The organism is Streptomyces sp. WAC00040 (assembly GCF_056835925.1).
In genome coordinates this window covers 907,941-964,310 of sequence record NZ_JAKQZE010000001.1, presented here as the reverse complement: position 1 = coordinate 964,310, position 56,370 = coordinate 907,941, and the positions used below count along the sequence as shown (strand labels likewise).

Below are 56,370 nucleotides of genomic sequence, written 5' to 3'. Positions count from 1 at the left end.
CCGGCGGCGAACAGCGGGTACGTCCACCCGGTGATCAGTGGGCTCGAGGACGCGGCGGCGGCGACAGCGAGGAGCAGGGCGCCTCCGCCGAGCAGTGCCCGGCGGCCGGGCCAGGCGCGGGCGACGTTGGTCCACGCCGCGATGACGATCACACCGGCGAGCACGAAGGTCTGCCGGTAGGGGCTGCCGTTGGGCGTCGCGAAGGCGTGCCACAGCAGATGCGTGGGGGCCCATTGCAGTGACAGTGCCACCGCCGCCACCAGGCCGGTCCAGGCCAGCCGTTCGCGTCCGGGCACCGCGCGGTGGAAGGCCAGCGCGCAGGCCAGCAGCAGCGCGCCCGTGCCGAGGAACAGCGCAGGCGTGAAGAAGCTGTAGGTGGCGGGCAGCAGACGCGCGGACGTGTCCGCCAAGGAGGCCGCCGCGAACTCCCGTTTCCATCCTGGATAGGCGTGCCGGGTGCCGAGGAAGACGGGGACGAGCACGGGCGCCGCGAGCGCTGTGCCGAGCAGCACGGTCCGCACCGCGCGGAGCAGGGCCCGTATCCGTTCCCGCCGCTCCGGCTCCTCGAGGAGCAGTCGCAGGAGGAGGACCAGTGCGGCACCGAGGGTCGCCATGTAAGCGGTGTAGAAGTTCGCGGTCCACGCCAGCGCGACGATCACGGGGCCCAGCACGGGCCTCCTGCGACGGCGGGCCCATTCGCCGACGAGGCACAGCAGCGGGAAGGCGATCAGCCCGTCCAGCCACATCGGGTTGTACGAGGCCTCGACGACCGACCAGCCGCACAGGGCGTACGAGGCGCCGAGCACCGCGGCCGCCCATCTTCGGTCCGTGCCCCGGTGGATCGCCGTGAGCAGCCAGGTCATGGCCGCCGCGGCCGCCGCCATCTTGAGGAGGGTGACCACGTAGACGGCCAGGTCGATCTCGTCGCGCGGGAACAGCCCGACGAGCACCGAGAACGGGCTCGCCAGGTAGGTGCCGAGGTCGGGCAGGAAGCTGGTGCCGTACCCGGACTGCCAGTTGAGCAGGACTCCACCGTCGGCGCGCCCGTGCAGCAGGTCCCACAGCCGGGTGTGGAACGGGACGAACTGGTTGCCGAGGTCGTTCACGCTGCGCGTGTGCGGCCCGAAGGGGAAGCTGCGGGCGACGGCGTCACCGGCGCACACGGTGCCGGCGGTGATGAGCGCGGCGAGACCGGCAGCACGGCCGCGCGCGGAGGGCAGAGTCCACATGATGTGTCGAATATGCCAGTAGTGATCGTGAAATCACCTTGAGGGACGACCAGTTCACCGAAAGGTCGTCTGTGCGCCATGTCGTGACCCCGTCTGCGACATTCAGGACGGATGTTGTTCTCTGGTGCTGATCTCGATAGTTGTCCCGTGCTTCAACGAAGAGGAGATCATCGGCCGCTTCCATGACCATGTGACCGCCGAACTGGACCTGCTCGGGCAGGAATTCGAGCTGGTCTACGTGGACGACGGAAGCCAGGACCGGACGCTCGATCTCCTTCAGGGGATCGCCGAGGCCGACTCCCGTACCCGTTACGTCTCCTTCAGCCGCAACTTCGGCAAGGAGGCTGCGATGCTCGCCGGACTCCGGCACGCCGAGGGGGACGCGGTCGTCATCATGGACGCCGACCTCCAGCATCCGCCGGAACTCGTGCGCCGCATGCTCCAGTTGTACGAGGACGGATTCGACCAGGTCATCGCCAAGCGCACCCGCAAGGGCGACCGGGTCTCCCGCACGATCACGGCGCGCGCCTACTACTGGCTGATCAACCGACTGGTCGACGTGCAACTCGTGGACGGAGTCGGCGATTTCCGGCTGCTGTCCCGGCGCACCGTCGACTCGGTGCTGGAGCTGACCGAGTACAACCGTTTCTCCAAGGGAATTTTCGCCTGGGTCGGATTCCGCACCACGACATTCGAGTACGAGAACGCGGTGCGCGAGCAGGGCCGCTCCAAATGGAGCTTCGGAAAGCTCCTCAATTACGGTCTCGACGGGCTGCTGTCCTTCAACAACAAACCGTTGCGGGCCGCGATCTATCTGGGAATGCTGCTGCTCGCCGTCGCGATGGTGTATGCCGCCTGGATCGTCGGTGTCGCCCTGGCGAACGGCGTGGACACCCCCGGATATGTCACCCTGCTCGTGGCGGTCATCGCGCTCGCCGGCGTGCAGATGCTGATGCTGGGTGTGGTCGGCGAGTACGTCGGACGCATCTACTACGAGGTGAAGCGGCGGCCGCACTTCCTGGTGAAGGCGACCAACGCCGGCCTTCCCCGACAGGAGGACGGCCGACGGGACAGTGACGGGAACAGGCGCGCGGGGGAACTGGTAGGGAAATGACGGTACGGGGCCAGATCGTCAGGTTCGGCCTGGTCGGACTGGTGAACACCGGGACGTACTACGGCCTGTACCTGGCCCTGCTCACGGTCCTGCCGTACGTGGCGGCCCACGTCGTCGCCTTCCTGCTGTCCATGGTCGGGTCGTTCTTCCTGACCTCGTACTTCACGTACCGCACCCGGCCGACGTGGCGGAAGTTCCTGCTGTTCCCGCTCACCAACGCGGCGAACTTCGTGGTGACGACCGGAGGGGTGTACCTCCTCGTCGACGTGCTGCACTTCGGCAGCACCTGTGCGCCGCTGCTCGCGGCGGCCGCGGCCATCCCGCTGACGTTCGTCCTGTCGCGGTTCATCATGCTCGGCTCGGACCGCTCCCAGGTCCGGCCGGACACGGAACCGGAGCAGGTCACGGTCCGCTGACGAGCGCCGTACACGCCCGTGCCCCGCCGATCCGAGATCGCGGGGGCACGGACATGCACGGCTCGGGCGGCTCAGCGCATCCGGCGGGCCACCTTGCGCAGCACCGGGTTCCTGCGCAGCGCCTCGCCCCGCACGGGCCGCGTGGCACCAGGCAGGCCCAGGCTGGTCAGCCTGCGCCGCTTGAAGTAGCGGGTCAGTTCTTCCTCGGGCAGCGCGGAGAGGAAGGACACCGCCTCCTCCCGAAGTCCCGGGTGGGACGCGGACTGCATGCAGTACCCGACCGCGCGGACCAGGCCGCCGACATCGGCGGTGAGGTCCACCGGCCTGCCCGCCCGTTCGATGTCGGTCAGGTCGGGGACGAGGGCGTCGACGATGGTCAGCGGGACGCGGTTGCTGTTCTGGTAGGGGGCGATGCGCTCCAGCAGCAGTTCGGTGCCCACCCGGGCGGCGGGGATGCCGTAGAAGGCCGCAGCCGTGATCATCGCGGTGGAGAAGCACCCCACGACCAGTTCCGGGCGGGTCCGTTCGTAAAGCGTCTCCGCGAGCATGGGCGTCCGCAGTATGTGCAGGTCGAGGCCGAGCCCGGACCCGAGCTCCTCCAGGGCGCGCGTGGAGTCCGCGGTGGCGCTGGGATGCGGTTTGAAGGTGATGACACGGTGTCCGAGGGCCGCGGCCCCGCGGATCATGCCGAGGTGCAGTTCCTCCTCCTCGTCCCGGCTGATCAGCTCCAGTGCGGAGAGGTACTGGCCGAGCAGCAGCGCCGTGGGACGCTGCTGACCGGTCTCCGCGGCCGAACCGACCTCGGCGAGCACGGCGCGGAACTCCGCGTCGGGCACGGCGACGGGCTCGACCCCGTACTCGGACAGCAGCATCGGCCTCAGGCCCGGCACCAGGTCCAGATGGATCAGACGACTGATGCGGCTGCTCATCGGCAGCGGGATCTGGTTGCGGGTGGGTCCGTAGCTCATCAGCCCGTCCGCGTACACATGGAGCGGACTGTCCGCGAAGATCGCCGCGATGGCCCGCGACGGGTTGGCCTGGATCGACTCGCAGGCGATCTCGACCTTGTCGTCGCCCAGCCCCCAGGCGAGCCGCAGGCTCCTCTCCCACAGCAGGACGTCCTGGGCACGGGGGGACCAGCCGGCCGGGTGGTGCGGGCGGATCGTCGCGTTCCAGGAGCGGACCTCGTCGAACTCGGGGCGCAGCGCCTCGAAACCGGACATCCGGTCCAGCGGTGTACCCAGTTCGGGAACGGCCGAGGTGTCGCTGACCACCAGGATCCGGCGGTGCCGTGACCGCGGACCGAACAGGCCGGAGCGGATGGCGGCCGTGACGGTGGCCGCCGCGTACTGGGTGGCGGCGCAGAAGATCTGGACGGTCATGCGGCGGCCTTTCTGATGATGGTGCGCCGTTCGTCGTCGAGCCCGGCGAGTGCCCGCTCCAGCTCGGCACCCGGAATGCGCCGCAGGGCCCCGCCGGTGAGAGCCTTGAGCTCACGGGCGACGGAACGGCTGAAGCGCTGCCGGTCGCGGAGCTGATGGGCGATGACGACGCAGTAGCCGCGGACCGCCTTCGGCATCAGGAGGTCCGCCTGCGGGTCGTCGGCGAGTTCGGCCAGTACCTGGTCGAACGCCTTCACGAAGTCCAGCTGCCGTACGTCGCCGATCTGGGTGAGCGAACTCGCGACGCCCCGCCGGTAGAAGATCTGGTGCAGCGAGGTCACCGCGTAGGACTCGGCGTGCCGGTGCAGTTGCCAGATCCAGGGCCGGTCCTCCGCGGTGCGCAGTCCGTCGGTGAACCGCAGCATCCCCCGGTCGAGGAGGGAGGCGTCGTAGACGCCGGCCCAGGCGTACGGGTAGTCGACCATGCTCGAGTCGCCGACCGGCAGGATCGACGAGCGCGGGTCCAGCGGCGTGTCCCGCCGTCCCTCCGGCGCGCGCTGGAGGGTGCGCTGAGAGCCGGTCACCTGCACATGGTCGGTGCGTACGAAGTCCACGCCGAGCCGGTCGATCACGTCGACGAGCGCCGCCAGATGACCTCGCCCGAGCCAGTCGTCGCCGTCGAGGAAGGTGATCAGGCGGCCGTCGGCCCGGTCGATGCCGGTGTTGCGCGCCGACGCGAGTCCCCGGTTCTCCTCGTGGCGGACTACGGCGCTGTTCGGCAGGCGCCGGGTGAGCGCGGTGAGGGCTTCGAAGGTGTCGTCCGTCGAGCGGTCCTCGACGAAGATGAACTCGAAGTCGTCCCGGGCGTTGTTCACCAGGCCGGCCACCGTTTCGGCTATGTACGCGGAGACGTTGTAGCAGGGGACGATGACAGAGAGCGTGGTCACCGGGCGAGGGTACGGGGGGCCGATGGAGCGGCCCCTGACGCCGGCGTGAGCGGCAGGTGAACGCCGGATGAGCGTCGGGGAGGTGCGCAGGAGCTCCCGGCAGCGATGCGGAGAGCGGCCCCCGGGGGCCCGTTCCGGACCGTCGTGCCGGACGCGTCCGCCGGGCCGGTGACCGCCGTGGGGGGAGCGGGAGCCCCGCCCGCATCCCGGCTCCCGCCGAATCGTTTGGCGAATCAGTGGCCCACGCCACTCCCAGTGCCTAACATCGATCACCGCAAGGCCTTGTGCACCGAAGCACAATCATGCCGGGAGGCCCCTTTGCACCGCCGTCGTCGCACCGCGCTCACCGTCTCCGCCGCGCTCCTCGCCGCCGCGCCGCTCCTCGCCGCCTGCGGCAACGACGCGCACCCCGGGACCGCCGCCGTCGTCGGCGGGCAGCGGATCGAGATGTCCACCGTCCAGGCGAAGGTCCAGGACGTACGCGACGCGCAGCAGGCCTCGCCGCAGTCCGCGCAGCTGATCAAGGACAGCGGACAGCTCGGCCGGGCCAAGCTGTACGACCTGATCGTCGACCGGGTGGTCGCGAAGGCCGCGGAGGACGCCGGGGTGAGCGTCAGCCGCAAGGAGATCCAGGACGGGCGGGACGAGCTCGCGGAGCAGTCCGGCGGTGAGGAGCAGCTCGCCGCCATGTACCTCCAGCAGCGCGGCGTCGCCCCCGACCAGGTCGAGAACGCCGTGCGCCGCGACATCCTGGTCGGCAAGATCGCCACCGCGATCGGCGCGGCGAACAGCCCCGAGGGCCAGCAGCTGCTGAACGAGGCATTCACTGCCGCCGCGAAGGACCTCGACATCGACGTGAACCCCCGCTACGGCGCCTGGGACGACGCGAAGCTGGAGCTCGGGACCTACAAGGCGCCCTGGATCACGCAGGTCTCGCGGGAGGCACAGCCCGTCGAGGCGGGTGCGTAACGGCGGGAGGTAGGTTCGGGGTGTGACCACCGAAGCACCCGCCGTCGGCCGTATCGTCCTGCTCACCGCCAGCCACCGCGTCGCGCCCGGACTGCTGTCCTGGCCCGCGTGGCGGACGCTGCACGCCGCGGACCGGGTGCTGTGTGCGGATCCGCACCACCGGCAGCTGTCGTACCTGCGTGAGGCCGGGGTGACCGTGGAGCATGCCGCGCCGAGCGCGCAGGAGCTCGTGGACGCCTGCGCGGGAGGCCGCACGGTCGTCGTGCTGGTCTCCGGCGAGGGGGAGCCGGCCCTGACCGACGGTCTGGCCCGCCTCGGCGGGTCCGGCCGGGTGGCGATGCCGGACCTGGAGCTGCTGCCCGGTGCGTACGACCTGCCCGGCGCACGCCTGCTCGACCTCGTCGAGGTCATGGACCGCATCCGCCGCGAGTGCCCCTGGTCCTCGCGGCAGACCCACAAGGGCCTGGCGAAGTACGGCATCGAGGAGGCGTACGAGCTCGTCGAGGCCATCGAGGACGGTGACCGCGACGAGCTGCGCGAGGAGCTCGGGGACGTACTGCTCCAGGTCGTCTTCCACGCGCGGATCGCCGAGGAGGGCGGCCCCGGGGAAGAGGACGAGCCGTTCTCGATCGACGACGTCGCGGGCACGATCGTCGAGAAGCTGATCCACCGCCATCCCCATGTCTTCGGTGAGGAGACCGCCTCGACGCCCGAGGAGGTCAAGGCGCACTGGCTGCGCACCAAGGCGATCGAGAAGCAGCGCGCGTCGGTGACCGACGGTGTACCGCTCGGCCAGCCGGGCCTCGCGCTGGCGGCGAAGCTTGCTTCCAGGGTCCGTACGGCCGGCCTCGATGTCCCTGTCCCCGCCGGGCAGGGCGTCGGCTACGAGCTGCTCGCCCTCGCCGTGCGTGCGGAGGCGGCGGGCGTCGACCCCGAGGCGGCGCTGCGTGCCGCCGCCCGCGCGTACCGGGACGCGATCCGCGCGGCGGAGGGCCACCCCGGTAACGTCGAGGGGTGAACGACCCGACCGACCGGAACGCCGCTCCCGAACTCTTCACCTGGGAGTTCGCGACCGACCCCTACCCCGCCTACGCCTGGCTGCGCGAGCACTCGCCGGTGCACCGGACCCGGCTGCCCAGCGGAGTGGAGGCATGGCTGGTCACCCGGTACGCCGACGCCAAGGAGGCCCTCGCCGACCAGCGGCTCTCGAAGAACCCAGCGCATCACGACGAACCGGCGCACGCCAAGGGGAAGACAGGCATCCCGGGCGAGCGCAAGGCGGAGCTGATGACGCATCTGCTGAACATCGACCCGCCGGACCACACCCGGCTGCGCCGGCTGGTCTCCAAGGCGTTCACCCCGCGCCGTGTGGCCGAGTTCGCGCCGCGAGTGCAGGAGCTGACGGACCGTCTCATCGACTCCTTCGCGGCGAAGGGGGAGGCGGACCTGATCCACGAGTTCGCCTTCCCGCTGCCCATCTACGCCATCTGCGACATGCTCGGCGTCCCGCGCGAGGACCAGGACGACTTCCGTGACTGGGCGGGAATGATGATCCGCCACGGGGGCGGTCCGCGCGGCGGCGTCGCCCGCTCGGTGAAGAAGATGCGCGGATACCTCGCGGAGTTGATTCACCGTAAGCGGGAGGAACCGGGGGACGACCTCATCTCGGGACTCATCAAGGCGTCCGACCACGGCGAGCACCTCACCGAGAACGAGGCCGCGGCGATGGCCTTCATCCTGCTCTTCGCCGGCTTCGAGACCACCGTGAACCTCATCGGCAACGGTGTGTACGCGCTGCTGCGCAACCCCGGCCAGCGCGAGCGCCTCCAGGCGTCGCTCGCCGCGGGCGAGAGCGAGCTGCTCGCCACCGGCGTCGAGGAACTGCTGCGCTATGACGGCCCGGTGGAGCTGGCGACATGGCGGTTCGCCACCGAACCGCTCACCGTCGGCGGGCAGCGGATCGCTGCCGGCGACCCGGTCCTCGTCGTGCTCGCGGCCGCCGACCGCGACCCCGAACGCTTCGACGCGCCGGACACGCTCGACCTGTCCCGGCGTGACAACCAGCATCTGGGGTACGGACACGGCATCCATTACTGCCTCGGCGCGCCGCTCGCCCGGCTCGAGGGGCAGACCGCGCTCGCCACGCTGCTCCGCAGAATGCCTGACTTGCGGCTTGCGGGAGATCCGGCCGATTTGCGGTGGCGTGGGGGACTCATCATGCGTGGATTGCGCACTCTGCCCGTTGAGTTCACACCCGAAACAAACTGACGCAGCGTCAATTCTGTGACTTTCACGTGATCTCCGCTGCATCGACTTGTGACTCGCGTTCGAATACGGCTACGTTCACCGTCGACTCGGCACGCAACAGCAGGCCGCAGGTTTCTCAGCTGTCACGCGAAAGGCAACCGCATGCTCTCCGGGAACGGACGACACCGCCGACCCCGCCAGGCTCCGGCCCTCATCGTTGCGGCAGGGGTGACCGGTTCGGCCATCGCCATTCCGCTGCTCGGCGCGGGCTCGGCCTCGGCCGCGGACGCGAGCACGTGGGACCGCGTCGCGGAGTGCGAGAGCGGCGGCGCCTGGAGCGCCGACTTCGGCAACGGCTTCTACGGCGGACTCCAGTTCTCCGAGGAGGTCTGGGTCGCGTACGGCGGCACCGCGTACGCGCCGAGCGCCGACCTCGCCAGCCGCTCGCAGCAGATAGCGGTCGCCGAGAAGGTGCTCGCCGCCGAGGGCCCGCAGGCGTGGCCCGCGTGCGGGCCGCTCGCGGGGCTTGTCAACGACGGCACGGACACCGGCGTCGACCCCGGCATCCTGCCGCTGCCGCAGCAGAGCGAAGCACCGGCCGTGGAGCCGTCCGAGGACGCCTCCGGCAGGGACACGCCGGCCGACGACACGGACAGCGGGACCATCGAGGACTCTTCCGGCGGTCCGGGCGGGACCGGAGCGCCGTCCCGTGGCGCCGGTGACGCGCCGGACTCCACGGACGGGACCACCACGGCTCCGGAGGCTCCCGGCGCGTCGGACGGCGCCACGGGCGCGGCTCCCTCCGACGGCGCCACGAGCGGCGGCGGCAAGCACCGCGGCGCCCCCGCCGACAGCGAGGCAGAAACGGGCAAAACGGAAAAGGGCCGCGAAAGCGGCCGTCATGCCTCACGTGGTGACAGTTCAGGTCGAAACGGTGCCGATGAGGCAACCCGCCCCGACACCTACACCGTTCAGCCCGGCGACAACCTGTGCGACATCGCCAACGAGAAGGACGTGCCCGGCGGGTGGCCGGCGCTCTACGAGGCGAACCAGGAGGCCGTCGGGGCCGACCCGGACCTCATCCGGCCCGGTCAGAGCCTCGATCTCGGCCTGAACCGGGGCTAGTTCGCGTAGCGTTTCGCCGGCTTATGTCCGTTGTGTGCGAGTGAGACAAGGGTCTCTTTGCTGCAACTGCAGCAAACAGCCCTGCGAATTCGCCCACTCCGCCCCTCACCTGCGAAAACGGACACTCATGGGTGGCCGGTTCGGGCGATTTCTCCCCGATGTTCGACTTTGAACATCGGGGAGTCGTGTGTCTACCGTCTGAACCGTTCGCCATCGCGGGCACCGTCGACCGATACGCCGAATCCTGCCGTCGGTCGGGGGGAACAGTCGTCGCTCAGAGCGCCGAAGGCAGGAGCGGGGGACCCAGGTAAGTGCCGGGCCCGTGAGCCGGGACAGCGAGAGGCCGACCGTACGTCGAGGTCGGCCGGACCGTGGAGACCGGCGGAACGGAACCGGCTGGGGGTGAAGACCGTGCGTCAGTGACGTGCGGCCGGGCAACTCACAGGCCCGAACCCGACAGCTCACCTCGCAGGCGTCGGTGAGGAGATAGCTCCATGCTGCGTTCTTCCGGCAACGCCAAGCACCGCCGCGCTTCCCGGGCGACCCGTATCGCCGCCTTCGTCGGCATCACCGGTGCGGCCGTCGCCGCGCCGCTGCTCGGTGCGGGCACCGCCTCCGCCGCCACCACGGCCGAGTGGGACGCCGTCGCCCAGTGCGAGTCCGGCGGCGACTGGTCCATCAACACCGGCAACGGCTACTACGGCGGCCTGCAGTTCTCCGCCTCGACCTGGGCCGCGTACGGCGGCACCGCGTACGCCGCGACCGCCGACCAGGCGTCCAAGTCCCAGCAGATCGAGATAGCCGAGAAGGTCCTGGCCGGCCAGGGCAAGGGCGCCTGGCCGAGCTGTGGCGTCGGCCTGTCCAACGCCTCCAACGACGCCGGCTCCGTCGAGGCCGAGCCCACCCAGCCGGCCCAGGAGCGCGCCGAGGCCCCCACCACGCGCTCCGAGCGCGCCGAGGCCCCGGCGAAGAAGGCCGAGAAGCCCGCCGCCGCTGCCGAGGCCAAGTCCTTCAAGAAGGGCGACGGCGAGTACAAGGTCAAGGCCGGCGACACCCTGAGCACCATCGCCGAGGCCGAGAAGGTCAAGGGCGGCTGGGAGAAGCTCTTCGAGCTGAACAAGGACATCGTCGAGGACGCCGACGTGATCCACCCGGGTCAGCAGCTCCACCTGAGCTGACCCACCCCTTCCTCCCACGGTCCGGCGGTCGTGGGAGGCCACCCGTCTTCCGTACGGGACCCGAGCACCCCGGTCCGGCGCACCTTCCCCCCCGAACGCGCCGGGCCGGGGTTCGGTCCGTCGAGGGCCAGGGCCCGAATGCCGGTTACCCGCAGGTAGATACCGCCCTGTTTGCCCCGTCCCAAGGGACTTGATGCCCTTTTTCGTCCCAGGGGGCGGGCATCGGCAGGCCTTTGCCCCCGAGGCGGTTAGGCTCTTGCCGCAAGGCCAAGCAGACCTCTGCACTTTTTCTCGCGTCACATCCCAGAAGGAGATGCTCGTGCCGTCCATCGACGTCGTCGTAGCCCGGGAAATCCTGGACTCCCGAGGTAACCCCACGGTCGAGGTCGAGGTTGGCCTCGACGACGGCAGCACGGGTCGTGCTGCAGTTCCGTCCGGCGCCTCCACCGGTGCGTTCGAGGCTCTCGAGCTTCGCGACGGTGACCAGAACCGCTACCAGGGCAAGGGTGTCGAGAAGGCCGTCCTCGCCGTCATCGAGCAGATCGGCCCGGAGCTCGTCGGTTACGACGCCACCGAGCAGCGGCTGATCGACCAGGCGATGTTCGACCTGGACGCCACCCCGGACAAGTCCTCCCTCGGCGCCAACGCCATCCTCGGCGTCTCCCTCGCCGTGGCGCACGCCGCCTCCGAGGCCTCGGACCTGCCGCTCTTCCGCTACCTGGGCGGCCCGAACGCGCACCTGCTGCCCGTTCCGATGATGAACATCCTGAACGGCGGCTCGCACGCCGACTCCAACGTGGACATCCAGGAGTTCATGATCGCGCCGATCGGCGCCGAGTCCTTCTCCGAGGCCCTTCGCTGGGGCACCGAGGTCTACCACACCCTCAAGAAGGTTCTGAAGCAGAAGGGCCTGTCCACCGGTCTCGGCGACGAGGGCGGCTTCGCGCCGAACCTCGACTCCAACCGCGCCGCCCTGGACCTCATCCTCGAGGCCATCAAGGAGGCCGGTTACGCCCCGGGCAAGGACATCGCGCTCGCGCTCGACGTCGCCGCGTCCGAGTTCTACAAGGACGGCTCGTACGAGTTCGAGGGCAAGTCCCGCTCGGCCGCCGAGATGACCGAGTACTACGCGGAACTCGTCGACTCCTACCCGCTGGTCTCCATCGAGGACCCGCTGTTCGAGGACGACTGGGCCGGCTGGCAGGCCATCACCGAGAAGCTCGGCGCCAAGGTGCAGCTCGTCGGCGACGACCTGTTCGTCACCAACCCGGAGCGCCTGGCCCGCGGCATCGAGGAGAACGCCGCGAACGCCCTGCTCGTGAAGGTCAACCAGATCGGTTCGCTGACCGAGACCCTCGACGCCGTCGAGCTCGCCCAGCGCAACGGCTTCAAGTGCATGATGTCCCACCGCTCCGGCGAGACCGAGGACGTCACCATCGCCGACCTGGCCGTCGCCACCAACTGCGGCCAGATCAAGACCGGCGCCCCGGCCCGCTCCGAGCGCGTCGCCAAGTACAACCAGCTGCTGCGCATCGAGGAGATCCTCGACGACGCGGCGGTGTACGCGGGCCGCAGCGCGTTCCCGCGGTTCCGCTTCGCGGACCAGTAAGCACAGAAGGCACGACGGCCGGCCTACGTCTGATCGCCGCCCGATCACCGGCTGAAGCCCTGTCGTCCGTACGTCCCCGGCCGCGGTCCCGTACCGTGTCCGGGGACGTACGCGTGTGAAGGGGAGGCGAGAGGAATGGCACGCACGCCGGACGCGGACCGGTTCTCCACGGCGACCAGGCTGCGGCTGCTCGGCGAGCAGACCGCCGCCCGTGTCTACCGGTCCCAGAACCGCCGCCAGGCCCGCCGCTCCCGCCTCACCGGACGCGCGGCCTTCCTCGCCCTCGTCGTCTGCTCGCTCGTCGTCGCGCTCGCCTACCCGATGCGCCAGTACGTCTCGCAGCGGGCCGAGATCGCCGAGCAGGAACGGCTGATGCACGAGGCCCGCAAGAGCGTCGAGCAGCTCAAGGACGAGAAGGCGCGTCTCAAGGACGACATGTACATCCGGCGCCTGGCCCGCGAGCATCTGCACTACGTCCTGCCGGGGGAGACCGGATACACCATGATCGATCCGGAGGCCGCCGAGCAGGAGCAGGAAGAGGGCGGTGCGGCCGACCGGCCCTGGTACTCGAACGTATGGAACGGCGTGGACAGCGCCGACGGCCCGCAGCACGGTTAAGTCAGCGAACAAGGCAGGCATGGAAACACCTCCTCCCACCACCGAACCCACCGAGCCCACCGACGCGGACATCGCCGCGTTCAAGGAGCAGCTCGGCCGGCCCCCGCGCGGTCTGCGCGCGATCGCGCACCGCTGCCCCTGCGGGCAGCCCGACGTCGTCGAGACCGCCCCGCGGCTCCCCGACGGCACCCCCTTCCCGACGCTGTACTACCTGACGTGCCCGCGGGCGGCCTCCGCGATCGGCACGCTCGAGGCGAACGGCGTCATGAAGGAGATGACCGAGCGCCTGGCGACGGATCCCGAACTCGCCGCCGCCTACCGGGCGGCCCACGAGGACTACATCCGGCGCCGTGACGCCATCGAGGTGCTGGAGGGCTTCCCCAGTGCCGGCGGCATGCCGGACCGGGTGAAGTGCCTGCACGTGCTGGTCGGCCACTCGCTGGCTGCCGGCCCCGGCGTCAACCCGCTGGGCGACGAGGCGATCGCGATGCTGCCGGAGTGGTGGGCCAAGGGTCCGTGCGTGTCGCCCTGCGTGACGCCCGAAGCCTGATCACCGAGGAGACCGCCGACATGACCCGCGTCGCCGCAATCGACTGTGGCACCAATTCCATCCGGCTCCTGGTCGCGGACGTCGACCCGGCCACCGGGAAGCTCGTCGACCTCGACCGCCGGATGACCATCGTCCGGCTGGGCCAGGACGTCGACCGCACCGGCCGGCTCGCCGCACAGGCGCTGAAGCGGACGTTCGACGCCTGCCGTGAGTACGCCGCCGTCATCGAGGAGCACGGCGCCCGCCGCGTCCGCTTCGTCGCCACCTCCGCGTCGCGGGACGCGGAGAACCGCGACGAGTTCGTCGCCGGCGTGCTCGACATCCTCGGCGTGGAGCCGGAGGTGATCACCGGTGACCAGGAGGCCGAGTTCTCCTTCACCGGCGCCACGAACTCGCTCGACGGCCGCTCCGACGTCGATCTTCCCTATCTGGTCGTCGACATCGGCGGAGGCTCCACCGAGTTCGTGGTGGGCGAGGAGCACGCCCGGGCCGCCCGGTCCGTCGACATCGGCTGTGTACGGATGACCGAACGGCACGCGCCGAGCAGTCCGGCGACGCCGGAGCAGATCGCCGCGATCACCGCGGACATCGAGGCGGCGATCGACGACGTCGAGAAGACCGTGCCCATCCGCCAGGCGCACACCCTGGTCGGGCTCGCCGGCTCCGTGACCACGGTCGCGGGCATCGCGCTCGGCCTCGAGGAGTACGACTCCGAGGCCATCCACCACTCCCGGATCTCCTATGAGCAGGTCGAGGAGGTCACCACCCTGCTGCTGAACTCGACGCACGACGAGCGCGCGGCGATCGGCGTGATGCACCCCGGCCGCGTCGACGTGATCGCGGCCGGGGCGCTCGTCCTGCTCACGGTCATGCGGCGGACCGGGGCCCGCGAGGTGGTCGTCAGCGAGCACGACATCCTCGACGGCATCGCGTACAGCGTCGCCGCCGGGACCACCGGCTGATTCCACGTCAGAAGGTCGGGGTCGGGGACGGGGTGAGCACGACGAACTCAGCCCCGGCCGGGTCGTTGCACACCGCGAGCCGGCCCACGCCCTCCGCGTCCTCGGGGCCCATCGAGACCGAGCCGCCCTTCTCCCGCACGAGGGCGACCGTGGCGTCGCAGTCCGCGGTGCCGAAGACGGGGTGCCAGTAGGGCCGGTCCTCTCCCGAGGAGAACATCTGGGGAACGGCCATGATGCCGCCGAACATCCGCTCGGCCGGCTGGTCCTTCGGCGTGACCATCGTGTACGTGCCGCCGTCGCCGGGGAGCTCCATGTCCTGGCCGGACCAGCCGAAGACGGTGCCGTAGAAGGTCTGCGCGGCGGTCGAGTCGGTGGTGTAGAGCTCCACCCAGCCGAGGCTGCCCGGGGCGTCGGCCAGTTGGATCCCCGGGTACGAGCCCGGCTGCCAGACCGCGAACCGGGCCCCCTGTGGGTCGGTGAGCTGGGCGAACCGTCCTTCGTCCGACACCTCGGAGGGCGGAGTGCGCACCGAGCCGCCCGCCTGCTCGACCGCCTTCACGGTGGACTCGATGTCGGGAGTGTGGAAGTAGACCATCCAGGCCGGGCGGGCGCCTTCCTCGGTGAGCTGCCCGACCGCTCCCACCACCTTGCCGTCGAGCCGGAACGACTTGTAGCCGCTCGCCTCCTGGTCGAACGCCTGGGCCTGCCAGCCGAACACGGCGCCGTAGAAGGCGGCCGCCGCGTCGATGTCGGGGGCGCCGAGGTCGAGCCAGCAGGGGGAGCCGGGCACGAAGTCAGTGGTGATCACGCGATTGCCTTTCTCCGGGACTTCCCCGGTCCCTCCCGGGGTCTGCGCCTCAGCCTGGCACCGAGCGCGGGCCCCCGGCCGACGACGCTCCGGCCGCCGCCGGAAGGGTCTGCCGGACCGGCTTGGAGGGGTGCTCGCGAGAAAGTTCGTGAAGTTCTTCACAAGGAAAAGCGTCCTGACACGCCCGTAGAGGCTCCTCAAGGCCCGTTGTGCCTGCCTGTTGTGCCCGGACGGGCACATTCGAAGGCGGGCGGCCGACCGCGCCCCCAGAGCCCAAGGAGCGGCGGTCCAGCGGCCCTGCAGCCCTAGGGTCCAGCTCAGAGGGGTGATCAACGTCCCCCGGTGCCCTGTGGTTCCCCCTGGCAACCATGACCTGGGTCACGTGGGCGGCGGAGTGTAGCAGAGTGGAGCCAACACCTTGTGAAGGGGCTCACGAGCGCCCCCTCCGAGGGGGGTGGATACTCGATGGCATGAGCACCACGGAGCGTCCCAGGATCCTCGTTGTAGGCGGTGGGTACGTAGGCCTGTACGCAGCTCGGCGCATTCTCAAGAAGATGCGCTACGGCGAGGCGACCGTCACGGTCGTCGACCCGCGGTCGTACATGACGTACCAGCCCTTCCTCCCCGAAGCTGCCGCCGGCAGCATCTCGCCTCGGCATGTCGTCGTCCCGCTGCGACGCGTGCTGCCCAAGGCAGAGGTTCTCACCGGTCGGGTCACGACCATCGACCAGGACCGCAAGGTCGCGACGGTCTCGCCGCTCGTCGGCGAGGCGTACGAGCTGCCCTTCGACTACCTGGTGATCGCCCTCGGCGCGATCTCCCGTACCTTCCCGATCCCCGGCCTCGCCGAGCAGGGCATCGGCATGAAGGGCATCGAAGAGGCCATCGGCCTTCGCAACCACGTGCTCGAGCAGCTGGACAAGGCCGACTCGACGACCGACGAGGACGTCCGCCGCAAGGCGCTGACCTTCGTCTTCGTCGGCGGTGGCTTCGCCGGCGCCGAGACCATAGGCGAGGTCGAGGACCTGGCCCGTGACGCTGCGAAGTACTACAGCAACGTCAAGCGCGAGGACATGCGTTTCATCCTCGTCGACGCCGCCGACAAGATCCTTCCCGAGGTCGGCCCGAAGCTGGGCAAGTACGGCAAGGAGCACCTCGAGGCCCGTGGGGTCGAGATCTACCTCTCCACCTCGATGGACTCGTGCGTCGACGGCCACGTGGTGCTGAAGAACGGCCTCGAGGTCGACTCCAGCACCATCGTGTGGACCGCCGGTGTGAAGCCGAACCCGGCGCTGGCCCGCTACGGCCTGCCGCTCGGCCCCCGCGGCCACGTGGACTGCAGCGAGAAGCTCCAGGTCCAGGGCACCGACTACATCTGGGCCGCCGGCGACAACGCCCAGGTCCCGGACATGGCCGCCCGCAAGGCCGGTGTCGAGAACGCCTGGTGCCCGCCGAACGCCCAGCACGCGCTGCGCCAGGCCAAGGTCCTCGGCGACAACGTCATCTCCGGGATGCGCGGCTTCCCGCAGAAGGACTACGAGCACGCGAACAAGGGCGCGGTCGCCGGTCTCGGCCTGCACAAGGGCGTCGCGATGATCGTCATGGGCAAGGTGAAGATCAAGCTCAAGGGCCGGCTCGCCTGGTACATGCACCGCGGCTACCACGGCATGGCCATGCCGACGTGGAACCGCAAGATCCGCGTGTTCGCCGACTGGACGCTGGCGATGTTCCTCAAGCGCGAGGTCGTCTCCCTCGGCGCGATGGAGAGCCCCCGCGAGGAGTTCTACGAGGCCGCCAAGCCGGCTCCGGTCGCCGCCAAGCCGGAGGCCGAGAAGGCCAAGGCCTCCTAGCGGTACCGCTGTCCCCGAAGGGGCCGCCCGCCATCCGTGGTGCGGGCGGCCCCTTCGGCGTTCCTCAACACCCTCCGGCGCGCTCCACCCGCCCGCCCGGGGGTGCCTGCCCTGCCCGCGGGCGCGCTGACTCCGACCAGGTGCCGTTTCCCGCCTTTTTGCCTGTGCATTGCGTAGTGCGGGGAAGCACACACGGTGGTCACGTTGTTGAAGGAATGTAACCGTGCGGTCCCGCGGTGCGGGGCCCGCGGGGCGTTCGTGGGAACCACCGTCACGGAGGTGTGCGCCATGGCCGACGCCGCACTGCGGCTGACCACTCTCGCCGAGGAACTGCTGGGGACACCGCTCCCGGTCCGCCTCCGCGCATGGGACGGCAGCGAAGCCGGACCGCCGGGCGCGCCCACCCTCGTCGTACGCCACCGGCGCGCCCTGCGGCGGCTTTTGTGGCGTCCGGGCGAGCTGGGGCTCGCACGGGCCTGGGTCGCCGGGGAGGTCGACGTCGACGGCGACCTGTACGAGGTCCTCGACCTGCTCGCCGGGATCTTCTGGGAGCGCGGCGGCGAGCGGCACAGCGCCGTACGTGCGGTACGCGCCGCGCGGGACCCGAGGCTGCGGGCGGCCGCCCTCGATCTGCTGAAGCTCGGTGGGCCGCTGCCCCCGCCGGCCCCGCCCGTCGAGGAGGTGCGCCGGCGTACCGGCCCGCTGCACACCAAGCGGCGCGACAAGGAGGCCATCAGTCACCACTACGACGTCGGCAACGACTTCTACGAGCTCGTGCTCGGGCCGTCCATGGTCTACTCGTGCGCCTACTGGGACCAGGCGGGCACCCTGGAGGAGGCCCAGCGCGACAAGCTCGACCTGGTCTGCCGCAAGCTCGGGCTGAAGCAGGGCGACCGGCTCCTCGACGTGGGCTGCGGCTGGGGTTCCATGGCCGTCCACGCCGCCCGCGAGTACGGCGCCCGTGTCACCGGCGTGACACTCTCGCGTGAGCAGGCCGTCTACGCCCGCAAGCGCATCGCCGACGAGGGTCTCACCGACCGGATCGAGATCCGGGTCCAGGACTACCGGGACGTCAGGGACGGTCCGTACGACGCCATTTCGTCCATCGGCATGGCGGAACACGTCGGCCGGGTCCGCTACCGCGAATACGCCGACCAGCTGTTCTCGCTCCTCGTGCCGGGCGGTCGGCTGCTCAACCACCAGATCGCCCGCCGGCCCGAGAAGAACGAATCGGCCTACCGGGTCGACGAGTTCATCGACCGATACGTCTTCCCCGACGGCGAACTCGCGCCCCTCGGCCGTACCGTCGCCACCCTGGAGGACGCCGGCTTCGAGGTCCGGGACGTCCACGCCATCCGCGAGCACTACGCCCGCACCCTGCGCGCCTGGGTCGCCAATCTCGAGAAGGCATGGCCCGAGGCCGCGCGGTACACGTCGGCCGGTCGTGCCCGGGTGTGGCGGCTCTACATGGCCGCCTCCGCGGTCTCCTTCGAGCGCAACAGGATCGGCGTCAACCAGATCCTCGCCGTGAGGACCCCCGACAGCGGCGACTCGGGAGTGCCGCTGCGGAGCCGCGACTGGCGCTGAATGCTCTCCGCCGGACGTACGAACGACGCGGGGCCCCGTGGGCGCGCGCACAGCACACGCCCACAGGGCCCCGCCCCGGACATCTACTCGGTCTTGATCGCCGTCAGCATGTTCAGCTTCGCCGCGCTCCGGGCCGGCCACAGCGCCGCCAGCACACCGACCACACCGGCCAGCAGCAGGAAGAGCCCGATCCGGTCCCACGGCATGACCAGCACATAGCCGGGGATCTCCTTGCGGATCGTCTCGCCGATCGCCCAGGCGAGGAACGAGCCGAGACCGATGCCGACCACCGCGCCGAAGACCGAGATCACGACGGCCTCCAGCCGGATCATCCGCTTCACCTTGCCGCGGTCGAGGCCGATCGCCCGCAGCATGCCGATCTCCTGCTGACGCTCGAAGACGGACATCGCCAGGGTGTTGATGACGCCGAGCACCGCGATGATCAGGGCCATCGCCAGCAGCCCGTACATGATGTTCAGCGCCGTGTTGATGAATCCGCCGAACATGTTCCGGATGTCCTGCTGGTCCATGACGCTCATCGCCGGGTTGTCGCCCAGCGCGTCGACCAGCGCTTGCTCGTTCGCCGCACTGGCGCCGCCGTCCATCGTCACCCAGATCTCGGGGATGTACGGCTTCGGCTCGTAGGGGGCGACGACGTCGGTGGCGACCAGGATCGGGGAGAGGAACTCGTTGCCCTTGTAGATGGCGCCGACCGTCAGGTTCTTGGTCTCCTTCTTGCCCTCCTGGCCGAACTCGGCGGGCAGCGTGTCACCGGTCTTCCAGCCGTTCGACCTCGCGGTGTCGTCGTCGACCGCGATCTGCCCCTTGCCGAGCGTGGCGAGCGAGCCCGAGACCGTCTCCAGGTCGAAGACCTTCTCCACGTCGCCCGGGGTGACCGCGGAGGCCGAGTGCCAGTTGCCCTTGATCTCCATCGAGGAGGCCTGCTGCGGGGAGACGGCGCTGACGCCCTCGGCCTTCTCGATCGCGTCGAGCGCCGACCGGTCCAGCGCGCCGCCGCCGGCCATGGAGACCATGTAGTCGGCCCGGATGTTGTCCGTGGTCATCTGGTCGACGGCGCGGCCCATCGTGGCGCCCAGCACCGAGATCCCGGTGACCAGGGTGAGACCGATCGCCAGCGCGGAGGCGGTGGCGCCCGTACGGCGCGGGTTGCGCACCGCGTTCTGTCCGGCGAGCTTGCCCGACACCCCGAAGAGACGGTGCAGCAGCGGCCGCACCAGCGCGATCACCGGGCGGGACAGCAGCGGGATCAGGACGATGATGCCGACCAGCGCCAGGAACGCGCCGCCGCCGATGATCGTCCGGCCGTCGGAGCCGGCCGCCGCGCCGGCGACGATCGCGGCCGCGCCGAGCAGGGTGAGCACGCCGCCGATGGTGTTCCGCAGCACCAGCGACTTGGTGGTGGCGACCGCGTGGACGCTGCTCATCGCCGCCACCGGCGGGATCTTCGCGGCCCGGCGGGCGGGCAGCCATGCCGCCAGCACCGTGATCAGCACACCGACGGCCAGGGCGGCGGCCACCGCGGTGGGTGAGACGACCAGCGGTCCCGCGGGCACCTTGGCGCCGAAGGTGCTCATCGCCGACCTCAGACCCGTCGCCAGCCCGAGGCCCAGCACGAAGCCGACCACCGAGGCGACGGCCCCGACGACCAGCGCCTCGAGGATCACCGAGCGCTTGACCTGTCGGCGGGAGGCGCCGACGGCCCGAAGCAGCGCCAGCTCCCTGGTGCGCTGGGCGACCAGCATGGTGAAGGTGTTGGCGATCAGGAAGACGCCTACGAACAGGGCGATGGCCGCGAACGCGAGCAGCATCGTGTTCATGTTCGACAGGCCGCTCTCGATCTGCTCAGCCTGCTCGTCGGCCAGCTCCTTGCCGGTCTGTGCCTCGGAGTCCTTGGGCAGCAGCGGCTTCACGGCCGCGAGGATCTTCGTGTCGGAGGCGCCGGCCTCGGAAGTCACGGTGACGTCCGAGAAATAGCCGGGCCGGAGGTAGAGCTGCTGGGCCACGGCGGTGTCGAACAGGACCAGGCTGCCGCCCGCGTTGACCGCGCCGTCCTCGGTGGTGAACACACCGGCGAGGGTGTACTCCTTCACCGGGCCGTTGGTGGCCACCCGCACGGTGTCGCCGACCTTGTACCCGCCCTTGGCGGCGGAGTCCTTGTCGAGCGCGATCTCGCGGTCCTCCCGCGGCCCCTCACCGGCGGTGAAGGTGTATGCGGCGTCCTTGCCGTCCTTGCCCGGGGCGAAGTTCGCGCCGGTGTTGGACCAGCCGTTGCCTATGAGCTTGCCGTCCTGATCGGCGACGCCGGCGAAGCCGGAGACCCGGCCGGCCGCGGAGGCGACGCCGTCGACGCCCCGGATCTTCTCCAGGGTCTTCTCGTCGATGCCGGCGTCCTTCGCGGCCTCGCTCGGGTCGATGTAGGTCGTCACGGCGACCGCGACCTTGTCGTAGCTCTTGGCGGACTGGTTGCGGTAGGCGTTGCCGAGGGTGTCGGTGAAGACCAGGGTGCCGGACACGAAGGCCACGCCGAGCATCACGGCGAGCACGGTCATCAGCAACCTGGCCTTGTGCGCGAGCACATTGCGCAGGGCGGTACGGAACATGTGGGTGTCCTGGGAACGGGCACCGGCGTCCTCGCGGGCGGCCCGGCGGGGCCGGCCGCGGGCCGGGCGGTGACAGGTGAGGTCTTGGAGGCGCGCGGGGCAGGGCGCGTACTGCGCGGCGGCCGGGGGCGCCGGGGCGTGCCACGGGAGCCCGGGGCGGGCGCGCGAGGCTCCGGGCGGGAGAACGGGCCGGTAGGGGCCCGGCGACGTCAGCTCGTGCGGCCCTTGGCGTCGAAGGCCTTCATCCGGTCGAGGACGCCGTCGGCGGTGGGGCTGATCATCTCGTCGACGATCGCGCCGTCCGCCAGGAAGATCACCCGATCGGCGTAGGAGGCGGCCACCGGGTCGTGGGTCACCATGACCACGGTCTGGCGGAGCTCGCGAACCGAGTTGCGCAGGAAGCCGAGCACCTCCGCGCCGGAGCGCGAGTCGAGGTTTCCGGTCGGCTCGTCACCGAAGATGATCTCCGGCCGGGAGGCGAGGGCGCGGGCGACGGCGACGCGCTGCTGCTGGCCGCCAGAGAGTTCGGTCGGCCGGTGACCGAGCCGGTCGCGCAGGCCCACCATGTCGATGACCCGCTCCAGCCACTCCCGGTCGGGCTTACGGCCCGCGATGTCCATGGGCAGCGTGATGTTCTCCATCGCGGTCAGCGTCGGCAGCAGGTTGAACGCCTGGAAGATGAAGCCGATCTTGTCGCGGCGCAGCTGTGTGAGCTGCTTGTCCTTCAGGCTGCCGAGCTCGGTCTCGCCGATGCGCACGGAGCCGGAGCTGAAGGAGTCCAGACCGGCGACGCAGTGCATCAGCGTCGACTTGCCGGAGCCGGACGGGCCCATGATCGCGGTGAACTCGGCCTGCCGGAAGTCGACGCTCACATGGTTCAGCGCGACCACCTGGGTCTCGCCCTGTCCGTACACCTTGGACAGGTCCGTGGCGCGGGCGGCCACGGCGGTGGCGCGGTGAGCGATGGGGGTGGTGGTCACGAGGGGAGCTCCTGTCGGGGGTGTGCCGTGCTGACTCCCTCATCCTGTCCGCGCCGGCGGCGGGAATCGTCACTCCCGGTGCCCGTTCCCGGGGCCCTCTCCGGTCGGACCGGGCGGCCCGCTCCTCCTCCTTGGGTATGACGGCGCCCCTGAGAGACGAGGGGGACCCGGAGGGCGCTTTTACGTCATTCCCAGGGGCCCGGGGCAGCGGTCGCAGGGGGTGCGAGGGGGGTGCGCACACACCCCGACCTGGCCTGACGCTCCCTCAGGAGCCAACAGAACAAGACAAGATCGGGCCATCGCCCCGATGGCGAGTCGATCTGCACCGATAGGCTCGGGTGCCAAAGCGGAGCCCTCGCGCCACGCCCGGGTGGTGGAATGCAGACACGGCGAGCTTAAACCTCGCTGCCCCTCGGGGCGTGCCGGTTCGAGTCCGGCTCCGGGCACCTCGACGCCCCACCGCCCGGCACACGGTCACCCTCTGTGGAGCCCCGTGCCGTGCTCCACTGTCACGATCCCGGAAAGATCCTCCCCGAGCACTAGAGTGTTCGCTTTGCTTCCGCATTACTCTTGACTTCTAGGCCGCGCACGGTGGCCAAGGAGGAGTGAGATGAGGAGCAGCAACCCGGTCTTCTCGCGACGGGGGTTCAGCCGTGACAACGGCTACGCCGGCTTCAACGCGCAGCAGCAGCCGCAGGCCGGGGGCCCCGCCGTAGGAACGAACCCCTACGCCCAGGGCGCCGGCAACCCTTACGCGACCAACCCCTACGCCCCGGCAGGCACCCAGTACGGCGCTCCGGCGCCCGTCCGTACGGACGCCATGACGATGGACGACGTCGTCACGCGCACCGGCATGACGCTGGGCGTCGTGGTTCTCGGTGCGGTCCTCGCCTGGGCCGTCCTGCCGGTTTCCCCCAGCAGCTACGGCATCGCCATCGGCTCGGCCCTGGTGGCCTTCGTCCTCGCGATCGTCCAGTCCTTCAAGCGCACCCCGTCGCCCGCGCTGATCCTGAGCTACGCCGCCTTCGAGGGCATCTTCCTCGGCGTGATCAGCGAGATGTACAACAGCCGCTGGGACGGCGCGCCCTTCCAGGCCGTGCTCGGCACCATGGCCGTCACCGGCGCCATGCTGTTCGTGTACAAGCAGCGCTGGATCCGGGTCACCGCGCGGTACGCCCGCATCGGTATGACCATCGCGATCGCCTTCATCGCCGTGATGGCGGTGAACCTGCTGCTCGTGGTCTTCGGCGTCGCCGAGGACGGCGGTCTGCGCAGCTTCGGGCCGCTCGGCGCGGTCGTCGGCATCCTGGCCATCCTGATCGGCTGCTTCTTCCTCACCCTGAACTTCAAGGAGATCGAGGACGGCATCACCTACGGCGCGCCGCGCCAGGAGTCCTGGCTGGCCGCCTTCGGCCTGACCGTGACGCTGGTGTGGATCTACCTGGAGATGCTGCGTCTGGTGGCCATCTTCAGCGGCGACGACTAGTCGGCGCGGCGGCCGGGAAGCCGGTCGCACGAAGGGCCCGCAGGCACTGCCTGCGGGCCCTTCCTCGTGTCGGCACCTGAGGCCACTAGAGCAGCTTGCGCGCGGCCCGCCTCAGGTCGTACTCGTGGATGATCGCTTTCGCATGTCCGTACGCGAGGTTGTGTTCGCCCCGGAGCCAGCTGACCTTCTCCTCGAAATTGAAGAGAGACGGTCCTTCGTCGACGGTGCGGAGCCAGTCGGAGATGTCACGACCGGTGCACTGGGGGATTCGGGAGAGCAGATTTCGGTGGGTCTCTTCGGAGAAGACTTGGGACATCGGCGCCTCCGGACGCATTGCGCGTGTGCTCTTCACGCCACCGTGCCTGAGCGTGCGCGTATTGGCAACAGTCCCGGGAGGGCGCGTAGGGTCGCGGCGTGCTTGATACGACGGGACTGATCGCCGCGGCGGACCGCTTCGCGGACCGTCTGCGGGCCGCGCCGCAGAGCCGGCTCCAGCGGGGCGCGGCGGCGGAGGCACTGGCCCTGGCCAGGGAACTCGCGAAAAGGGCGCAGCGGATCGAGGAGCCCGGACGGGAGCCGAGGATCATGCCCGACGCGGGGGTGTTCGCGGTCGCGGACCAGCTGATGGTGGCCGCTCGCGATCTGGCCGAAGCGCTTCGGCCGGTGCCGGACGCGTCAAGGGAAGTGGACGAGGCGGTCGCGCTGGTGCGGTCCGCCGCCGACCGCTCGGGGCTGTAGAACTCCGGGCGGCGCCCCCGGGATCCGGGGGGCGGGCGAGCGGCCGGGCTAGGTGGCTCAGTGGGAGGCGATCACGCGGTCGGCGAGGATGTACACGCTCTCGTCGCCGCAGGAGAACGTCAGGGCGTACGCGCCCGACACACCCGAGCCGCCCAGCAGCACCGGCGCGGTGCCCGCGCGCAGCGCGTCCGCGAGGCGCTCAGCGGTCTCCCGGTGGCCCGGGGTCATGCACAGGGTCGTGCCGTCGGCGAAGACGTACACGTCCAGGGTGCCCAGCGGGCCGGGGCGGACGTCCGCGAGCTCGATGCCCGTCTCCGCCAGCTCCTCGAGCTTCGACACGGTGCGCTCATGGTCGGTGACGACTGGCGTCTGGACCGGCACGAAGTCCGGGTGGGAAGGGTGCCGGCGGCGGGCGGCGGCCAGTTCGGGGGAGTCCTCAGCGAACTCGGTGACCTCGGGGAGGTCGGCCATCTCGTCGAGCCCGTCGACGCCGTCCAGATCCAGCGACTCCAGGTCCGTCGACTCGAGGCCCATGGACTCCAGGCCCACGAAGTCGGCCTGGCGCGGGACGTAGAACGGCGGGATCTCGTCGCCGATGCCCGACAGACCGCCGAGCGCGGACCCCGACGCGGATCCGGAACCGGAGCCCTCGCCGGAGTAGCGGGCGGAGGCGTCTGCGGCGTCACGCGCCTCCTGCGCGGCCCAGAAGGCCCGCGCCTCGGCCAGCTCGCGCTCCCGTTCCTCGGCGAGCGCTTCGGCGACGGCCGCCCGTATCTCGGCGGCATCACTGGTGCGTGCCTTGGGTACGGAGACGGTGCGGGCGAGCCCGGACGCCTCGGCGAGCTCGCTGCGCAGGGCGGCCACCTCCTTACGGAGCCCATGGGCGGCGTGCAGGGCAGCGGCGCCCACGGCCGTGGCGGCGGCCGTGGTCAGCAGCAGGGCAAGAGACATGGCGCTCACTGACTTACTCCCGGTTTCAATCGGATCCCCCGACTTCTACATCAGCTTGCGATGAACCCGCGCACTCTGTCAGTGCATTACGTCACCAATTGGACAGGACTTTGCGCCCGGCGTTTACCGGCGGATCGGGCCTGACCTGCAAAAAGGCGCCTCCCCCAGGAGATAGGTCACATCCTGGGGGAGATTCAGTCACGAACTGAGATCCACGGCAGCGTCCCGGACCGGGCCCGGCCGCTCACCACGGCTTTGAACGCTACGGCTCGGCTCAGCCGCCGGCGTTGTGGGGTCGCGTTCGCTTCGCCACCGCTGTGGGCAGGTGCCGCCCTCGTTCCTCGGGCGACCCCTACCCTCCGCTACGGCTCAGCTCAGCCGCCGGCGTTGTGGGGTCGCGTTCGCTTCGCCACCGCTGTGGGCAGGTGCCGCCCTCGTTCCTCGGGCGACCCCTACCCTCCGCTACGGCTCAGCTCAGCCGCTCGATGACCATCGCCATGCCCTGGCCGCCGCCCACGCACATCGTCTCGAGGCCGAACTGCTTGTCGTGGAACTGGAGGCTGTTGATCAGCGTGCCCGTGATCCGCGCGCCGGTCATGCCGAAGGGGTGGCCGACCGCGATCGCTCCGCCGTTGACGTTGACCTTGTCCAGGTCGAAGCCGAGGTCACGGTACGAGGGGATGACCTGCGCGGCGAACGCCTCGTTGATCTCGACCAGGTCGATGTCCGACGTGGTCAGGCCGGCGCGCCGCAGGGCCTGCTTGGACGCCTCGACCGGGCCGAGGCCCATGATCTCGGGGGAGAGGCCGGAGACGCCGGTGGAGACGATCCGGGCGAGCGGCGTGAGGCCCAGTTCGCGGGCCTTGGTGTCGCTCATGATGACGAGCGCGGCGGCACCGTCGTTCAGCGGGCAGCAGTTCGCGGCGGTGACCAGGCCGTCGGGGCGGAAGACGGGCTTCAGGCCCTCGACGCCCTCGAGGGTGACTCCGGCGCGCGGACCGTCGTCCTTGCTGACGACCGTGCCGTCGGGCGTGGTCACGGGGGTGATCTCACGCTCCCAGAAGCCGTTCTTGATGGCTTCCTCCGCGAGGTTCTGCGAGCGGACGCCGAACTCGTCCATGTCCTGGCGGGTGATGCCCTTGAGGCGGGCCAGGTTCTCCGCGGTCTGCCCCATCGCGATGTACGCGTCCGGCACCAGGCCGTCCTCGCGCGGGTCGTGCCACGTGGAGCCCTCGGACTCCGCGACGGCGACTGTGCGGGCCTCGGCCTCGGCGAAGAACGGGTTGTGCGTGTCCGGCAGGCTGTCGGAGTTGCCCTTCACGAAGCGGGACACCGTCTCGACACCCGCCGAGATGAAGACGTCGCCCTCGCCGGCCTTGATGGCGTGCAGCGCCATCCGGGACGTCTGGAGCGAGGAGGAGCAGTAGCGGGTGACGGTGCAGCCGGGGAGGTGGTCCATCCCCATCTGCACGGCCACGATGCGGCCCAGGTTGTTGCCCTGCTCGCCCCCGGGGAGGCCGCAGCCGAGCATCAGGTCGTCGATGTCACGCGGGTCGAGCTCGGGCACCTTGGCGAGGGCGGCCTTGATGATCTCGGCGGTCAGGTCGTCCGGGCGGACGTCCTTGAGCGAGCCCTTGAAGGCCCGGCCGATCGGGGAACGGGCGGCAGAGACGATCACGGCTTCGGGCATCACGGCTCCATGAGGGGAAGACGGAAGGGCTGGTTGGGAAGTTACCCGTACGTACCGCGCGGGTCACTGCGCGGATGGTGTGATGCGGGCCTCTTTTCTAAGCGGGCGCTTGCTTATGCGCCCTCCCGGCTTGCCCTTCCCCGCCGAGGACGGCCCCGAAACCGATACGCCGCCCGGATTCCGCCCCCATAGGCCCGGCCTCCCGCGAGGCCCTGCCGGCAGGCGGCGAGGCCGCGTACGCCCGGGCCTGCCGTACACCGCTGAAGCGGCGTGTACGGCAGGTCCGGGCGCCCGGCCAATCAGTGCGCGGGGCCCGCGTGACCCCTGGCGGGCTCGGCGTGCGTCGTGGTGGCGGGGGAGGCGGTCTCCGTGGCCGGAGGCAGACGACGGCGACGGCGGTGCTTGAGCAGGGCCCAGGGCGCGCGGGCGCCCGTGACCTCCGTGCCCGCCTCGGAAGCGGCCGTCGCGGCCGCCCGGGCCACCGGCAGCATGTCCTCGTCCCGGTCCGCGTCCAGCACGTCGGTCTCCGGCCACAGGCCGAGCACCGCGCACAGCGTCGGCAGCATCGCCATGGCGGCCGTCGCGTAGCCCTCCGCCGACGGGTGGTAGCTGTCCACGCCGAACATCTCCCGCGGGTTGGCCGCGAACTCCGGGCCGAGCAGATCGCCCAGCGAGACCGTCCGCCCGCCCTGCTCGACCACCACGATCGTCTGCGCCGCGGCCAGCTGGCGGCTCACGCGGCGGGCCATCCAGCGCAGCGGCTGGTAGACCGGCTCGATCGTCCCGAGGTCGGGGCAGGTGCCGACGACCACCTCCGCGCCCGCCGTGCGCAGTCTGCGGACGGCGGCGGCCAGGTAGCGCACGGACTCCGTCGGCGGCATCCGGTGGGTGACGTCGTTGGCGCCGATCATGATCACGCACACGTCCGGGGTCCTCGACCGGTCCGCGAGCAGTTGCGTGACCTGCCGCTCGAGGTCGTCGGACCGCGCCCCGGGCAGTGCGATGTTGCGGACCTCCACCGGCCGCTCCGCCACCGCCGCCAGCCCGGACGCCAGCAGCGCCCCGGGAGTCTGGCCGGCCCTGCGCACACCCTGGCCGGCCGCGGTCGAGTCGCCGAGGACGCCGAGATGCAGCGGGTTCTCCCGGCCGAAGGCCAGCCCGTAGAGACCGTCGCCGCGCGGAGGGATGGGCGCCCGGCCCCCGCCGACCGTGCGTTTGGCCAGCTGGACCTCGGCCAGCACCAGGCCCACCGCCGCCGCCCCGAGCAGCCCGATGCTGCCCCCGCCGTATGCCGCGCCGGCCGCGATGCGCCGCGCCACCCTCGCTCTCGACACAGTCCGTGCCACCTCCTCGCAACCCACCGGGGCCGCAGCCTCGTGTGCTGCGGCCCTCGCAGGCTTCGTCGCCTTCCAAGAGCTAACTGCCCCGTAGCGACCGTCGCCCAATCCCGCGGCCGCCCGCTTACGCTGGGCGAACCATCACGGAGACCCCGGAGAACATTGTGCGTATCCACAATTCGATGATCAGCCTGGTCGGCGACACCCCGCTGGTGAAGCTGAACAGCGTGACCGCAGGCATTTCGGCGACGGTCCTGGCCAAGGTCGAGTACTTCAACCCCGGCGGGTCGGTGAAGGACCGGATCGCCCTGCGGATGATCGAGGCGGCCGAGGAGAGCGGCGCGCTCAAGCCCGGCGGCACCATCGTCGAGCCCACCAGCGGCAACACCGGCGTCGGACTTGCCATCGTGGCCCAGCAGAAGGGCTACAAGTGCATCTTCGTCTGCCCGGACAAGGTGTCCACGGACAAGATCAATGTGCTGCGCGCCTACGGTGCCGAGGTCGTCGTCTGCCCCACGGCCGTCGACCCGGAGCACCCGGACTCGTACTACAACGTCTCCGACCGGCTGGTGCGCGAGACGCCGGGCGCCTGGAAGCCGGACCAGTACTCCAACCCCAACAACCCGCGCTCCCACTACGAGACCACCGGGCCCGAGCTGTGGGACCAGACGGACGGGCGGATCACCCACTTCGTCGCGGGCGTCGGCACCGGCGGCACGATCTCCGGCACCGGTCGGTACCTGAAGGAGGTCAGTGACGGCAAGGTCAGGATCGTCGGCGCGGACCCCGAGGGCTCCGTCTACTCCGGCGGTTCCGGCCGTCCTTATCTCGTCGAGGGCGTCGGCGAGGACTTCTGGCCCTCCGCTTACGACCGGACCGTGACCGACGAGATCGTCGCCGTGTCCGACAAGGACTCCTTCCAGATGACGCGCCGGCTCGCCAAGGAGGAGGGCCTCCTGGTGGGCGGCTCCTGCGGCATGGCGGTCGTCGCCGCGCTGCGCGTCGCGGAGCGGCTCGGCCCCGACGACATCGTCGTCGTCCTGCTGCCGGACAGCGGCCGCGGCTACCTGAGCAAGATCTTCAACGACGAGTGGATGGCCGACTACGGCTTCCTGGAGGGCGAGGGCGTCGCGAACGTCGGCGACGTGCTGCGCGACAAGGAGCACGGCGGCATCCCCAGCCTGGTGCACATGCACCCGGAGGAGACCGTCGGCCAGGCCATCGAGGTGCTGCGCGAGTACGGCGTCTCCCAGATGCCGATCGTCAAGCCGGGCGCCGGCCACCCGGACGTGATGGCCGCGGAGGTCATCGGCTCCGTGGTCGAGCGGGAGCTGCTGGACGCCCTGTTCACCCAGCGCGCGTCGCTCGGCGACCCGCTGGAGAAGCACATGTCCGCACCGCTGCCGCAGGTCGGCTCCGGCGAACCGGTCGGCGACCTGATGTCGGTGCTGGGGACGGCGGACGCGGCGATCGTGCTGGTCGAGGGCAAGCCCACCGGCGTGGTGAGCCGTCAGGACCTGCTGGCGTTCCTCGCCAAGGGCGCCAAGTAGCCCGCCGGACAAGCTGTTTGCGGACGCCTGTCGCGCAATCGGTACGAGCGCGTCACGTACGCGCAGCACCCGCTTAACACGCGTACGGCACATTGGTGGATGTCGGCAGGGAGACCGGGCAGGTACCCCGGCCGACACCACTGGCGGCGTCACAGGACTTCCGGAGCGGCTCCCGGACTCCCAGGACGCCCCGGACACGGGGACCGGTCCTGACCCGGCCCGTGTCCTTCGCGGGGACCGCCGTCGTCCCGCCCCCCGGCCCTCGGGCAGGGGGTGCGGCGGTCCCCGCGCACAGTCTTCGCGCCCTGTGCGCCGGCCGGCGCACAGGGCGCGAGCGGCGGTGACGGCCGCTCAGTCCTCCCAGTCCGAGCCGGTGCTCCGCGACCTGCGCTGCCACGGCAACCCGTGGGCGGCGTGGGCCACGTTCACCCCGACGATGCCGAGCCAGGTGACGACCAGACCGGGCAGGTCCGCGTTGGCGACGCCGATCGCGGAGAGCGGGATGGCCAGGACCATCGTGATGATGCCGAAGCCGAAGCGCTCCCCGAAGTTGTCCGCGGAGCGCTGCCGGCCCGGGCTGCGGGCGGCGGTCGTCCGCTGCTCGGCCAGCTGGCGCCTGACACGGCGGTCGACCGTGGTGTCGAGCCGCTCCTCGACCTTCTCAAGGAAGGATTCGACGAGCGCGGAGTCGTACTCCTCGCCCAGTTCGCGCCGGGCGTGGAGGGTGGCATCGAGCTCCTTCTTGAGCTCAGGGTCGCGGGCTTCCATAGGACCGAAGCTACGGTCGGGCGGGCCGCCGGGTCATTGGGGACAGCCCCCCTCTTCACCCCGGGGACAACGGGAAAGGGCCGTCGCGCTGTGACAGCATGTGAGGTCGGACTGCCGTCGGAGTCAGGCCGATTCGCAGGGGGAGGCGACATGAGCACTCACAGCACCGCACCGACCGCCGAGTACGTCCTCGGCGGCCTGCACCACGTCCAGCTGGCCGTCCCTCCGGGGTCGGAGGAGCTCTGCCGCCGGTTCTGGGGCGACGTGCTGGGCATGACCGAGCTCGAGAAGCCCCCGGTGCTGGCCGCCCGCGGCGGCTGCTGGTTCCGCGGCGGCGGTCTCGAGGTCCACCTCGGTGTCGAGCAGGACTTCGCACCCGCCCGCAAGGCGCACCCCGGCATTCTCGTCCGTTCACTGCGCGCCCTGGCAGAGCGGCTGGAGGAGTGCGGACACGAGGTGACGTGGGACGGCGAATTCCCCGGCCACGACCGCTTCTACGCCCACGACAACGTCGGCAACCGGCTGGAGTTCATGGAGCCGCGGGCCGCGTCCTGAACCGCTTTCGTACGCCTCGCCTTGCCCGGTCTGCATATCGTCATGCAGAGTTCATGGTGAGTGAATAGGACGACGGCGAGCGGGCCGGACGAGGGGGATGGCATGAGCGACAGCCCTGCCGCACGACTGCAGCAGCTGTTCGAGGGGCACCGGCTCACCCCCACCCAGCGCCGCATCGCACACTGCATGGTCCGCCGTGCCGCGGACGTGCCCTTCCTGTCGAGCGTGGAGCTCGCGGAGCTGGCCGGCGTCAGCCAGCCGTCCGTCACCCGCTTCGCCGTCGCGCTCGGTTTCGACGGTTATCCCGCGCTGAGAAGGCATCTGCGCGAGGTCGTCCCGCCGGAGACACCCGACATCGGCGACGTGTACAACGAGTACCAGCAGGCCGTGCAGGCCGAGATCGAGAACCTGCAGCACCTGGCCGCCATGCTCGCCGAGCCGGCGCCCGTGGAGCAGGCCGGCCGGTTGCTGGCGGCGTCACGGCCGCTGCCGGTGCTGGGCCTGCGCGCCGCGTCGTCGCAGGCCAGAGGCTTCGCCTACTTCGCCGCCAAGGTGCACCCGGACGTACGGCTCCTCGACGAGGGCGGTTCGATGCTCCTTGACCGCATCGACGCGGCGCGGCGGGCGGGCGCGAGCGCGCTGCTCTGCTTCGCCCTGCCGCGCCACCCCAAGGAGGTCGTGGAGGCACTGGCGTACGGCCGCTCCGCGGGTCTGACGGTGGTGACGGTCGCCGACTCGGCGTTCGCCCCGGTCGCCGCCCACAGTGACCTGCTGATCCCGGCCGCGGTCGGCACCGGACTGGCCTTCGACACCGCGTGCGCGCCGATGCTGCTCGGGAGGGTCCTTCTGGAGGCCATGTGCGACGGTCTGCCGGACGCGCAGGCACGCCTGGAGGACTTCGACGTGCAGGCGGCGGAACGCGGCCTGTTCGCGGAATGAGCCGTTTACCGGACCGATTTCCGCCCCTGTTTCTCAGACGGTACTCATGTACGGCCGCTAACCTCCGCGCCCACGGATCGGATCTGCCGGAGGGAGCACGGACGTGGGGCGCGGGACGCAGTCGCTGGCGCGGGTGGCGGTGGTCGTGAGAGCCGGGGCTGCGCCCCTGTGGTGGCTGGGGGTCCTGGCTGCCGGGACCGGGCTGCTGCTTCCCGGACTCACCGGACGTCGCATCGGGGTCCTGGCCGGGGCGGCGCTGTTCCTGGTCACCGCCGCCGTGGTCGCTCTCGTACGCCGCCGCCGTTACACACACCTGGCGGACAGGGCGACCCGTGCCGGCCGGCACGACGTCCTCCAGGACCGCCGGGTGACGCTGCGGGTGGTGCGGCGGCCGCGGCGCTGGTGGCTGCTGCTCGCCTTCCTGGCCGCCGTGGCGACTTCGCTCGTGCTGCCCGCCGCGGGCGGTGCGTTGCTCGCCGGTGCGGGAACCGGCCTGTGGCTGAAGGCCGTGTGGCTGGGCCGGCGTGAACGCGCGACGGAGACGCTGCTGTGGCTGCCCACGGACCGGCTGGCCAAGGGACCGGTCGGCAAGCAGACCGAGGGCTTCCGTATCACCGGCATCGCCGCCGGCGACGCCGCGCCCGGAGGGGCGCGGCGCCGGCGCTGAGGGACGGCTCAGACGTCCAGATCGGCCTCGATCTTCTTCAACTGGTGCCGGGCCATCGCCAGGTTCGCGCGATCCTTGTCCAACGCCAGGTAGAGGAAGAGACCGTTGGAGCCACGGCTCTTCATCAGGCGGATCAGGTGGTACTGCGAGCCGAGGGTGATGAGGATGTCCTCGATCTCGTCCTTGAGCCCGAGGTGCTCCATCGTGCGCACCTTGGAACGGACCACGTCCGTGTTCCCGGCCGCGGCTACGGTGAGGTCGAATTCCTTGCCGCCGCCGATGGTGCCCAGCGCCATGCCGCTGGTGTAGTCGACGAGAGCGGCGCCGATGGCGCCCTCGATGGTGATGGCTTCCTTCAGCGCTGTTTCGGTGTTGGCCATGGCAGGCGCACTTTCCTTCCGTCGGTTGGTTGTTCTCGCGGTGGTGCGGGTGGATCGGGTGGTGCGAGGGGCTCGTGCGGGTGCGGGTTCCTCGGGGGTGGCGGCCATGTGTCAGGCGTTCTCCGGTCGTTCGAGGGCGGCGTCCACCAGCGCCCCGATACGGGCGCCGGCACGACGGGCCTCGAGATGGAGCCGGCCCACGTTGATGCGTGGCTCGGCCAGGACGGTGAGCACGGCCGACGAGCCGGCCGCGTAGGTGGCGACGTAGCCCGCCTCGCCCCGGACGAGCAGCTCCTTGAAGCCGCCCTGCCCGGTGGCCTCACTCAGCCGCAGCGCGACGCCGAGCGCGGCGGCGGTGAGCGCGGCGACGCTCTCCGCCTCCTCCGTGTCCGCAGCAAGCACCAGGCCGTCGACGCTCGCGGCGAGCCCGCCGGTCAGCTGCGGCACGCGGGCGCGCAACCTCTTGAGTTCACCGAGCACCTCGGTCTCGGCCGTCATGAGCTGTCTCCTCTCGGCGCGCAGCCTCAGGGCGCGCCTCATGACGGTGTGCGCAGGGCCCGGTGGGTCGTGCGGTGTGTCACAGGCTTGCCTCCAGAGCGTCGCGGAGCCGGCGTAGCAGGGCGATGTCCGGGTCGACGGCGAAATCGGCGACCCAGGCGGGCAGTGGGGCCGGATCGGGTGCGGCGGGGTCCGACGGTGTCTCGACGAGCCCCGCGGCGGCCATCCGCCGTACTTCGAGCAGGGTGTTGAACGCGGGCCGCCCGACCACCCGCGCGATCGCGGACGGCGTGCGCACACCGTCCGCGAGCTCCAGCAGCGCACGCTGCCGAGGGGTGGCCGTCGCGCCGTGGTCGGGCGGGCGGCATCGCAGGGGCGCGGTGTCCACCTCGGAGTGCGGCCACACGGAGTCGAGGAGTCCGCGCCGCCGGCGTGCCTCCCGGGCGACCGCCACGGCCGGCACGGGACGTATGGCGCCGATCCAGTGGGAGACGCCGTAGCGGAAGCGGGTCGGCCCGCTGCCGGGCGCCAGGGCGAAGAACGCCGCGTCGTGGAGGGCGCCGAGGTGGCAGATCTCCATCTCTCCGCCGGCGACCTGGCCGCTCTCGACGAGGAAGCGGGCAACCTCGCGGCGGGCGCCCGCCTTCGCCACGGCCTCCTGCCAGCCCTCGGGGGCCAGCCGGCCGCCGGCGGTCAGCAGCACCTCGACGCCGGGTGCGGCCGGGCTCTCCGCGTGCACGACCTGCCCGTCCGCGAGGTAGAGGGCGCCGTGGTCACGGACGAGGACGCCGGTGGCCCGCTCCTCCGCCAGCCTGAGGAGCATGGGGGAGACGGCCGTGGGCGCTGCGGTCATCCGAGGACCAGCCGCTCTGCGAGGTCCGCGAGGCGCAGCCGGGCGAGCGCCAGATTCCCGGTCTCCCGGTCCAGCCAGATGTGCAGGAACACACTGCTGTCGAACGTGGTCTCCACGAAGCGCACCACGTGGTAACCGTTGCGTGTGGTGACGATGAGGTCCTCGACGGGTAAGCCCTTGGCGCCGTCCGGTGCCCCTTCCTCCTCGGGCGCGAAGGTCGGGTACTCGGCGGCCATCCTGGCCAGTTCGGCGGTCTCCGCCGCGGTCGCCTCGTGGTCGCCGCCGGGGGTCTCTCCGATGCTGCCGAGGGCGAGACCGCTGGTCCAGTCCACGATCGCGGCCCCCCGGGCCCCGGGCACCACCATGGCTTGCAGCAGACACTCGTCGATTCCGGGCACGCGGACTCCCCTCCCCGCCTCGGTGTGCCGCGCACGAACACGGCAGTGACGGAGAGGTTACGCAACGTGCCGCCCGTTGGGGGGACTTCTGGCATTTTCCAGCGGAACATGCGTGCGCCGGATAAAGTCCGCTCTCTCCCCGTCCGTTGCCGTCGCCGAGCGGTGCTTCGGCGGCCGGTGCCGGCGCAGGGCGACGTCAATGACGGTGAGGCCGGCCGGTGAAACGCGGGGGACGGTCGGACCGGCGGGCGGAGGGTGCTGCCGTCAGCGGGTGCGGTGCTCCACCGCGGCGGCGACGTCGTCCAGATCCCTCACGATCGCCTTGCGGACGGCCCTGGCGCCGAGCTTGCCGAAGACCTTGGCGAGCAGTCCCATGAAGCCGCCGGGCGGCTCGGCGCGGAACGTCAGCCGGACGGTCGTCGCCTCCGGGCCCGCGGTGAGCAGGTGGAACTCGGAGACGTAGTGGGTGCCTTGGGAATCGGCCTCCACCACATAGCGCTCGGGCGGCTCGCTGGCCGTCACGTACATCTCCTCCGTGGCCTCCTTGCCCAGCATTCGCCGGGTCTCCCGCCACCTGGTGCCCACGCCGAAGTCGCCCTCGCTCAGCACTTCGATCCGCTCCACGCCGCTGAGCGTGCGCTCCCAGCCCCGGATGTCGGTCAGGGCCTGCCACACGGGACCGGGCGGTGCGAGGATCAGACGCTCGACGACGACGCTGCTGGTAGCCATGGATCCATGGAACCACCGGGGTGCGACAGCCGCCCCCGCTCACGGTCGTCGGCCGAGCAGCGCGTCCCGCTCCGCCCCGCCGGCCTCCGCGACGATGGATTCGACGCTCTGGGCCGTCCGCACGGTGGTGAACCGCACCTCGTCGTTCGCTCCGGCGGTGAAGCCGTGCACTGCGGTCCTGGGCAGGCTGTTGTAGCCGTAGTGGCTGGAGAAGTAGTAGGCACCCGTGTCCAGGGCGGCGATCACGTCGCCCGGCTCCAGCAGCGGTATGGCCCGCTTCTCGGCGAGCAGGTCACCGGCGAAGCACGCCGGCCCCGCGATGTCCTGCTCGACGCCGGGCCCCGCCTTGGGCAGCCCCTGCGCGTCGTAGGCGCTGATCCGCAGCGGCCAGGACAACGGGTCGTAGACCGTACGGGTGGCGACCTGGACGCCCGCGTGGGTGACGGCGATGGGCCGCGAACCGGCGGACTTGGCGTACTCGACCCGGGCGAGGACGGTGCCGTGCTTGGCGAGCAGGGAGCGGCCGAACTCGGTGACCAGGCCGTAGCGGCCGTCGAGCAGCCCGGGGACGCGCTCCCGCAGCAGCGCGGTGTAGTCGGCGAAGGCGGGGGCGTGCTCCTCGGACGCGAAGTTGACCGGCAGACCGCCGCCGATGTCGATGGTGTCGATCTGCCGCCGGCCTGCCGCCGCGTTGATCTCTTCCGCCAGCTCGTACGCCGCGAGGACGCCCTCCGTCATCCGGGTCAGGGCCATGCCCTGGGAGCCCGAGTGGGTGTGCAGCCGGGTCAGCCAGGGCCGCTCGAGACACGCGCGGACGAGCCGCTCCCGTGAACCCTCGTCGCGGAGGGTCACACCGAACTTGGACGTCGGTGTAGCCGTCGACAGGGCGCCGATGGAGCCGCCGCCGACCTGTGCGTTCACTCGCAGGCCCAGCGGCGAGGCGGTGGGCCCGGCGGCGACGAGCTCGTCGATGCGGGCCAGTTCCTGCCAGTTGTCGGCGTTGACGGCGATGCCCAGGGCGAGGGCCTCCCGCAGCTCGGCGACCGTCTTGGCGGGGGAGTCGAGGACGATCGAGCCGGACGGCAGTCCGGCGGCCCGTGCCAGTGCCAGCTCTCCGGGGCTCGCGACCTCCGCGCCCATGCCCTCGGCGTGCAGCAGCGCGAGGACCGGCACCAGCGGGGCGGCCTTCACGGCGAAGGCGTGCAGCACCGGCGCGTCGGTGACGGCGGCGAAAGCGGCCCGCAGCGCCGCCACCGACGAGCGGATACCCGCCACGTCGATCAGGGCGGTCACGGGTTGGTCCTCGGAGAGAAGTCCCTGTTCCACGGCCGCTCGTACGGCCCGGTCCCGGCGGTCGGCAGTCATGTTCGCCAGCCAATCACCCGGCGGTTCGCGCCGCAGCTGTTGACTACATCTATTCAGGAAGTAAGTATGTGAATAGAAAATCCACACATCTTCGCGAGGAGGCACCGCCATGTCAGGACCCCGCCCCGTACGGGCACCGCGCGGCAGCGAACTGAGCGCCCTGGGATGGCAGCAGGAAGCCGCGCTGCGGATGCTGCAGAACAACCTCGACCCGGAGGTCGCCGAGCATCCCGACAAGCTCGTCGTCTACGGCGGCACGGGGAAGGCCGCGCGTGACTGGCGCTCCTTCGACGCGATGGTCCGCACGCTGCGGACGCTGAAGCAGGACGAGACGATGCTCGTCCAGTCCGGCCGTCCGGTCGGCGTCATGCAGACCCACGAGTGGGCGCCGCGCGTGCTCATCGCCAACTCCAACCTGGTCGGCGACTGGGCGAACTGGGAGGAGTTCCGGCGCCTCGAGCAGCTGGGCCTGACCATGTACGGCCAGATGACCGCCGGCTCCTGGATCTACATCGGCACCCAGGGCATCCTCCAAGGCACCTACGAGACGTTCGCCGCCGTCGCGGCCAAGAAGTTCAACGGCACGCTCGCGGGCACGATCACCCTCACCGCCGGCCTCGGCGGCATGGGCGGCGCCCAGCCGCTCGCGGTCACCATGAACGACGGCGTCGCGATCTGCATCGACTGCGACCCGCGCGCCATCGAGCGGCGCATCGAGCACCGCTACCTGGACGTCAAGGCCGACTCCCTGGAGCACGCCCTCCAGCTCGCCGTCGAGGCCCGGGACGCCCGCCGCCCGCTTTCCATCGGCCTCCTCGGCAATGCCGCCGACCTGCTGCCGCGGATGCTTGCGGAGGGCGCGCCGATCGATGTCGTCACCGACCAGACCTCCGCCCACGACCCGCTGTCCTACCTGCCCGTCGGCGTCGACTTCGACGACATGGCCTCGTACGCGGCGAAGGACCCGGCCGGCTTCACCACCCGTGCCCGGGAGTCGATGGCCACCCACGTCGAGGCCATGGTCGGCTTCATGGATGCGGGCGCCGAGGTCTTCGACTACGGCAACTCGATCAGGGGCGAGGCCCAGCTCGTCGGCTACGACCGGGCGTTCGCCTTCCCCGGCTTCGTGCCCGCTTACATCCGGCCGCTGTTCTGCGAGGGCAAGGGACCGTTCCGCTGGGCGGCGCTCTCGGGCGAGGCGTCCGACATCGCCAAGACCGACAAGGCGATCCTCGACCTCTTCCCCGAGAACGAGTCCCTGCACCGCTGGATCAAGATGGCCGGTGAGCGGGTCCACTTCCAGGGCCTGCCGGCGCGCATCTGCTGGCTCGGCTACGGCGAGCGCGACCGGGCGGGCGAGCGGTTCAACGACATGGTCGCGAGCGGTGAGCTGGCCGCCCCGCTGGCGATCGGCCGGGACCACCTCGACTGCGGCTCCGTCGCCTCCCCGTACCGCGAGACCGAGGCGATGCTCGACGGTTCCGACGCGATCGCGGACTGGCCTCTGCTGAACGCGATGGTGAACGTCGCGTCGGGCGCGTCGTGGGTCTCCCTCCACCACGGAGGCGGTGTCGGCATGGGTCGTTCCATCCACGCCGGCCAGGTCTCGGTGGCGGACGGCACGAAGCTGGCGGGCGAGAAGATCCGCCGCGTGCTCACCAATGACCCGGGGATGGGCGTGATCCGCCACGTGGACGCGGGCTACGAGAGCGCCGAGTCGGTAGCCGACGCCAAGGGCGTCCGCGTGCCGATGCGGGAGGACTCGTGACGAGCGGCGGCCGCCCCGACCCGGCGGGTCGCGGCGCCGGGTCCGGCACCGGCGCCGCCGGGACCGGCACAGGCACAGGCGGCGATGCGACGAGGGCAGGAACGGGGCCGGTCGCGGGCGCGGCCGCCGGGTCCGGCACCGGCTCCGCGGCGGGCGCGTTCCACGAGATGTGGCGCGACCTGCGACCCATCGGCCGCGACGCGTCCACCGGCGGGTACCGCAGGTACGCCTGGACCGCCGCCGACGCCGACTGCCGGTCGTGGTTCAGGGCGCAGGCCGAGTCACGTGGCCTCGCCTACGAGACCGACCGAAACGGCAACCAGTGGGCCTGGCTCGGCGACCCCGCCCAGGGCGACGCCGTGGTCACCGGCTCACACCTCGACTCCGTACCGGACGGCGGAGCCTTCGACGGCCCTCTCGGCGTCGTGACCTCCTTCGCCGCCCTCGACGAACTCCGCCGCAGGGGAGCGGAATTCACCCGGCCCCTCGCAGTCACCAACTTCGGTGACGAGGAGGGCGCCCGGTTCGGGCTCGCCTGTGTCGGGTCCCGGCTGAGTGCCGGGCAGCTGACACGGGAGAAGGCGTACGAACTCCGTGACGCGGACGGCATCAGCCTTCCGCAGGCCATGGAGGCTGCCGGGTACGACCCGGCAGCCATCGGTCCCGACCCCGAACGCCTCGCCCGGATCGGCGCGTTCGTGGAACTGCATGTCGAGCAGGGCCGTGCCCTGGACCTGTCCGGTGACGCCGTAGGTATCGCGTCCGCCATCTGGCCGCACGGGCGCTGGCGGTTCGACTTCGCCGGTGAGGCCAACCACGCCGGCACCACCCGGCTCGTCGACCGGCGCGACCCGATGCTGACGTACGCGCAGACCGTTCTCGCCGCGCGACGGGAGGCGGAACTCGCGGGAGCGGTGGCCACGTTCGGCAAGATCTCCGTCGAGCCGAACGGCGTCAACGCCATCCCGTCCCTGGTGCGCGGCTGGCTGGACTCCCGGGCGCCCGACCAGGCCACCCTCGACACGGTCGTCACCGCCGTCGAGCAGGCGGCGAGGGAACGCGCCGAGCGCGACGGCGTGGACCTCTCGGTCGTACAGGAGTCGTTCACGCCGGTGATCGAGTTCGAGCACGCTCTGCGCGACGAGTTGAACAAGATCCTCGGGGGCGCCGTCCCCGTGCTCGGCACGGGTGCGGGACACGACGCGGGAATCCTCTCCACGTCCGTCCCGACCGCCATGCTGTTCGTACGCAACCCCACCGGTGTCTCGCACTCCCCGGCCGAGTCGGCGGACGAGGACGACTGCGTGGCCGGGGTTCTCGCACTCGCCGACGTACTGGAGGGCCTGGCGTGCAGGTGACCACGTACTGGCTGGAACACGCCTGGCTCGGCGCGCACGCCGAGCCGGGGGTTGCCCTCGACGTGACGGACGGCCGGATCACCGCCGTACGGCAGGGGGTCGAGACCCCGCCGCCGGGGGCGGAGGTGCTGCGCGGCTTCACGCTTCCCGGCCTCGCGAACGCCCACTCGCACGCCTTCCACCGCGCGCTGCGCGGCACGGTGCAGGTCGGCTCCGGGACCTTCTGGACCTGGCGGGAGGTGATGTACGACGTGGCGGTCCGCCTGACCCCCGACTCGTACTTCACACTGGCCCGCGCGGTCTACGCCGAGATGGCGCTGGCCGGCATCACCGCGGTCGGTGAATTCCACTACCTGCACCACGCGCCGGGCGGTGTGCCGTACGCCGATCCCAACGCGATGGGCGAGGCGCTGATCGCGGCTGCAGGCGAGGCCGGCATCCGGATCACCCTGCTCGACGCCGCCTACCTGTCCGCCGGTTTCGGGGAGCCACCCACCACCCACCAGTTGCGCTTCTCCGACGGCACGGCGGACGCGTGGGCCCAGCGGGCCGACTCGCTGAAGGACGGCGAACACGTACGGATCGGCGCCGCGATCCACTCCGTACGGGCCGTGCCCGCCGAGCAGCTGCCGACGGTCGCGTCCTGGGCCGCTGCCCGGAACGCGCCCCTGCACGTCCACCTCTCCGAGCAGACGGCGGAGAACGACGCCTGCCTCGCCGCGCACGGCCGCACCCCCACCCGGCTGCTGGCCGACCACGGTGTGCTCGGCGCCCGCACCACGGGCGTCCACAACACCCACCTCACCGACGCCGACATCGCGCTGCTCGGCGGCACGACATCGGGCACCTGCATGTGCCCGACGACGGAACGCGACCTCGCGGACGGCATCGGCCCCGCCCCCGCCCTCCAGGCGGCCGGCTCGCCCCTGTCCCTCGGCAGCGACAGCCACGCCGTGATCGACCTGTTCGAGGAGGCCCGTGCCATGGAGCTGAACGAGCGCCTGCGCTCGCGCACCCGTGGGCACTGGACGGCCGCGGCGCTGCTGCGGGCCGCCACCGCCGACGGACACGCCGCACTGGGCTGGCACGAGGCGGGCCGCCTCGAGCCGGGCGCGCTCGCGGACTTCACGACCGTCGCGCTGGACACCGTCAGGACAGCGGGGCCGCCACCGCGTCTGGCAGCTGAGACAGCGGTATTCGCCGGGTCGGCAGCGGATGTGCGCCACACGGTCGTGGGTGGCCGCCATGTCGTACGGGACGGGGTCCATGCCGCCGTCCCCGACGCTGCACGAGCTCTGACGGACGCGATCGCCGCACTGCACGGCTGAAGGAGGCACCCCGCACCATGAACAGCGGCCACGAGACGACGAACAACGCCCCGGCGACGCCCGGCCCCGCGACGACGAACAGCGCCGTCGCGGCGACGGCCACCGTCATCACCAACATCGCCAGCCTGGTCACCAACGACCCCTCCCTCGGTGACGGATCCCCCCTCGGACTGATCCGGGACGCGGCCGTCGTCATCGACGGCGACCGCATCGCCTGGATCGGTGAGAAGAGCAAAGCACCCGCCACTGACAACCGGCTCGACGCCGGTGGCCGGGCGGTCGTCCCCGGCTTCGTCGACTCGCACTCGCACCTCGTCTTCGCCGGTGACCGCACCGCCGAGTTCAACGCCCGGATGTCCGGGCAGGCGTACGCAGCGGGCGGCATCCGGACCACCGTCGCCGCGACCCGCGCCGCGAGCGACGCCCAGCTGGACGCCAACGTCGCCCGCTATCTCGCGGAGGCACTCCGGCAGGGGACCACCGTCATGGAGACCAAGTCCGGTTACGGGCTCACCGTCGAGGACGAGGCGCGTGCCCTGCGGATCGCCGCCGCGCACACCGACGAGGTCACCTACCTCGGAGCGCACATCGTGTCCCCGGACTACGCCGACGACCCGGCGGCCTACGTCGCCCTGGTGACCGGGGAGATGCTCGACGCCTGTGCGCCGTACGCCCGCTGGGTGGACGTCTTCTGCGAGAAGGGCGCGTTCGACGCGGACCAGGCGCGGGCCGTCCTCACCGCGGGCAAGGCGCGGGGGCTGACTCCCCGCGTGCACGCCAACCAGCTCACCTACGGCCCCGGCGTGCAGCTCGCCGTCGAGCTGGACGCCGCGTCCGCCGACCACTGCACCCACCTCACCGACGCGGACGTGGACGCGCTCGCCGACAGCGCGACGGTCGCGACGCTGCTGCCGGGCGCCGAGTTCTCGACCCGCGCCGAGTGGCCGGACGCCCGCCGGCTCATCGACGCCGGCGCGACGGTCGCGCTGTCGACGGACTGCAACCCGGGCTCGTCGTTCACCTCGTCGATGGCGTTCTGCGTCGCGCTCGCCGTACGCGACATGGGAATGACGCCCGACGAGGCGCTCTGGTCGGCGACCGCCGGCGGGGCGGCGGCCCTGCGCCGCACGGACGTGGGCCGCCTCGGCGTCGGCGCCCGCGCCGATCTCGTACTGCTGGACGCGCCCAGCCATGTGCACCTGGCGTACCGGCCGGGTGTTCCGCTGGTGAGCGAGGTGTGGCGGGCGGGCCGTCGCGCCGCGTAGGCCGCCGCCACCGGGCCGGCCCGCGCGAGGCCTGTGCCGGTACGGCCTGGGCCGGCCGGCTCAGGCTCCGCCGCTTCGGCCGCTCCTGCGGCGTCCCGGTCCGCTACCACGACACGGACCGCCCGGCCGATCCTGGACCGGACGGCCCCGGCCCGCTCAGGGTGCCCCGGGCAGCAGGTGCCGCCAGCTGCCCGGGTGCGCCGCCAGGTAGTCGCGGAGCCCCTGTGCGGGGTGACCCGTCAGCCGGGGCACCGCGTCGGAGACGGTGGCCATCTCGCCCCTCGCGATCGCCTCGTAAGAGCTGACCCAGCCCGTCACCTCCCAGTCCTCCGCGCCGTACCCGGCCCTGGAGGCGTACGCCTCGTCGCGGGACTCGAGGTGGTAGCGGACGGTGCGGCCGGTGACCTCACTCAGCGTCCGCGCGGCCTCGGCGAGTGTGAACGCGTCGGGGCCGGTGAGGTCGTACACGACCCTGTCGTGCGTTCGGCTCCCGTCCAGCAGCACGGCCGCAGCCGCGTCCGCGATGTCGTCGTGGGCGACGGCGGCCACCCGGCCCTGGCCGCCAGGACCGCGCAGCACCCCGTCCTTGCCGGTCATCGAAGGGAACGCGGCCAGATAGAAGTTGTCCCGCAGGAAGGTGTGGCGCACCCCGCAGGATCGGATGTACTGCTCGGTGTGCCAGTGGTCGCGGGCGAAGGTGAACGTCGCGTCCGGCGCCGCGCCGACGAACGACACGTACACGATCCGCTCGACACCCGCGGCGACCGCCGCGTCCACGGCCGTACAGTGCTCCTTCACCCGGTCCGGGGCCTCGTGCGCGGAGACCATGAACAGCGTCTGCGCCCCGTCGAGGGCGCGCCGCATCGCCTCGCCGTCGCCGTAGGAGGCGGGGCGGGCGAGGGTCGCGCCCGGCAGTTCGGGCAGCCGGGTGGGATCGCGGCCGATCAGCCGCGTCGCGGCGTCCGCACCGGAGAGCCGGCGCGCCACCCGGCCGCCGACGCGGCCGCTCGCTCCGGTGACTGCGATGACTGGGAGCATGACGGTGTCCTCTCCTGCTGGGATGCGCGGTCCTCTCCCGCCGGGACGCGCGGTCCGGCCGGTGTGCCCACCAGTCTCGCGGGCGCCGGCGGCCCGGTGGCGCGCGACATGCGACAGTGGGCGGATGCGCACCATCGGGCTGATCGGCGGCATGAGCTGGGAATCCAGCGCGGAGTACTACCGGCTTCTCAACGAGTTCGTGCGGGACCGGCTCGGCGGGCTCCATTCGGCGCGATGCGTGCTCCACTCCGTCGACTTCGCGGAGATCGAGCAGCTCCAGACGGCCGGAGAGTGGGAGCGGGCCGGCGAGATCCTCGCGGCGGCCGCCCGAGGTCTCGAGGCCGCCGGTGCAGAACTGCTGCTGATCTGCACCAACACCATGCACAAGGTCGCCGGCCAGGTCGAGGCAGCGGTCCGGGTGCCGCTGCTGCACCTGGCGGACGCCACCGCGGACGCCGTCAAGGCCCGTGGTCTCACCCGCGTCGGCCTGCTGGGCACCGCCTTCACGATGGAACAGGACTTCTACCGAGAACGCCTCGCCGGGCACGGGCTCGAGGTCATCACCCCGGATGCGGAGGGGCGTGCGACGGTCCACCGGGTGATCTACGACGAGTTGTGCCTCGGCATCGTGCGGGACGCGTCCCGCGCCCGCTACCAGGACGTCATCGGCGAGCTGGTCCGTGCCGGCGCGGAGGGCGTCGTCCTCGGCTGCACCGAGATCGAGCTGCTGATCGGCCCCGGCGACAGCCCTGTTCCGGTGTTCCCGACGACGACTTTGCACGCGCGGGCGGCCGTCGAGGCCGCGCTGGCCTGAACCCGGACCGGCGCCGGGCGGACCGGCCCGCTCCGGGCGGCTGACCGCGGGGGCGCGCGGGCGAACCGGCACGCGTCAGAAGAAGCGTGACGCTCCCTACCGTGTCGGTATTTCGGCCGGTACCGTCGCTCTCCTGGGGGCGAGCTTGTTGAAAGCTCAAGAGCAAGGCCGGGGGGTCGAGTTGAGCGATGTGCGAATCAGGGTCGTGACGCCGGGGGAGCTGGGCGCGAGCCAGACGGAGGCGTGGCGGGAGATGCGCTCGGGTGCGGAAGCACCCGCGAATCCTTTCATGGAGCCCGAGTTCACCCTCGCGGTCGGCCGGGTGCGGGCCCCCGCGAGAGTGGCCGTGCTCCGGGAGGGCGGAGAACCGGCCGGCTTCTTCCCCTACGAGCGGGGGCCGTTGGGGCGGGGCAGGGCCATCGGTCTCGGCGTGTCCGACTGCCAGGGTGCGGTCCTGCGGCCCGGGCTGGGCCTCGACCCGCAGGAACTGCTGCGGGCGTGTTCGCTGGCGGCCTGGGAGTTCGACAACCTCGAGGCGGGCCAGAAGCTGTTCGAGCCGGACGCGGCCGATGCCTTCGGCTCGCCCGTCATCGACGTCGCCGCGGGATACGCCGCCTACGAGGAGCAGCTCCGGGAGCGGTCGCCCAAATTCCTGCGGACCACGCTCGCGAAGGAGCGCAGGCTCGGCCGGCAGGCCGGCGGCGTGCGGTTCGTCCTGGACGAGCGGGACCCGGGCGCGCTGCGGACGCTGATGTCGTGGAAATCCGCCCAGTACCGCAGGACCGGCCGCAGGGACCGCTTCTCGCAGCGGTGGATCAGCACCCTGGTGCGGCAGCTGCACGAGTCGAGGGCGGCCGGCTGCCGAGGGACGCTCTCCGTGCTGTACGCCGGTGACCGGCCGGTCGCCGCGCACTTCGGGCTGCGTTCGCGCACGGTGCTGGCCTGCTGGTTCCCGGCGTACGAGCCCGAGTTCGCCAAGTTCTCACCCGGCCTGATCCTGCATCTGAGGATGGCGGAGGCGGCGGCCCGCGAGGGCGTCGCGCTGCTGGACCTCGGCCGTGGGGCCGCCGAGTACAAGGACGCCCTCAAGACCGGGGAGCTGAGGGTCCGCGAGGGCGCGACCCTGCGGCCGGGGCCGGGGGCCGCGCTGTACTGGCTCGGCCGCGAACCGGTGCGCCGGGCCCATGGGTTCGTCCGCGATCATCCGCGGCTCGCCGCGCAGGCCAGACGGACGCTGAACCGGGTGGGCCGACTGCGGGGGACCCGCTGACGCCGGACGCCGCCCCCAGGGGCATCGGTCCGGCAGCGCACCGTACGCACACCAGGGGGACACGCATGCTCAGCAGATCACTACGGCCCGCCCCGCCGCGGCCGTCGGCGCCGATGCGGGTGGTGGAACTGGACCTCGACGGCCCCGACGGACCGGTCCTCGCCTTCGGTCCGGCTCCGCCGGGACAGGCCGGCGGACTGCCGGGCAGCCCGCTCCCGGCGGAGCCGGCGACCGCTGCGGCGGACGACGTCTTCGCACTGGTCCGGCTGCGCGGGCGGCCCGTCGCCACCGTGGTGTGCCGCGTACCGCCCGGGCGCAGGGCCGTCGACGCGGTCGCCGTGGCCGCCCGCGCGAGGCTCGCCGGCGGGGAGCCTCCGGCCGTGCCGCCGCACGGCGATCTGCCGCGAACCAGCGTCGTCGTCGCCACCCGGGAGGGCGCCGGACGGCTCGCCCGCGCGCTCGACTCACTGCTCGCCCAGGACCACCCTGAGTACGAGATCGTCGTCGTCGACAACGCCCCCGTCACGACCGCCACCCGCGATCTCGTCGAGAACAAGTACGGCGGCCTGCGGACCGTACGCGTCCGGTACGTCAGCGAACCCGTGCCGGGCCTCGCCGTCGCCCACAACAGAGGCGTCGCCGTCGCCGACGGCGCGGTGCTCGCGTTCACGGACGACGACGTGGTCGCGGACCCGCACTGGCTCACGTCGCTCACCGCGCCCTTCGCCGACGACGCACGGATCGGGTGCACGACCGGACTGATCCTGCCCGCCCGGCTGGGCACCCCGGCGCAGATCCTGCTGGAGAGCCACGGCGGCTTCGCCAAAGGGTTCACCCCGCGTACCTACGACCCGCTGCGCCCGCCGGCCGACCAGCCGCTGTTCCCGTTCACCGCGGGCAGCTTCGGGTCCGGCGCCAACATGGCCTTCCGGGCCGCCGTGCTGCGCGGGCTGGGCGGTTTCGACCCGGCCACCGGCACGGGCACGCCCGCCCGCGGCGGCGACGACCTGTACGCGTTCGCCTCCGTCCTCGCCGCGGGCCACCGGCTGCGCTACACGCCGCAGGCGCTGGTGTGGCACCACCACCGTGAGACGTGGCGGGACCTGACCCGGCAGGCGTACGGGTACGGCGCCGGGCTGACCGCAGCCCTGACCGCCCTGCTGGTCCGCCGCCCGGCGCTGCTGCCCGCCCTGCTGCGCAGACTCCCGGCCGGCCTCGCCCACGCCCGTGCGATCACCGCTTCCCGGGAGGCGGGTACGGGCGGGGCGCCGGGGACGCACGGGGCGAGGGAGCATCCGTGGCCGCGTCATCTGTCCCGGCTGGAACGCCGCGGGATGCTCGCCGGCCCGCTCGGATACGTGCGGGCACGGCTGCGGCTGCGCGGCATCGACCTGCCCGATGTCGCGGCGGAGAGGCGCTGACATGCCGGACGCGATCCCGGTGCTGCTCTACCACGCCGTCATGGACGATCCGCCTGCCTGGATCGCCGAATTCACCGTCGATCCGGCGCAGTTCGGGGCGCATCTCGACGCCGTCGCGGCGAGCGGCCGCACCCCGGTGACCGTGGGCACGCTCGTGGACGCGCTCACCGACGGCGGCCCGCTGCCCCCACGCCCCGTCGTCCTCACCTTCGACGACGGTTTCGCCGATCTGCCCGGGCCGACCGCGGAAGCGCTCGCCGGCCGCTGCATGCCGGCCACCGCGTATCTCACCACCGGAGCGCTCACGCCCGGCCGGACCAGCCTGCTGCCGCCCGCGCCGATGATGGCACTGTCCCGGGCGCCGCTGCTGGAGCAGTACGGCATGGAAGTGGGCGCGCACACCGTCACCCATCCGCAGCTCGACACCCTGCCGCCCGCCGAACTGGACCGGGAACTGCGCGAGGCGAAGACGGAGTTGGAGGACGCGCTCGGCCACGCGGTGACGCATCTCGCCTATCCGCACGGCTACAACAGCCGTGCCGTGCGCAGGGCGGCGGCCGCGGCGGGCTACACGTCGGCCGCCGCGGTGCGGCACGCGCTCAGCTCCCCGACCGACGAGGCGTACCGCATCGCCCGCCTCATCGTGCGCCGCACCCACACGGTGGCGGACGTCGAGGCGTGGATGGACGCACGGGGCGGTGTGCCCGTCGCGCCGTTCCCCGACGGGCTGCCGACAGTGGGCTGGCGGCTGTACCGGCGTGCCCGTGCGGTGGTGCGGGGGAGGCAGCTCGCGGGCTGACCCGAGAGGCGGCTCAGCCCCGCGGCACGCGCTGGCCGAAGTACGGGTCGGACACGGCGCGTCGCAGTCCCTGCCAGGAGGACTCCCGCGCGAGCGACAGGTCGCAGCCGGGCCCCGGGTCCCGGTGGTTCCACTGGAGCGCGGCCCGCACCCCGTCCAGTTCCTTCACCACGCCCGGGACCTTTGCGTACCACTCGGCCTGCGCGCCGGGGCGGGCCGGATCGTCGGCCGTGCCGAACTCGGAGAGCATCAGGGGCTTGTCGCGGGAGATGTGCTCCCTGATCCACCGGTGGGACGCGGTCTGCGTCTCCTCGAAGCTCTTCCAGGACGTCCGGTGGCAGCGGAAGTAGTTGTACTGGTTGTAGCCGATCCAGTCGACGTACGCGTCGCCCGGATACAGCCGCGGGAACAGCGCCGCGTGCCCGGTCCAGCCAGTGACGATCCAGGTCCGGACGACGTTGTGAACGCCCAGTTCACGGAACCGGTCATGGATGTGGCGGTAGGCGGCGACGTACTCCTCCGGCGTGCCCGCGGCCGGGGTGCGGGTGTCCATCTCCAGGTCGAACGAGAGGAACACCTTCTGCCCGTACTCCTTGATCCGCCGCGCCTGCACGTCGACGACGCCGCGGTCGAGCTGCCCCGCCGCGATCTGCCGCCAGTTCGGCTGCTGTTCCGGCCGGCCGTTCCACCACTTGCTCTCCCACGACAGCAGCAGCAAGCGGTCCCGGCCGACGCGCTGTTCCTGCTCGGTCAGCAGCCGGCCCTCGAGGCCGTCGGTGGACATGTCGTGGTAGGCGTACACGATGTCCAGCCGGCGCCCGAGCCGCTTCTCGTGGGCGAGGACCTTCTCCTCCAGGTCGGTCTTGTCGTGCCGGACGTATGCGCCGAACCAGGCGCCGCAAGGGGGCACCAGCAGTTCGGTGGCGCGGCACCGGGGACTGTCGGGCGAGGGCGGGGTGCTGTCCCCCGGGCCTGCGAACGTGAGGGCGAGCACCCCGCACAGCAGCACCGCGGACACCACCGCCACCCAGGGCCGGCGGTGGTGCACCGGCACTCCCGTGAGGGTCACGTGACGGAGCCCTTCCGCGGCGGGGAGGCGGAGCGGGCGGCCGGCGTCCGGCCGGTGACCTGCGGGCAGCACGCGGCGAGCGTGGTCGCCGCGGCCAGCAGGACAAGGAGCCGCAGTCCGCTGAAGGCGCCGGCGGCGAGCAGCGCGGTCGCGCAGAGGACCGCCGCGCCCACACTCAGGAAGAGCGCCAGCACGAGCTGCTCCAGCCGGTCGGAGTCGCGGGTGAAGCCGTCGTCCTGCGCGGCCACGCCGTAACGGCGCAGGGCGGGCGCGCAGACGCGGACGGCGGCGGCGCCGGGGCCCGCGAGGAGGAACGCGACGACGGGCAGCGTGCGCAGCGGCGAGGCGGCGGGCAGCGCGGTGGCGGCCACCGCGCACCAGCCCACCAGAGGCGGCAGCAGCCGGAATGTGAGCGATCCGGGTCTCATGGTGTGCTCCCTGTCGTGGGCCTGAGTGCGTAGACGACGCCGGCGCTGTTGCCGGCGACCCGCTCGAACAAGGGCGAGCCGGCGACGGACCGTTCGACGCGCCCCAGCTCCGCGGCGCTGAGCATGCCGTTCATCTCGGAGCCCGCGATCTGCCCCTTCGTGAGCAGGAAGTACGCCCGGCCCGGCGAAGCCACCCCGGCCATGTCGCGGGCGAGTGTGCCGGCCGGGTCGGCGAGGACCTCCCGCACATGGCTCTTGGCGTCCTCGAGGAACCAGTAGTGGCCGACCTCCCCGTACGAGGCGTACGCCAGCGGGTAGTTGCGGTGCGCGGCGACGACGAGCGAGCCGGGCGGAGCGCCGTCGATCACCTGCCGGACGAGCTCGACCTCGTCCGGCGGGAAGTAGCTGAGCCGGTCCTTGCCGGCGTAGGCGGGCACGAACGCGGCGGTGAGCACGAGCAGCACGGCCCCGGCGAGCACGGTCCGCCGCCGTCCGCCGTCGCCCGGCGCCGCCGCCGGGACGTCCGAAGCGGCGCCGGACGCCGCCGGGGGAAGCAGGACCGCTGCCGCGAAGAAGCACGCGCCGGGCAGCATGAACAGCAGCACCCGGAAGATCATCTCGCTGCCGTAGTCGTTCGCGACGAGCATCAGCAGAGGGACGGCGGTGAGCAGCATCAGCGGCCTCGCCCGGCTCCGCAGTGCTTTCCGTCGCAGCACGCCGAGCACGGCGAGCAGCAGCACCGCCGCCGACAGCAGCCGGGCCACCCACGACACGGTCACCGGGCCGGTCCCCGTCGGCGTCGACCCGTAGCCCGTCTCCAGGTTGCCGCGCACGTCGCCGAAGGACCGGAGCATCCCGGGCACCGCCTCGCGCAGGAAGGGCAGCGAGACGGTCAGGTTCCAGGCCAGGAACAAGGCGGCCAGCGCCGCCAGGGCGGGCAGCGCCCACGCCAGCCCGAAGTCGCCGAGCCCGGCAGGATCCGTGCGCAGTACCGAGTGCGCCCACAGGGCGAGCGCGCCCGCGAGGGGCAGCGCCGCGCCCCATGGCACGCGCCAGCGCACGCCGGAGCCACAGCACCGTGACCGCCCGCTCCTCGCCGACGCGCGCACGGGCCCGGGATGCCCGGACGCGGAGCCCGGCGCGGGGCGGGCGTCCCCCGGCGAGGACCGCACGCAGCCCCGGCGCGCACGCCAGCGCCATCGCCGTCATCGACAACAGCACCGCCCAGCCGGCCCCCGCGATCCCGGCCGGGCCCAGCAGCAGCGCCGCGCTGCCGAGGACCAGCACGCACATGGCGGCCTGGAGCACGGCCAGCACGCCCGTACGCCCCTGGACCCGCAGGACGCCGATGTACAGCTCCACGGCGACCCGGGGCAGGGCCGCCGCCGCCAGCAGCCGCAGCACGGTGGTGCCGTGCGCCGCGTAGTCCTCGCCGAAGGGGGCGAGGATCTGTGGGGCGAACACGACGAGGACGGCCACGACCGGGACGAGCAGCATCGCCATCCGGCGCAGTGCGCCGCGCACCCCCGCGGCCAGGGTTTCCGGGCTGTGCGAGGCGTGCGCCGTCAGCGAGGAGGCCATGTTGATGGCCATGAACTCCATGGTGCCGCCGACGGTGTAGGCGATGTAGAAGAAGCCGTTGTGCGCGGCGTCGAAGCTGACGGCGACCATCACCGGCAGCAGGTTGATCATCGCCAGGGAGAACAGCGCCCCCACCGAGTCGCCGGCCAGGAAGCGGCCGATGTCGTGCAGGCTCGGCGGCTCGCGGTCGTGGTCGGCCGCCGCCTGTCGCGGGATCAGCCGGCAAAAGACCATCCAGCCGAGCGGCAGGACGGACAGGGCGATCGCCACGGCCCAGGAGACGAAGATGCCGAGCACCGGCAGGGCGCCGGCGAACACCACGAGCAGCAGCAGCTTGCCGACGGAGAACACGGTGTTGCCGACCGGCACCCACACGGCTCTGCGCAGGCCCGTGAGCACGCCGTCCTGGAGGGTGAGCAGCGCCCAGCCGATGCAGGATGCCGTGAAGACGGCTCCGGCGGCGAGGCCCCCGAGCGGGGCGTACGACGGGCCCCACAGGTCCAGCGTGAGGAGGAACGCGACGGACGCCAGGCACACGACGAGCGAGCTGAGCGCGTACGCCCGCCTCACCAGGGCCGCGGTCCCGCGCCCGGCCCGGGGCACGTACCGGACGACCGCGCCGATCAAGGTAGTGGCTGTGAGCGAGGAGAGCAGCCGCATCGCGGCGATGGCGGCGGACCCCTGCCCGACGGCCTCCTGCGTGTAGTGGCGGGCGGCCACCAGCCAGAATCCGAGTCCGAGCGCGGCGGACACCCCGGTCGAGAGCATGAGCGCGTAGGCGTTGCGGAACAGCGAGTCACCGGCGCCGGGCCCGGGTGCGCCGGTGAGCGTCGCGTCACGGTGGCCCGCCGCCGTCGGTCCAGCGGCAGCTTTCTCGCCGCCGCCCGTCCCGGCCCCCGGGAGCGGCACGGCCGTCGCCGTGTCCGCGCCCTCGCCCGCGCCGTGGGCGTCAGGCACCGGCATCGCCCCGGCGGGGCGGCCGCGGGGCCGCCAGGGACGGGCCGGGGCGGGGGCGCAGGACATGGGGCGGTACGCGCGCCGGCGCCCGGGTGGGGGCGCTCTGCGGCGGCCTGGCCGGTCGTACGCCGGCACGGTCCAGGACCGCCGCGGCCTGTTCGGCCCGCAGGGGATCGACCGGCAGGGCGTGGCGCGCGAACCACGACGCCGCGGCGGGGGCGGGCGAGGGATCGGTGAAGCGGTCGCCCGCGTACCGGTCGAGCGGCGGGTCGTAGAGGTAGCCGACGGGGATCCGGTGCCGGGCCAGCGCCGCCGTCGCGGCGGGCCGGTCCTCCACGAGCAGAGGCACCCGGAACAGCGGCTGCGCCGGGCCCGGGCGGGGAGCGGCCCACGGCGTGTCCAAGAGCCTCTGGGTGCCCGTGAGATGGGCCGCGAGCCGCTCGTCGAGGCGTGCCAGCAGCCGCTCCGTACGCCGTAACCGCAGCCTGCCGGGCGCGAGCCGGTAGCTGTGCATGTCCACCCGCGCCCAGGAGTCGAACGCGTCGAGCGACGGGGACCGCGGCAGCGCACGCGTCAGTTCGTCCGGGCGCAGCGCCATCCGGATCTCGGTGCGCTCCTCGAGGCCGAGGAGCCGCAGCGCCGCGCGTGCCGCTCCGGTGAGCCGCAGGCCCCGCAGCCCGGCCTCCGCGTACGGTCGCAGCCCGTAGGCGAGCTCCGCCGACAGCCGTGCGGGTGCCAGCAGGGCGTCCCTGGCCCGCGCCAGCTCGTCCCGCGACGCGGGGTCGGCGACGGCGAGGAACCCGCCCGTGCCGGCGCCGGTGTGTTTGGAGAGGCTGAAGGCGGAGGCGTCGCCGAAGCCGCCGACGGGCCTTTCGGCCACCACGGTGCCGATGGCGTGCGCCGCGTCCTCCAGCAGCGGGATGCCCGACGCGTCGCAGCGTGCGCGCAGTTCGGGGGCGGGGTCCGGATTCCCGTACAGGTTGGTGGTGAGGACGGCGGAGAGGCCGCGCCACAGGGACTCGGGGACGGCCCCTGCGTCGATGGTGCCGTCGTCCGCCCGCAGCGGCGCCTGCACGGGGCGCAGACCGGCCGCCAGCACCACGAAGAAGATCACGTCGTCGTTGACCGGCGACATCAGTATCCGCCCGCCCGGCCGGCACCAGTGGCGCAGCGCCACAGGCCGAGACGGCATGACGGCACGTAAAGGCACTCCCTGCCCAGACGGCGGCGCATCAGCTCTTCGAGCGGTGCGTACGCCCGCGGGCAGCCCTCCCCAAGAGCCATGTGTTTCCCCCCACTTGCCCCTGCGTCAATGTGGACCAATCAGGACTGCCCCGTCAATAACCCGGAAGGGCCCATTCCTTGACGGAATGGGCCCTTCCGGGTGCAGGTGAGATGGTCCGCTCACTCCTCCAGCGTCAGGCCCTTGCGAAGCCTGCGCAGGGTCCGGGACAGCAGCCTGGACACGTGCATCTGCGAGATGCCGAGCTCTTCACCGATCTCCGACTGCGTCATGTTGGCGACGAAACGCAGGGAGAGGATCTGGCGGTCGCGCGGCGGAAGGCTCGCGATCATCGGCCTGAGCGACTCGATGTACTCGATGCCTTCGAGCCCGTGGTCCTCGTAGCCGATGCGGTTGGCGAGGGCGCCCTCGCTGTCGTCCTCCTCCGGCTGGGCGTCCAATGAGCTCGCGGTGTACGCGTTGCTCGCGGCCATGCCCTCCACGACCTCGTCCCGACCGATGTCGAGCCGCTGCGCGAGCTCGTCGACGGTGGGGGCGCGGTCGAGCTGCTGGGAGAGCTCGTCTCCCGCCTTCGCGAGGTCCAGCCGCAGCTCCTGGAGCCGGCGCGGCACACGCACCGACCAACTGGTGTCGCGGAAGAAGCGCTTGATCTCGCCGATGATGGTCGGCATCGCGAAGGTGGGGAACTCGACGCCGCGGCTGAGTTCGAAGCGGTCGATCGCCTTGATCAGGCCGATCGTGCCGACCTGGACGATGTCCTCCATCGGTTCGCTGCGGGTGCGGAACCGCGAGGCGGCGAACTTGACCAGCGCGAGGTTCAGTTCCACCAGGGTGTTACGGACGTACGCGTACTCGTGCGTGCCCTCCTCGAGGGACGCGAGGCGTGCGAAGAGCGTCTTGGACAGTTCTCGCGCGTCCAGCGCTCCCACCTTTTCGAACGGCGGGATCTCCGGAAGGCCCTCGAGGGCTTCGAGGCCCGTGGCCTGTTCGTCGGTGGGGGCGGACAGTGTCGACGGCGCGGTGGGGGTTCGCGATGCGTCGAGCCGGGGTGACATGGTCTCCTCCATCGTTCTCGGCATATGGCTGCCGAAGCCCATACATGCTGCTGCGGTGAGCGGCGCCTCCAAAGCCGGCCGTGTTGGTTGTGTCCCTACTAGCCCTACCCGGTCTGCCACGACGATCGCAAGTGGCGTATCGGCAGGATGTCCGTATTGTCGGTTAGTTCAGCTACCGGTGTGCGCGTGGAGGGCGTAGGGTTCGACGGGCGTCGGCGCCGTCCGTGGACAGTGCCGGCGTGATGTACGACACGGTGGCGACACACTGAACGACACGGCGAAAAGGGACGGCATGGACCGCGAGACGGTCGGCAGCGTCAATCGGGGCCGGCTTCAGGTCGAGGTTCGGACCGAGGGCCGCAGCGAAATCGTGAAGCCGGTGGGTGAGCTCGATCACCACACGGCGGACCTGCTGCGCATGCCCTTGGAGGAGGCGGTCGAACGCGGTCGCGTACGTCTGGTCATCGACTGCTCGCAGCTGGAGTTCTGTGATTCCACGGGACTCAATGTGCTGCTCGGCGCCCGGTTGAAGGCCGAGGCCGGTGGTGGAGGGGTCCATCTGGCAGGGATGCTGCCGGTGGTGGCGAGGGTCTTCGAGATCACCGGCGCCGACGCGGTCTTCACCGTGCACGACTCCGTCGAAGCGGCCCTCGTCCGCTGACCGGCCGCCCTGTTGCCCGCGTCACGCGGGCCGTATCCGCTCAGTGGGTGTCGTCACGGGCCGGCCGGGCAGGAGAACCCCGCAGAACGTTGAACGCCCAACACTCTGCGTACTTGAGACCATGGCGAACTGGTGAATCGGTGAATCGGTGAGGTGAAGCGCTGATGAGCACCACCCGGCAACAGCAGCCGGGCGACGCCGGCCCTGAGCCGGGTGGCGCCGGCGCGCCGCCGGCCGTCCCCGCATCCGGGGTCTCCGGCGGCGCCGTGCGCAGCCTTCCCCTGCGCGCGGCCAGCGGCATTGTTCCCCTCGCCCGGGACTTCACGCGGCAGGCGCTCTACGACTGGGGCTGGCTGCCCGCCGCGACGGCCGACCGCAGAGCCGCCGCGGAGGACGTGCTCCTGGTCGTCTCGGAGCTGGTCACCAACGCCTGCCTGCACGCGGAGGGGCCGGAGGTGCTGCGCGTCGGCTGCGACGGCAAAGTGCTGCGCCTGGAGGTCACCGACCGGGGTGGCGGTCAGCCGGCTCCCCGCACCCCCCACCGCGCCGGGCGGCCCGGCGGGCACGGCATGTTCATCGTCCAGCGGCTGTGCATGGACTGGGGAGTCGTCAGAACGCCCGGCTCCCCGGGCAAGACGGTGTGGGCGGAGCTCGCCGCACCCGCGTGACACCGCTCAACACCCGTTGAAAGAGCACGCCGATACGGCGTGCTCTTTGTCTTCCCTCCCCAAGGCCCCGGGCGTACCTTGAGCGCCCGATCTGATGTGTCGTCAGTTGACTGCGGCCGAGGGGACCCGACGTGTCGTACCGGAAACGAACAGCTCTCGCCCTGGCGGCGGCGGTGGCGGCTCCGGCGGTGCTGCTGACCGCCCCCGCCGCGCACGCCGCCGTCGTGGACGTCGACTACGAGTGCCGAACCCCGATCGGCCCGAAGGGCGCCGTGTCGCCCATCGACATCAAGGCGGTCAAGAACGGCGCCGCGTACCGGCTCACGATGTCCTTCCAGAAGGGTGTCTCCTCCAGCCCGGTCGAACTGGGCAAGGGCGCCATGAACCCCAGCGCGGTCATCGAACTGGGCGGCGCGGAGACGGGCGAGGTGCGGGTGTCGGGTCCGCCCAACGCCGCCGCCGTACCCGCCGAGACCCCGATCAAGATCAACGACCTGTCCGGTACGTACACCCCGAAGAAGAGCGGCAAGGTCACCTTCACGGCAGGGGTG

At 71.6% G+C, this 56,370-nt stretch carries 52 protein-coding genes, 1 tRNA gene, 2 pseudogenes and 1 riboswitch (2 of these 56 running past the window's edge); of the genes and pseudogenes, 31 read left to right on the top strand and 24 right to left on the bottom strand.

Going from position 1 to position 56,370, the window contains the following annotated elements; all coding sequences use genetic code 11:
- Positions 1 to 1,229: the 5' end (the start) of a YfhO family protein gene (locus MDN94_RS04365; RefSeq protein ID WP_482724646.1), read on the bottom strand. The gene continues 1,285 nt to the left of window position 1, outside the view; the window shows 1,229 of its 2,514 coding nt (coding positions 1-1,229); the start codon lies at positions 1,227 to 1,229; its stop codon lies off the left edge, out of view.
- Between the two features lie 124 nt (positions 1,230 to 1,353).
- Here MDN94_RS04365 and MDN94_RS04360 point away from each other — a divergent pair, with 124 nt between their 5' ends.
- Both MDN94_RS04360 and MDN94_RS04355 read left to right on the top strand, forming a co-directional pair.
- Entirely contained in the window at positions 1,354 to 2,343 is a 990-nt protein-coding gene (locus tag MDN94_RS04360) for a glycosyltransferase family 2 protein (RefSeq protein ID WP_482724645.1), read from the top strand.
- A complete protein-coding gene (locus MDN94_RS04355; protein WP_482724644.1) occupies positions 2,340 to 2,759 on the top strand; it encodes a GtrA family protein in 420 nt (139 codons plus the stop codon). The genes MDN94_RS04360 and MDN94_RS04355 overlap by 4 nt, the downstream gene beginning before the upstream one ends.
- 71 nt (positions 2,760 to 2,830) lie before the next feature.
- Here the strand turns inward: MDN94_RS04355 and MDN94_RS04350 are convergent, their stop codons facing one another.
- The gene (locus MDN94_RS04350; RefSeq protein ID WP_482724643.1) at positions 2,831 to 4,141 is read right to left on the bottom strand and encodes a polysialyltransferase family glycosyltransferase; all 1,311 of its coding nucleotides are present in this window, start codon (positions 4,139 to 4,141) and stop codon (positions 2,831 to 2,833) included.
- Positions 4,138 to 5,088: a glycosyltransferase family 2 protein gene (locus MDN94_RS04345; protein ID WP_482724642.1), complete on the bottom strand. Its 951-nt coding sequence runs from the start codon at positions 5,086 to 5,088 to the stop codon at positions 4,138 to 4,140. Before MDN94_RS04345 ends, MDN94_RS04350 begins: the two co-directional genes overlap by 4 nt.
- 318 nt (positions 5,089 to 5,406) lie before the next feature.
- On the opposite strand from MDN94_RS04345, the gene MDN94_RS04340 reads away from it, so the two are divergent.
- The 9 genes from MDN94_RS04340 (at position 5,407) to MDN94_RS04300 (ending at position 14,346) form a co-directional block, all read left to right on the top strand.
- Positions 5,407 to 6,057 (top strand): SurA N-terminal domain-containing protein, encoded by a 651-nt coding sequence (locus tag MDN94_RS04340; protein ID WP_453466112.1) that lies wholly within the window; start codon positions 5,407 to 5,409, stop codon positions 6,055 to 6,057.
- A gap of 22 nt (positions 6,058 to 6,079) precedes the next feature.
- Positions 6,080 to 7,075, top strand: coding sequence for a nucleoside triphosphate pyrophosphohydrolase (locus MDN94_RS04335; RefSeq protein WP_482724641.1), 996 nt, complete (start codon positions 6,080 to 6,082; stop codon positions 7,073 to 7,075).
- Positions 7,072 to 8,325: a cytochrome P450 family protein gene (locus tag MDN94_RS04330; protein WP_482724640.1), complete on the top strand. Its 1,254-nt coding sequence runs from the start codon at positions 7,072 to 7,074 to the stop codon at positions 8,323 to 8,325. The genes MDN94_RS04335 and MDN94_RS04330 overlap by 4 nt, the downstream gene beginning before the upstream one ends.
- A 141-nt stretch (positions 8,326 to 8,466) precedes the next feature.
- Positions 8,467 to 9,429: a transglycosylase family protein gene (locus tag MDN94_RS04325; RefSeq protein WP_482724639.1), complete on the top strand. Its 963-nt coding sequence runs from the start codon at positions 8,467 to 8,469 to the stop codon at positions 9,427 to 9,429.
- A gap of 352 nt (positions 9,430 to 9,781) precedes the next feature.
- A riboswitch (cyclic di-AMP (ydaO/yuaA leader) is annotated at positions 9,782 to 9,919 on the top strand.
- A 4-nt stretch (positions 9,920 to 9,923) separates the two neighbouring features.
- The gene (locus tag MDN94_RS04320) at positions 9,924 to 10,607 is read left to right on the top strand and encodes a transglycosylase family protein (protein WP_482724638.1); all 684 of its coding nucleotides are present in this window, start codon (positions 9,924 to 9,926) and stop codon (positions 10,605 to 10,607) included.
- A 313-nt stretch (positions 10,608 to 10,920) separates the two neighbouring features.
- A complete protein-coding gene (eno, locus tag MDN94_RS04315; RefSeq protein WP_307706795.1) occupies positions 10,921 to 12,216 on the top strand; it encodes a phosphopyruvate hydratase in 1,296 nt (431 codons plus the stop codon).
- A 135-nt stretch (positions 12,217 to 12,351) separates the two neighbouring features.
- Entirely contained in the window at positions 12,352 to 12,834 is a 483-nt protein-coding gene (locus MDN94_RS04310) for an FtsB family cell division protein (RefSeq protein WP_482724637.1), read from the top strand.
- A 19-nt stretch (positions 12,835 to 12,853) separates the two neighbouring features.
- Positions 12,854 to 13,384, top strand: a complete 531-nt coding sequence (locus MDN94_RS04305; RefSeq protein ID WP_360045375.1) for a DUF501 domain-containing protein — start codon at positions 12,854 to 12,856, stop codon at positions 13,382 to 13,384.
- A gap of 20 nt (positions 13,385 to 13,404) precedes the next feature.
- On the top strand, positions 13,405 to 14,346 hold the full coding sequence (locus tag MDN94_RS04300; RefSeq protein ID WP_482726999.1) for a Ppx/GppA phosphatase family protein: 942 nt from the start codon (positions 13,405 to 13,407) through the stop codon (positions 14,344 to 14,346).
- 7 nt (positions 14,347 to 14,353) lie between these two features.
- Here MDN94_RS04300 and MDN94_RS04295 read toward each other — a convergent pair whose 3' ends face one another.
- Entirely contained in the window at positions 14,354 to 15,154 is an 801-nt protein-coding gene (locus tag MDN94_RS04295; protein WP_482724636.1) for a VOC family protein, read from the bottom strand.
- A 470-nt stretch (positions 15,155 to 15,624) separates the two neighbouring features.
- Here MDN94_RS04295 and MDN94_RS04290 point away from each other — a divergent pair, with 470 nt between their 5' ends.
- Both MDN94_RS04290 and MDN94_RS04285 read left to right on the top strand, forming a co-directional pair.
- Positions 15,625 to 17,004 (top strand): NAD(P)/FAD-dependent oxidoreductase, encoded by a 1,380-nt coding sequence (locus tag MDN94_RS04290; protein ID WP_482724635.1) that lies wholly within the window; start codon positions 15,625 to 15,627, stop codon positions 17,002 to 17,004.
- 288 nt (positions 17,005 to 17,292) lie between these two features.
- Entirely contained in the window at positions 17,293 to 18,591 is a 1,299-nt protein-coding gene (locus tag MDN94_RS04285) for a class I SAM-dependent methyltransferase (protein WP_482724634.1), read from the top strand.
- Positions 18,592 to 18,674: 83 nt separating this feature from the next.
- On the opposite strand, the gene MDN94_RS04280 is transcribed toward MDN94_RS04285, so the two are convergent.
- Both MDN94_RS04280 and MDN94_RS04275 read right to left on the bottom strand, forming a co-directional pair.
- A complete protein-coding gene (locus MDN94_RS04280) occupies positions 18,675 to 21,212 on the bottom strand; it encodes an ABC transporter permease (protein ID WP_482724633.1) in 2,538 nt (845 codons plus the stop codon).
- Positions 21,213 to 21,421: 209 nt separating this feature from the next.
- The gene (locus MDN94_RS04275; protein ID WP_482724632.1) at positions 21,422 to 22,192 is read right to left on the bottom strand and encodes an ABC transporter ATP-binding protein; all 771 of its coding nucleotides are present in this window, start codon (positions 22,190 to 22,192) and stop codon (positions 21,422 to 21,424) included.
- 364 nt (positions 22,193 to 22,556) lie between these two features.
- On the opposite strand from MDN94_RS04275, the gene MDN94_RS04270 reads away from it, so the two are divergent.
- Positions 22,557 to 22,638, top strand: a tRNA-Leu gene (locus MDN94_RS04270).
- A 164-nt stretch (positions 22,639 to 22,802) separates the two neighbouring features.
- Positions 22,803 to 23,678 carry a Bax inhibitor-1/YccA family protein gene (locus MDN94_RS04265; protein WP_482724631.1) on the top strand — a complete coding sequence of 292 codons (876 nt, stop codon included), beginning with the start codon at positions 22,803 to 22,805 and terminating at the stop codon, positions 23,676 to 23,678.
- A gap of 85 nt (positions 23,679 to 23,763) precedes the next feature.
- Here the strand turns inward: MDN94_RS04265 and MDN94_RS04260 are convergent, their stop codons facing one another.
- Complete coding sequence (locus tag MDN94_RS04260; protein WP_482724630.1) at positions 23,764 to 23,994, bottom strand: DUF4287 domain-containing protein; 231 nt, start codon at positions 23,992 to 23,994, stop codon at positions 23,764 to 23,766.
- A 98-nt stretch (positions 23,995 to 24,092) separates the two neighbouring features.
- Here MDN94_RS04260 and MDN94_RS04255 point away from each other — a divergent pair, with 98 nt between their 5' ends.
- Entirely contained in the window at positions 24,093 to 24,416 is a 324-nt protein-coding gene (locus tag MDN94_RS04255) for a hypothetical protein (protein WP_482724629.1), read from the top strand.
- 57 nt (positions 24,417 to 24,473) lie between these two features.
- On the opposite strand, the gene MDN94_RS04250 is transcribed toward MDN94_RS04255, so the two are convergent.
- The 3 genes from MDN94_RS04250 to MDN94_RS04240 form a co-directional block, all read right to left on the bottom strand.
- Entirely contained in the window at positions 24,474 to 25,367 is an 894-nt protein-coding gene (locus tag MDN94_RS04250) for a hypothetical protein (protein ID WP_482726998.1), read from the bottom strand.
- 469 nt (positions 25,368 to 25,836) lie between these two features.
- Positions 25,837 to 27,057, bottom strand: a complete 1,221-nt coding sequence (locus MDN94_RS04245) for an acetyl-CoA C-acetyltransferase (protein WP_482724628.1) — start codon at positions 27,055 to 27,057, stop codon at positions 25,837 to 25,839.
- A gap of 299 nt (positions 27,058 to 27,356) precedes the next feature.
- The gene (locus MDN94_RS04240) at positions 27,357 to 28,376 is read right to left on the bottom strand and encodes an SGNH/GDSL hydrolase family protein (RefSeq protein ID WP_482726997.1); all 1,020 of its coding nucleotides are present in this window, start codon (positions 28,374 to 28,376) and stop codon (positions 27,357 to 27,359) included.
- 182 nt (positions 28,377 to 28,558) lie between these two features.
- Between MDN94_RS04240 and MDN94_RS04235 the strand changes: the two genes are divergently transcribed.
- The gene (locus tag MDN94_RS04235; RefSeq protein ID WP_482724627.1) at positions 28,559 to 29,944 is read left to right on the top strand and encodes a cystathionine beta-synthase; all 1,386 of its coding nucleotides are present in this window, start codon (positions 28,559 to 28,561) and stop codon (positions 29,942 to 29,944) included.
- Positions 29,945 to 30,295: 351 nt separating this feature from the next.
- On the opposite strand, the gene MDN94_RS04230 is transcribed toward MDN94_RS04235, so the two are convergent.
- The gene (locus tag MDN94_RS04230; protein WP_482724626.1) at positions 30,296 to 30,712 is read right to left on the bottom strand and encodes a hypothetical protein; all 417 of its coding nucleotides are present in this window, start codon (positions 30,710 to 30,712) and stop codon (positions 30,296 to 30,298) included.
- 150 nt (positions 30,713 to 30,862) lie between these two features.
- Here MDN94_RS04230 and MDN94_RS04225 point away from each other — a divergent pair, with 150 nt between their 5' ends.
- The 3 genes from MDN94_RS04225 (at position 30,863) to MDN94_RS04215 (ending at position 32,873) form a co-directional block, all read left to right on the top strand.
- On the top strand, positions 30,863 to 31,267 hold the full coding sequence (locus MDN94_RS04225; protein WP_482724625.1) for a VOC family protein: 405 nt from the start codon (positions 30,863 to 30,865) through the stop codon (positions 31,265 to 31,267).
- Between the two features lie 102 nt (positions 31,268 to 31,369).
- The gene (locus MDN94_RS04220; protein WP_482724624.1) at positions 31,370 to 32,206 is read left to right on the top strand and encodes a MurR/RpiR family transcriptional regulator; all 837 of its coding nucleotides are present in this window, start codon (positions 31,370 to 31,372) and stop codon (positions 32,204 to 32,206) included.
- A 103-nt stretch (positions 32,207 to 32,309) separates the two neighbouring features.
- Positions 32,310 to 32,873 (top strand): hypothetical protein, encoded by a 564-nt coding sequence (locus MDN94_RS04215; protein ID WP_482724623.1) that lies wholly within the window; start codon positions 32,310 to 32,312, stop codon positions 32,871 to 32,873.
- An 8-nt stretch (positions 32,874 to 32,881) separates the two neighbouring features.
- Here the strand turns inward: MDN94_RS04215 and MDN94_RS04210 are convergent, their stop codons facing one another.
- From MDN94_RS04210 to MDN94_RS04185, 6 genes are all read right to left on the bottom strand, one after another.
- A complete protein-coding gene (locus tag MDN94_RS04210) occupies positions 32,882 to 33,253 on the bottom strand; it encodes a hypothetical protein (RefSeq protein WP_482724622.1) in 372 nt (123 codons plus the stop codon).
- A 111-nt stretch (positions 33,254 to 33,364) separates the two neighbouring features.
- Positions 33,365 to 33,751: a roadblock/LC7 domain-containing protein gene (locus MDN94_RS04205; RefSeq protein WP_482724621.1), complete on the bottom strand. Its 387-nt coding sequence runs from the start codon at positions 33,749 to 33,751 to the stop codon at positions 33,365 to 33,367.
- A gap of 79 nt (positions 33,752 to 33,830) precedes the next feature.
- Positions 33,831 to 34,604, bottom strand: a complete 774-nt coding sequence (locus MDN94_RS04200; RefSeq protein WP_482724620.1) for a transcriptional regulator — start codon at positions 34,602 to 34,604, stop codon at positions 33,831 to 33,833.
- Positions 34,601 to 35,002, bottom strand: coding sequence for a hypothetical protein (locus MDN94_RS04195; protein ID WP_482724619.1), 402 nt, complete (start codon positions 35,000 to 35,002; stop codon positions 34,601 to 34,603). Before MDN94_RS04195 ends, MDN94_RS04200 begins: the two co-directional genes overlap by 4 nt.
- Before the next feature lie 264 nt (positions 35,003 to 35,266).
- Complete coding sequence (locus MDN94_RS04190) at positions 35,267 to 35,731, bottom strand: SRPBCC family protein (RefSeq protein WP_441267019.1); 465 nt, start codon at positions 35,729 to 35,731, stop codon at positions 35,267 to 35,269.
- Between the two features lie 39 nt (positions 35,732 to 35,770).
- Complete coding sequence (locus MDN94_RS04185) at positions 35,771 to 37,096, bottom strand: type III PLP-dependent enzyme domain-containing protein (protein ID WP_482724618.1); 1,326 nt, start codon at positions 37,094 to 37,096, stop codon at positions 35,771 to 35,773.
- Between the two features lie 109 nt (positions 37,097 to 37,205).
- Between MDN94_RS04185 and hutU the strand changes: the two genes are divergently transcribed.
- The 4 genes from hutU to hutI all read left to right on the top strand — a co-directional run bounded on the left by hutU (position 37,206) and on the right by hutI (position 42,815).
- The gene (gene hutU, locus MDN94_RS04180; RefSeq protein WP_482724617.1) at positions 37,206 to 38,864 is read left to right on the top strand and encodes a urocanate hydratase; all 1,659 of its coding nucleotides are present in this window, start codon (positions 37,206 to 37,208) and stop codon (positions 38,862 to 38,864) included.
- A gap of 167 nt (positions 38,865 to 39,031) precedes the next feature.
- Complete coding sequence (locus MDN94_RS04175; protein ID WP_482726996.1) at positions 39,032 to 40,222, top strand: allantoate amidohydrolase; 1,191 nt, start codon at positions 39,032 to 39,034, stop codon at positions 40,220 to 40,222.
- Positions 40,213 to 41,550: a formimidoylglutamate deiminase gene (locus MDN94_RS04170; protein WP_482724616.1), complete on the top strand. Its 1,338-nt coding sequence runs from the start codon at positions 40,213 to 40,215 to the stop codon at positions 41,548 to 41,550. Before MDN94_RS04175 ends, MDN94_RS04170 begins: the two co-directional genes overlap by 10 nt.
- Before the next feature lie 17 nt (positions 41,551 to 41,567).
- Entirely contained in the window at positions 41,568 to 42,815 is a 1,248-nt protein-coding gene (hutI, locus tag MDN94_RS04165; protein ID WP_482724615.1) for an imidazolonepropionase, read from the top strand.
- A gap of 156 nt (positions 42,816 to 42,971) precedes the next feature.
- Here the strand turns inward: hutI and MDN94_RS04160 are convergent, their stop codons facing one another.
- On the bottom strand, positions 42,972 to 43,853 hold the full coding sequence (locus MDN94_RS04160) for an NmrA family NAD(P)-binding protein (RefSeq protein WP_482724614.1): 882 nt from the start codon (positions 43,851 to 43,853) through the stop codon (positions 42,972 to 42,974).
- Positions 43,854 to 43,977: 124 nt separating this feature from the next.
- Here MDN94_RS04160 and MDN94_RS04155 point away from each other — a divergent pair, with 124 nt between their 5' ends.
- The 4 genes from MDN94_RS04155 to MDN94_RS04140 all read left to right on the top strand — a co-directional run bounded on the left by MDN94_RS04155 (position 43,978) and on the right by MDN94_RS04140 (position 48,157).
- Entirely contained in the window at positions 43,978 to 44,667 is a 690-nt protein-coding gene (locus MDN94_RS04155) for an aspartate/glutamate racemase family protein (protein ID WP_482724613.1), read from the top strand.
- A 190-nt stretch (positions 44,668 to 44,857) separates the two neighbouring features.
- On the top strand, positions 44,858 to 45,937 hold the full coding sequence (locus MDN94_RS04150; RefSeq protein ID WP_482726995.1) for a GNAT family N-acetyltransferase: 1,080 nt from the start codon (positions 44,858 to 44,860) through the stop codon (positions 45,935 to 45,937).
- Between the two features lie 65 nt (positions 45,938 to 46,002).
- The gene (locus MDN94_RS04145) at positions 46,003 to 47,358 is read left to right on the top strand and encodes a glycosyltransferase family 2 protein (protein WP_482724612.1); all 1,356 of its coding nucleotides are present in this window, start codon (positions 46,003 to 46,005) and stop codon (positions 47,356 to 47,358) included.
- Position 47,359: 1 nt separating this feature from the next.
- Complete coding sequence (locus MDN94_RS04140) at positions 47,360 to 48,157, top strand: polysaccharide deacetylase family protein (protein ID WP_482724611.1); 798 nt, start codon at positions 47,360 to 47,362, stop codon at positions 48,155 to 48,157.
- A gap of 13 nt (positions 48,158 to 48,170) precedes the next feature.
- Here MDN94_RS04140 and MDN94_RS04135 read toward each other — a convergent pair whose 3' ends face one another.
- The 6 genes and pseudogenes from MDN94_RS04135 to MDN94_RS04110 form a co-directional block, all read right to left on the bottom strand.
- Complete coding sequence (locus MDN94_RS04135; protein ID WP_482724610.1) at positions 48,171 to 49,226, bottom strand: glycoside hydrolase family 26 protein; 1,056 nt, start codon at positions 49,224 to 49,226, stop codon at positions 48,171 to 48,173.
- Positions 49,223 to 49,654, bottom strand: a complete 432-nt coding sequence (locus tag MDN94_RS04130; RefSeq protein ID WP_482726994.1) for a hypothetical protein — start codon at positions 49,652 to 49,654, stop codon at positions 49,223 to 49,225. The genes MDN94_RS04135 and MDN94_RS04130 overlap by 4 nt, the downstream gene beginning before the upstream one ends.
- Complete coding sequence (locus tag MDN94_RS04125) at positions 49,651 to 50,715, bottom strand: hypothetical protein (protein WP_482727115.1); 1,065 nt, start codon at positions 50,713 to 50,715, stop codon at positions 49,651 to 49,653. Before MDN94_RS04125 ends, MDN94_RS04130 begins: the two co-directional genes overlap by 4 nt.
- A pseudogene (locus MDN94_RS04120) lies at positions 50,711 to 52,198 on the bottom strand (lipopolysaccharide biosynthesis protein); the annotation flags it as partial. The pseudogene MDN94_RS04120 and the gene MDN94_RS04125, both read right to left, overlap by 5 nt.
- Positions 52,185 to 53,425 (bottom strand): annotated as a pseudogene (locus tag MDN94_RS04115) (DegT/DnrJ/EryC1/StrS family aminotransferase). The pseudogenes MDN94_RS04120 and MDN94_RS04115, both read right to left, overlap by 14 nt.
- Positions 53,426 to 53,596: 171 nt before the next feature.
- A complete protein-coding gene (locus MDN94_RS04110; protein WP_482724609.1) occupies positions 53,597 to 54,490 on the bottom strand; it encodes an RNA polymerase sigma factor SigF in 894 nt (297 codons plus the stop codon).
- Positions 54,491 to 54,782: 292 nt separating this feature from the next.
- Between MDN94_RS04110 and MDN94_RS04105 the strand changes: the two genes are divergently transcribed.
- From MDN94_RS04105 to MDN94_RS04095, 3 genes are all read left to right on the top strand, one after another.
- Positions 54,783 to 55,151 carry an STAS domain-containing protein gene (locus MDN94_RS04105; protein ID WP_482724608.1) on the top strand — a complete coding sequence of 123 codons (369 nt, stop codon included), beginning with the start codon at positions 54,783 to 54,785 and terminating at the stop codon, positions 55,149 to 55,151.
- Between the two features lie 164 nt (positions 55,152 to 55,315).
- A complete protein-coding gene (locus MDN94_RS04100; RefSeq protein ID WP_482724607.1) occupies positions 55,316 to 55,819 on the top strand; it encodes an ATP-binding protein in 504 nt (167 codons plus the stop codon).
- A 131-nt stretch (positions 55,820 to 55,950) separates the two neighbouring features.
- Positions 55,951 to 56,370, top strand: the 5' portion of a protein-coding gene (locus tag MDN94_RS04095) for a peptidase (RefSeq protein ID WP_482724606.1). 240 nt of this gene lie beyond the right edge of the window; the window shows 420 of its 660 coding nt (coding positions 1-420); the start codon lies at positions 55,951 to 55,953; its stop codon lies off the right edge, out of view.

Coding starts and splice junctions, on each gene's coding strand:
- MDN94_RS04355 (WP_482724644.1), top strand. CDS start 2,340: ATGACGGTACGGGGCCAGATCGTCAGGTTCGGCCTGGTCGGACTGGTG.
- MDN94_RS04350 (WP_482724643.1), bottom strand. CDS start 4,141: ATGACCGTCCAGATCTTCTGCGCCGCCACCCAGTACGCGGCGGCCACC.
- MDN94_RS04325 (WP_482724639.1), top strand. CDS start 8,467: ATGCTCTCCGGGAACGGACGACACCGCCGACCCCGCCAGGCTCCGGCC.
- MDN94_RS04320 (WP_482724638.1), top strand. CDS start 9,924: ATGCTGCGTTCTTCCGGCAACGCCAAGCACCGCCGCGCTTCCCGGGCG.
- eno (WP_307706795.1), top strand. CDS start 10,921: ATGCTCGTGCCGTCCATCGACGTCGTCGTAGCCCGGGAAATCCTGGAC.
- MDN94_RS04310 (WP_482724637.1), top strand. CDS start 12,352: ATGGCACGCACGCCGGACGCGGACCGGTTCTCCACGGCGACCAGGCTG.
- MDN94_RS04305 (WP_360045375.1), top strand. CDS start 12,854: ATGGAAACACCTCCTCCCACCACCGAACCCACCGAGCCCACCGACGCG.
- MDN94_RS04300 (WP_482726999.1), top strand. CDS start 13,405: ATGACCCGCGTCGCCGCAATCGACTGTGGCACCAATTCCATCCGGCTC.
- MDN94_RS04290 (WP_482724635.1), top strand. CDS start 15,625: ATGAGCACCACGGAGCGTCCCAGGATCCTCGTTGTAGGCGGTGGGTAC.
- MDN94_RS04285 (WP_482724634.1), top strand. CDS start 17,293: ATGGCCGACGCCGCACTGCGGCTGACCACTCTCGCCGAGGAACTGCTG.
- MDN94_RS04280 (WP_482724633.1), bottom strand. CDS start 21,212: ATGTTCCGTACCGCCCTGCGCAATGTGCTCGCGCACAAGGCCAGGTTG.
- MDN94_RS04265 (WP_482724631.1), top strand. CDS start 22,803: ATGAGGAGCAGCAACCCGGTCTTCTCGCGACGGGGGTTCAGCCGTGAC.
- MDN94_RS04260 (WP_482724630.1), bottom strand. CDS start 23,994: ATGTCCCAAGTCTTCTCCGAAGAGACCCACCGAAATCTGCTCTCCCGA.
- MDN94_RS04250 (WP_482726998.1), bottom strand. CDS start 25,367: ATGTCTCTTGCCCTGCTGCTGACCACGGCCGCCGCCACGGCCGTGGGC.
- MDN94_RS04245 (WP_482724628.1), bottom strand. CDS start 27,057: ATGCCCGAAGCCGTGATCGTCTCTGCCGCCCGTTCCCCGATCGGCCGG.
- MDN94_RS04230 (WP_482724626.1), bottom strand. CDS start 30,712: ATGGAAGCCCGCGACCCTGAGCTCAAGAAGGAGCTCGATGCCACCCTC.
- MDN94_RS04225 (WP_482724625.1), top strand. CDS start 30,863: ATGAGCACTCACAGCACCGCACCGACCGCCGAGTACGTCCTCGGCGGC.
- MDN94_RS04220 (WP_482724624.1), top strand. CDS start 31,370: ATGAGCGACAGCCCTGCCGCACGACTGCAGCAGCTGTTCGAGGGGCAC.
- MDN94_RS04210 (WP_482724622.1), bottom strand. CDS start 33,253: ATGGCCAACACCGAAACAGCGCTGAAGGAAGCCATCACCATCGAGGGC.
- MDN94_RS04205 (WP_482724621.1), bottom strand. CDS start 33,751: ATGACGGCCGAGACCGAGGTGCTCGGTGAACTCAAGAGGTTGCGCGCC.
- MDN94_RS04200 (WP_482724620.1), bottom strand. CDS start 34,604: ATGACCGCAGCGCCCACGGCCGTCTCCCCCATGCTCCTCAGGCTGGCG.
- MDN94_RS04190 (WP_441267019.1), bottom strand. CDS start 35,731: ATGGCTACCAGCAGCGTCGTCGTCGAGCGTCTGATCCTCGCACCGCCC.
- MDN94_RS04185 (WP_482724618.1), bottom strand. CDS start 37,096: ATGACTGCCGACCGCCGGGACCGGGCCGTACGAGCGGCCGTGGAACAG.
- hutU (WP_482724617.1), top strand. CDS start 37,206: ATGTCAGGACCCCGCCCCGTACGGGCACCGCGCGGCAGCGAACTGAGC.
- MDN94_RS04175 (WP_482726996.1), top strand. CDS start 39,032: ATGTGGCGCGACCTGCGACCCATCGGCCGCGACGCGTCCACCGGCGGG.
- hutI (WP_482724615.1), top strand. CDS start 41,568: ATGAACAGCGGCCACGAGACGACGAACAACGCCCCGGCGACGCCCGGC.
- MDN94_RS04160 (WP_482724614.1), bottom strand. CDS start 43,853: ATGCTCCCAGTCATCGCAGTCACCGGAGCGAGCGGCCGCGTCGGCGGC.
- MDN94_RS04155 (WP_482724613.1), top strand. CDS start 43,978: ATGCGCACCATCGGGCTGATCGGCGGCATGAGCTGGGAATCCAGCGCG.
- MDN94_RS04145 (WP_482724612.1), top strand. CDS start 46,003: ATGCTCAGCAGATCACTACGGCCCGCCCCGCCGCGGCCGTCGGCGCCG.
- MDN94_RS04140 (WP_482724611.1), top strand. CDS start 47,360: ATGCCGGACGCGATCCCGGTGCTGCTCTACCACGCCGTCATGGACGAT.
- MDN94_RS04130 (WP_482726994.1), bottom strand. CDS start 49,654: ATGAGACCCGGATCGCTCACATTCCGGCTGCTGCCGCCTCTGGTGGGC.
- MDN94_RS04110 (WP_482724609.1), bottom strand. CDS start 54,490: ATGTCACCCCGGCTCGACGCATCGCGAACCCCCACCGCGCCGTCGACA.
- MDN94_RS04105 (WP_482724608.1), top strand. CDS start 54,783: ATGGACCGCGAGACGGTCGGCAGCGTCAATCGGGGCCGGCTTCAGGTC.
- MDN94_RS04100 (WP_482724607.1), top strand. CDS start 55,316: ATGAGCACCACCCGGCAACAGCAGCCGGGCGACGCCGGCCCTGAGCCG.